This window comes from Ectothiorhodospira variabilis, assembly GCF_022227625.1.
Lineage (GTDB): Bacteria > Pseudomonadota > Gammaproteobacteria > Ectothiorhodospirales > Ectothiorhodospiraceae > Ectothiorhodospira > Ectothiorhodospira haloalkaliphila.
This window is the reverse complement of record NZ_JAJNAO010000010.1, coordinates 57014-113926: the sequence shown is the minus strand read 5'-3', so window position 1 is coordinate 113926 and position 56913 is coordinate 57014. Positions and strand designations below refer to the sequence as shown.

General features: G+C 62.8%; 53 protein-coding genes, 1 tRNA gene and 1 other RNA gene (2 of these 55 only partly in view). 36 read left to right on the top strand and 19 right to left on the bottom strand.

The features are described 5' to 3' along the window. Nucleotides 1-348, top strand: partial view of an ISAs1 family transposase gene (locus tag LPW30_RS11280; RefSeq protein WP_238984838.1) — the 3' end only. It extends 513 nt beyond the left edge of the window; only the last 348 of its 861 coding nucleotides appear in the window; the start codon falls outside the window, past its left edge; its stop codon occupies nucleotides 346-348. Here LPW30_RS11280 and LPW30_RS11275 read toward each other — a convergent pair. The 3 genes from LPW30_RS11275 to ssrA form a co-directional block, all read right to left on the bottom strand. Then, entirely contained in the window at nucleotides 274-1293 is a 1020-nt protein-coding gene (locus tag LPW30_RS11275) for a nucleotidyl transferase AbiEii/AbiGii toxin family protein (protein ID WP_025280512.1), read from the bottom strand. The two genes, LPW30_RS11280 and LPW30_RS11275, sit on opposite strands and share 75 nt — an antisense overlap. Next, complete coding sequence (locus LPW30_RS11270; protein WP_025280511.1) at nucleotides 1286-1882, bottom strand: DUF6088 family protein; 597 nt, start codon at nucleotides 1880-1882, stop codon at nucleotides 1286-1288. Before LPW30_RS11270 ends, LPW30_RS11275 begins: the two co-directional genes overlap by 8 nt. A 364-nt stretch (nucleotides 1883-2246) precedes the next feature. Then, nucleotides 2247-2600: a transfer-messenger RNA gene (gene ssrA / locus LPW30_RS11265) on the bottom strand. Between the two features lie 277 nt (nucleotides 2601-2877). Here ssrA and purL point away from each other — a divergent pair. From purL to LPW30_RS11250, 3 genes are read left to right on the top strand one after another with little or no spacing between them, the layout of a single operon-like run. Beyond that, nucleotides 2878-6774, top strand: a complete 3897-nt coding sequence (gene purL, locus LPW30_RS11260) for a phosphoribosylformylglycinamidine synthase (protein WP_239680888.1) — start codon at nucleotides 2878-2880, stop codon at nucleotides 6772-6774. 11 nt (nucleotides 6775-6785) lie between these two features. Further along, nucleotides 6786-7442 carry a TIGR04282 family arsenosugar biosynthesis glycosyltransferase gene (locus LPW30_RS11255; protein WP_051582616.1) on the top strand — a complete coding sequence of 219 codons (657 nt, stop codon included), beginning with the start codon at nucleotides 6786-6788 and terminating at the stop codon, nucleotides 7440-7442. Between the two features lie 27 nt (nucleotides 7443-7469). Further along, entirely contained in the window at nucleotides 7470-8198 is a 729-nt protein-coding gene (locus LPW30_RS11250) for a glycosyltransferase (protein WP_025281527.1), read from the top strand. A gap of 4 nt (nucleotides 8199-8202) precedes the next feature. Here LPW30_RS11250 and LPW30_RS11245 read toward each other — a convergent pair whose 3' ends face one another. Next, nucleotides 8203-9027 (bottom strand): NAD(+)--dinitrogen-reductase ADP-D-ribosyltransferase, encoded by an 825-nt coding sequence (locus LPW30_RS11245; RefSeq protein ID WP_238625060.1) that lies wholly within the window; start codon nucleotides 9025-9027, stop codon nucleotides 8203-8205. Nucleotides 9028-9203: 176 nt separating this feature from the next. Between LPW30_RS11245 and nifH the strand changes: the two genes are divergently transcribed. From nifH to nifM, 16 genes are all read left to right on the top strand, one after another. Further along, nucleotides 9204-10088 carry a nitrogenase iron protein gene (gene nifH, locus LPW30_RS11240; protein ID WP_239680887.1) on the top strand — a complete coding sequence of 295 codons (885 nt, stop codon included), beginning with the start codon at nucleotides 9204-9206 and terminating at the stop codon, nucleotides 10086-10088. Between the two features lie 119 nt (nucleotides 10089-10207). Next, complete coding sequence (nifD, locus tag LPW30_RS11235) at nucleotides 10208-11659, top strand: nitrogenase molybdenum-iron protein alpha chain (RefSeq protein WP_239680886.1); 1452 nt, start codon at nucleotides 10208-10210, stop codon at nucleotides 11657-11659. A 106-nt stretch (nucleotides 11660-11765) separates the two neighbouring features. Further along, entirely contained in the window at nucleotides 11766-13337 is a 1572-nt protein-coding gene (nifK, locus tag LPW30_RS11230; RefSeq protein WP_025281532.1) for a nitrogenase molybdenum-iron protein subunit beta, read from the top strand. Between the two features lie 206 nt (nucleotides 13338-13543). Then, the gene (gene nifT / locus LPW30_RS11225) at nucleotides 13544-13753 is read left to right on the top strand and encodes a putative nitrogen fixation protein NifT (protein WP_025281996.1); all 210 of its coding nucleotides are present in this window, start codon (nucleotides 13544-13546) and stop codon (nucleotides 13751-13753) included. 168 nt (nucleotides 13754-13921) lie between these two features. Further along, nucleotides 13922-14632 carry a nitrogen fixation protein NifX gene (gene nifX / locus LPW30_RS11220; RefSeq protein ID WP_025281995.1) on the top strand — a complete coding sequence of 237 codons (711 nt, stop codon included), beginning with the start codon at nucleotides 13922-13924 and terminating at the stop codon, nucleotides 14630-14632. A 134-nt stretch (nucleotides 14633-14766) separates the two neighbouring features. Then, nucleotides 14767-16185 (top strand): nitrogenase iron-molybdenum cofactor biosynthesis protein NifE, encoded by a 1419-nt coding sequence (gene nifE / locus LPW30_RS11215; RefSeq protein ID WP_239680885.1) that lies wholly within the window; start codon nucleotides 14767-14769, stop codon nucleotides 16183-16185. Nucleotide 16186: 1 nt separating this feature from the next. Next, nucleotides 16187-17605 carry a nitrogenase iron-molybdenum cofactor biosynthesis protein NifN gene (gene nifN, locus LPW30_RS11210; protein ID WP_239680884.1) on the top strand — a complete coding sequence of 473 codons (1419 nt, stop codon included), beginning with the start codon at nucleotides 16187-16189 and terminating at the stop codon, nucleotides 17603-17605. After that, nucleotides 17559-18062 (top strand): NifB/NifX family molybdenum-iron cluster-binding protein, encoded by a 504-nt coding sequence (locus tag LPW30_RS11205; protein ID WP_239680883.1) that lies wholly within the window; start codon nucleotides 17559-17561, stop codon nucleotides 18060-18062. Before nifN ends, LPW30_RS11205 begins: the two co-directional genes overlap by 47 nt. A gap of 64 nt (nucleotides 18063-18126) precedes the next feature. Continuing rightward, nucleotides 18127-18606: a NifX-associated nitrogen fixation protein gene (locus tag LPW30_RS11200; protein WP_025281993.1), complete on the top strand. Its 480-nt coding sequence runs from the start codon at nucleotides 18127-18129 to the stop codon at nucleotides 18604-18606. A gap of 57 nt (nucleotides 18607-18663) precedes the next feature. After that, nucleotides 18664-18966 carry a ferredoxin III, nif-specific gene (fdxB, locus tag LPW30_RS11195; protein WP_025281992.1) on the top strand — a complete coding sequence of 101 codons (303 nt, stop codon included), beginning with the start codon at nucleotides 18664-18666 and terminating at the stop codon, nucleotides 18964-18966. A gap of 27 nt (nucleotides 18967-18993) precedes the next feature. Continuing rightward, on the top strand, nucleotides 18994-19665 hold the full coding sequence (gene nifU / locus LPW30_RS11190; RefSeq protein ID WP_238625066.1) for a Fe-S cluster assembly protein NifU: 672 nt from the start codon (nucleotides 18994-18996) through the stop codon (nucleotides 19663-19665). Nucleotides 19666-19668: 3 nt separating this feature from the next. Next, nucleotides 19669-20877, top strand: a complete 1209-nt coding sequence (nifS, locus tag LPW30_RS11185) for a cysteine desulfurase NifS (protein ID WP_025281990.1) — start codon at nucleotides 19669-19671, stop codon at nucleotides 20875-20877. Between the two features lie 302 nt (nucleotides 20878-21179). Continuing rightward, nucleotides 21180-22349, top strand: a complete 1170-nt coding sequence (gene nifV, locus LPW30_RS11180; RefSeq protein WP_025281989.1) for a homocitrate synthase — start codon at nucleotides 21180-21182, stop codon at nucleotides 22347-22349. Between the two features lie 22 nt (nucleotides 22350-22371). Next, the gene (nifW, locus tag LPW30_RS11175) at nucleotides 22372-22704 is read left to right on the top strand and encodes a nitrogenase-stabilizing/protective protein NifW (RefSeq protein ID WP_025281988.1); all 333 of its coding nucleotides are present in this window, start codon (nucleotides 22372-22374) and stop codon (nucleotides 22702-22704) included. A 57-nt stretch (nucleotides 22705-22761) separates the two neighbouring features. Then, on the top strand, nucleotides 22762-23217 hold the full coding sequence (locus LPW30_RS11170; RefSeq protein ID WP_239680882.1) for a nitrogen fixation protein NifZ: 456 nt from the start codon (nucleotides 22762-22764) through the stop codon (nucleotides 23215-23217). A gap of 32 nt (nucleotides 23218-23249) precedes the next feature. Continuing rightward, nucleotides 23250-24098 (top strand): nitrogen fixation protein NifM, encoded by an 849-nt coding sequence (gene nifM, locus LPW30_RS11165; RefSeq protein WP_239680881.1) that lies wholly within the window; start codon nucleotides 23250-23252, stop codon nucleotides 24096-24098. A gap of 146 nt (nucleotides 24099-24244) precedes the next feature. Here the strand turns inward: nifM and LPW30_RS11160 are convergent, their stop codons facing one another. The 5 genes from LPW30_RS11160 to LPW30_RS11140 all read right to left on the bottom strand — a co-directional run bounded on the left by LPW30_RS11160 (nucleotide 24245) and on the right by LPW30_RS11140 (nucleotide 27476). Beyond that, entirely contained in the window at nucleotides 24245-24964 is a 720-nt protein-coding gene (locus LPW30_RS11160; protein WP_025281985.1) for an MBL fold metallo-hydrolase, read from the bottom strand. Nucleotides 24965-25122: 158 nt separating this feature from the next. Continuing rightward, nucleotides 25123-25323 (bottom strand): YgaP family membrane protein, encoded by a 201-nt coding sequence (locus LPW30_RS11155; RefSeq protein ID WP_025281984.1) that lies wholly within the window; start codon nucleotides 25321-25323, stop codon nucleotides 25123-25125. A 48-nt stretch (nucleotides 25324-25371) separates the two neighbouring features. Further along, nucleotides 25372-26670 (bottom strand): citrate synthase, encoded by a 1299-nt coding sequence (locus LPW30_RS11150; RefSeq protein ID WP_025281983.1) that lies wholly within the window; start codon nucleotides 26668-26670, stop codon nucleotides 25372-25374. 152 nt (nucleotides 26671-26822) lie between these two features. Further along, nucleotides 26823-27359: an invasion associated locus B family protein gene (locus LPW30_RS11145; protein ID WP_025281982.1), complete on the bottom strand. Its 537-nt coding sequence runs from the start codon at nucleotides 27357-27359 to the stop codon at nucleotides 26823-26825. A gap of 40 nt (nucleotides 27360-27399) precedes the next feature. Further along, a tRNA-Arg gene (locus tag LPW30_RS11140) sits at nucleotides 27400-27476 on the bottom strand. Nucleotides 27477-27659: 183 nt separating this feature from the next. On the opposite strand from LPW30_RS11140, the gene LPW30_RS11135 reads away from it, so the two are divergent. Genes LPW30_RS11135 through LPW30_RS11125 form a run of 3 tightly spaced genes read left to right on the top strand, consistent with a single transcriptional unit; the run spans nucleotide 27660 to nucleotide 31397 of the window. Beyond that, on the top strand, nucleotides 27660-28940 hold the full coding sequence (locus LPW30_RS11135; protein WP_026623625.1) for a nucleotide sugar dehydrogenase: 1281 nt from the start codon (nucleotides 27660-27662) through the stop codon (nucleotides 28938-28940). 60 nt (nucleotides 28941-29000) lie between these two features. Next, the gene (locus LPW30_RS11130) at nucleotides 29001-30008 is read left to right on the top strand and encodes an NAD-dependent epimerase (protein ID WP_025281980.1); all 1008 of its coding nucleotides are present in this window, start codon (nucleotides 29001-29003) and stop codon (nucleotides 30006-30008) included. 33 nt (nucleotides 30009-30041) lie between these two features. Beyond that, nucleotides 30042-31397: a phosphohexomutase domain-containing protein gene (locus LPW30_RS11125; protein WP_025281979.1), complete on the top strand. Its 1356-nt coding sequence runs from the start codon at nucleotides 30042-30044 to the stop codon at nucleotides 31395-31397. Nucleotides 31398-31449: 52 nt separating this feature from the next. Here LPW30_RS11125 and LPW30_RS11120 read toward each other — a convergent pair whose 3' ends face one another. Further along, the gene (locus LPW30_RS11120; RefSeq protein ID WP_025281978.1) at nucleotides 31450-32283 is read right to left on the bottom strand and encodes a foldase protein PrsA; all 834 of its coding nucleotides are present in this window, start codon (nucleotides 32281-32283) and stop codon (nucleotides 31450-31452) included. Nucleotides 32284-32318: 35 nt separating this feature from the next. After that, nucleotides 32319-32618, bottom strand: a complete 300-nt coding sequence (locus LPW30_RS11115; RefSeq protein WP_025281977.1) for a YciI family protein — start codon at nucleotides 32616-32618, stop codon at nucleotides 32319-32321. Between the two features lie 198 nt (nucleotides 32619-32816). On the opposite strand from LPW30_RS11115, the gene LPW30_RS11110 reads away from it, so the two are divergent. From LPW30_RS11110 to LPW30_RS11080, 7 genes are all read left to right on the top strand, one after another. Beyond that, nucleotides 32817-33434: an L-threonylcarbamoyladenylate synthase gene (locus LPW30_RS11110; RefSeq protein ID WP_025281976.1), complete on the top strand. Its 618-nt coding sequence runs from the start codon at nucleotides 32817-32819 to the stop codon at nucleotides 33432-33434. 6 nt (nucleotides 33435-33440) lie between these two features. After that, on the top strand, nucleotides 33441-34118 hold the full coding sequence (locus LPW30_RS11105; RefSeq protein ID WP_238625072.1) for a site-2 protease family protein: 678 nt from the start codon (nucleotides 33441-33443) through the stop codon (nucleotides 34116-34118). Nucleotides 34119-34156: 38 nt separating this feature from the next. Further along, nucleotides 34157-35374 (top strand): tryptophan--tRNA ligase, encoded by a 1218-nt coding sequence (locus tag LPW30_RS11100; protein ID WP_025281974.1) that lies wholly within the window; start codon nucleotides 34157-34159, stop codon nucleotides 35372-35374. A gap of 9 nt (nucleotides 35375-35383) precedes the next feature. Next, a complete protein-coding gene (locus LPW30_RS11095) occupies nucleotides 35384-36250 on the top strand; it encodes a segregation and condensation protein A (protein ID WP_239680880.1) in 867 nt (288 codons plus the stop codon). Beyond that, nucleotides 36247-36795, top strand: coding sequence for an SMC-Scp complex subunit ScpB (gene scpB, locus LPW30_RS11090; RefSeq protein ID WP_025281972.1), 549 nt, complete (start codon nucleotides 36247-36249; stop codon nucleotides 36793-36795). The genes LPW30_RS11095 and scpB overlap by 4 nt, the downstream gene beginning before the upstream one ends. Nucleotides 36796-36944: 149 nt before the next feature. Then, on the top strand, nucleotides 36945-37739 hold the full coding sequence (gene rluB / locus LPW30_RS11085; protein WP_025281971.1) for a 23S rRNA pseudouridine(2605) synthase RluB: 795 nt from the start codon (nucleotides 36945-36947) through the stop codon (nucleotides 37737-37739). Then, nucleotides 37736-38422, top strand: coding sequence for an endonuclease III domain-containing protein (locus tag LPW30_RS11080; protein ID WP_239680879.1), 687 nt, complete (start codon nucleotides 37736-37738; stop codon nucleotides 38420-38422). The genes rluB and LPW30_RS11080 overlap by 4 nt, the downstream gene beginning before the upstream one ends. Before the next feature lie 21 nt (nucleotides 38423-38443). Here the strand turns inward: LPW30_RS11080 and LPW30_RS11075 are convergent, their stop codons facing one another. The 8 genes from LPW30_RS11075 to hpnC form a co-directional block, all read right to left on the bottom strand. Next, nucleotides 38444-40510 carry a TonB-dependent receptor plug domain-containing protein gene (locus tag LPW30_RS11075; protein ID WP_239680878.1) on the bottom strand — a complete coding sequence of 689 codons (2067 nt, stop codon included), beginning with the start codon at nucleotides 40508-40510 and terminating at the stop codon, nucleotides 38444-38446. A 19-nt stretch (nucleotides 40511-40529) separates the two neighbouring features. Then, nucleotides 40530-42614 carry a putative bifunctional diguanylate cyclase/phosphodiesterase gene (locus LPW30_RS11070; protein ID WP_239680877.1) on the bottom strand — a complete coding sequence of 695 codons (2085 nt, stop codon included), beginning with the start codon at nucleotides 42612-42614 and terminating at the stop codon, nucleotides 40530-40532. Next, on the bottom strand, nucleotides 42611-44971 hold the full coding sequence (locus tag LPW30_RS11065; protein WP_239680876.1) for an ATP-binding protein: 2361 nt from the start codon (nucleotides 44969-44971) through the stop codon (nucleotides 42611-42613). The genes LPW30_RS11070 and LPW30_RS11065 overlap by 4 nt, the downstream gene beginning before the upstream one ends. Then, entirely contained in the window at nucleotides 44968-45429 is a 462-nt protein-coding gene (locus tag LPW30_RS11060; RefSeq protein WP_025281966.1) for a YfiR family protein, read from the bottom strand. Before LPW30_RS11060 ends, LPW30_RS11065 begins: the two co-directional genes overlap by 4 nt. A gap of 275 nt (nucleotides 45430-45704) precedes the next feature. Beyond that, a complete protein-coding gene (locus LPW30_RS11055; protein WP_025281965.1) occupies nucleotides 45705-46451 on the bottom strand; it encodes an SDR family NAD(P)-dependent oxidoreductase in 747 nt (248 codons plus the stop codon). After that, nucleotides 46448-47776: a hydroxysqualene dehydroxylase HpnE gene (hpnE, locus tag LPW30_RS11050; RefSeq protein ID WP_239680875.1), complete on the bottom strand. Its 1329-nt coding sequence runs from the start codon at nucleotides 47774-47776 to the stop codon at nucleotides 46448-46450. Before hpnE ends, LPW30_RS11055 begins: the two co-directional genes overlap by 4 nt. Then, the gene (gene hpnD, locus LPW30_RS11045; protein ID WP_025281963.1) at nucleotides 47773-48636 is read right to left on the bottom strand and encodes a presqualene diphosphate synthase HpnD; all 864 of its coding nucleotides are present in this window, start codon (nucleotides 48634-48636) and stop codon (nucleotides 47773-47775) included. Before hpnD ends, hpnE begins: the two co-directional genes overlap by 4 nt. A gap of 45 nt (nucleotides 48637-48681) precedes the next feature. Beyond that, nucleotides 48682-49557, bottom strand: a complete 876-nt coding sequence (hpnC, locus tag LPW30_RS11040) for a squalene synthase HpnC (RefSeq protein ID WP_239680874.1) — start codon at nucleotides 49555-49557, stop codon at nucleotides 48682-48684. 98 nt (nucleotides 49558-49655) lie between these two features. Between hpnC and LPW30_RS11035 the strand changes: the two genes are divergently transcribed. The 6 genes from LPW30_RS11035 to LPW30_RS11010 all read left to right on the top strand — a co-directional run. Continuing rightward, nucleotides 49656-50162, top strand: a complete 507-nt coding sequence (locus LPW30_RS11035) for a GNAT family N-acetyltransferase (protein ID WP_025281961.1) — start codon at nucleotides 49656-49658, stop codon at nucleotides 50160-50162. A 242-nt stretch (nucleotides 50163-50404) separates the two neighbouring features. Beyond that, nucleotides 50405-51430 carry a magnesium chelatase ATPase subunit I gene (gene bchI, locus LPW30_RS11030; protein ID WP_025281960.1) on the top strand — a complete coding sequence of 342 codons (1026 nt, stop codon included), beginning with the start codon at nucleotides 50405-50407 and terminating at the stop codon, nucleotides 51428-51430. Continuing rightward, nucleotides 51427-53220 carry a magnesium chelatase subunit D gene (locus LPW30_RS11025; protein ID WP_238625079.1) on the top strand — a complete coding sequence of 598 codons (1794 nt, stop codon included), beginning with the start codon at nucleotides 51427-51429 and terminating at the stop codon, nucleotides 53218-53220. The genes bchI and LPW30_RS11025 overlap by 4 nt, the downstream gene beginning before the upstream one ends. 16 nt (nucleotides 53221-53236) lie before the next feature. Then, nucleotides 53237-54139 (top strand): alpha/beta fold hydrolase BchO, encoded by a 903-nt coding sequence (gene bchO / locus LPW30_RS11020; RefSeq protein ID WP_338018736.1) that lies wholly within the window; start codon nucleotides 53237-53239, stop codon nucleotides 54137-54139. Nucleotides 54140-54256: 117 nt separating this feature from the next. After that, entirely contained in the window at nucleotides 54257-55798 is a 1542-nt protein-coding gene (locus LPW30_RS11015) for a phytoene desaturase (RefSeq protein ID WP_238625080.1), read from the top strand. Then, nucleotides 55795-56913, top strand: the 5' portion of a protein-coding gene (locus tag LPW30_RS11010; protein ID WP_239680873.1) for a phytoene/squalene synthase family protein. 18 nt of this gene lie beyond the right edge of the window; the window shows 1119 of its 1137 coding nt (coding positions 1-1119); its start codon is at nucleotides 55795-55797; its stop codon lies beyond the right edge, outside the window. Before LPW30_RS11015 ends, LPW30_RS11010 begins: the two co-directional genes overlap by 4 nt.

The following is a 56913-nucleotide window of genomic DNA, read 5'->3' as shown; positions in this document are numbered from 1 at the left end:
ACGCCGCTTCAGTTGGCGCTGGCCAGGGGGCACCGATGGCTGGCCATGCTGGAGTCGGGGGAAGCGAAATCACTGAAGGAGGTCGCCGCGCGGGAGGGGATCGACAACAGCTACGTGAGCCGGATGGTCAACCTGACCACCCTGGCGCCGGACATCGTGGTCGCAATCCTGGACGATACGCTGTCGAATCATGTCACCCTGTTCGATCTGGCGGTTGATCCGCCGGCCCTGTGGGAGGAGCAGCGCGCGGATTGGGCTTGGAAGTGCCTGACCTCACGCCAGCCGATTGACCTTGTCCTGTATGGCGGCGCAGGTTTCCAGAATCGCATCGAACTCCGGCTGATCTGACAGCAGCAGGCCGTCCTCGCTCATCGCCGCAAAATCCTGTGCCAACGCTGTGCGTGACGGGCCTTCGGGTACCAACGTGAGCGAGCCGCTCACGGCCTCGACGTAGTCGATCTTGCCGCCGTTGGCATCCTTCTCGGCGAAGAACATCGACTTGTGCTCGGCCACCTGATGCGCCAGTTGCCGATCGGCGGCCGCCTTGTCGAAATGCTCGCTTCGCGCCAGCGCCGCCAGGTCGTACCAATGACGTGAATACCGCTCACCGCGCAGCCGTTCCTGGCGGCAGTAGACGTGTGCGGCCGTGGCCTTCTCCCAGAACGTGCGCTCGGCGGCCATCACCAAAGGGCGTGCTGTCGGGAAGGTCACGCCTTCGATCCAAGGCGCGATGTCGCAGGCGACTTCATGAAAGTGGTGCGGCTCCCCGGTGGCGCGCGCTCCGAACTCCAGTTGGACCGTCGCGGAGACATAGCCCGTGCCGGTCTTGACGGCGGGATAGGCGATGATCAGCTTGTCGCGCTCCTGGCCGGCGAGACTCAAGCCCGCCTGCAAGCCGTTCGCGGCCAAGGCGTCATCGATTACGGGGCGTACCGTCTGCTCGATCCAGTCGGGAAGCCGTGCGCGCACTGCGCGGGTGATCTTCTTCTCCTGGCTCGCAGACGCTGGAATCGGATTGCCTTCGCGCAGCAGATCCGGCACCAAGGCGCGGATGTCGTAGGTCAGATCGATGTCTTCCGAGAACCGCTCGATGACCTTGTAAACCTTGGAAAGCGACGTACCACCCTTGAAGGTCAGCGTGTCGGCGATGGGGGAGGCGTAGATCGCCGCGAGCGTCCACACCACCCAGATGTCTTTTTCCAGCAGATGTGCCGGGCGGCCGCTCTGGGCGGCCGCGTATTCCAGGGCCTCGACCCGATCGGCCTGGCTGAGCGCGAGCCAGGACTCAGCCATGTGCATTCACCTCGCTGACGGCGCGGGCCATCCAGCCGGGCAGGGCCGCGCGAGCTGCCTGCAGGGCGGCCCATTCTTCCGCGGGCAGTTGGGCATGGAGGATGTGCAGGGCGGAGGGCGCCTGCTCGGGCCCCAGCCAGGACAGGGCGCGAATGGCTTTGCCGGCCGCGCGCTTGCCGAGCGCGAGCTGCCAGCGGCTGCCGTGCTTGAGCTCGACGATGCGGTTGCCCAGGCGCAGCTTGCGCGTGGGTCCCGAGGTCAGAAAGATCTCCCGGGTCGGCACTTGCGTGGTCAGCCCCAGCGCATTGGCTTCCGCCGCGCCATTGGGCACGACGACTTCACCGTGGGTGGACGCGATGGCTTCGACAACGGCCTCGGTCGAGGGCGGGCGGGAACCGAAGCGGCTGGCTACCGGCAGGGCGTAGGCCCCCCGTCCCACGCGCAGCAACTTCCCCTCGCGGGCCAGTCGGGCCAGCGCCTGATCCACCGCCGCCCTAGACGCCAGATGCAGAAATTCCTTGGGCGAGACCAAGCCTCCCTCCGGGAGGGCCTGGGCGGCGGACAGAATGGCTTCGCTGAGGTGGCTCATGGGACGTCTCCGTTTGTCAGAAGTATATAAACGTTTCTGACATTCTTCAAACCGCGTCGGCACCAGCGTGAACGATGTGGTTTCCTTTGGTCGGGCGATGCTGCAATCCAACCGCTTGATTCGTCCGCGCGTAACGCATTGATTTGTAATGGCCGTGTTCGCGGCCTTTGCGGACTTCGGGCGTGTCCGGGGGAGCGAGGCCGGAGAGAAAAATGGCCGGGAGAGAGAGGAAGGTGGCCCTGGGCGGGGCCAGGGGCCGGACGCCGAAGTCCGCAGGCTTCCGCACGAACCCCCGCGAACACGCGGGAGTCGGCGCGATCGGGCAAGAAAAAAGGCCAACAGCGAACTGTTGACCTTTTGGTACTGGTGGAGGCGGCGGGAATCGAACCCGCGTCCGCAAGCCCTACGCCCTTGGTACTACATGCTTAGTTCGTCTTTTCAGTTAACGCCGCGGCCTCCGACGAACAGGATGCGTTGGCGCGAGCCCGCTTGGTTTTAACGGTTAAGACCCGGGCAGGTCCGCTCCGCGAGCTTGTGTGCGATGACCTCTGAGTAGAACCCACAAGCAGGTCCCGTCAGAGGCTGACCGGTTTTTAAGCGGCCAGAGCGTAGTTGTCGTCGTTGGCAACTATAGCGTTACAGCATGATTTACGAGGTAAGCTGTATCCTCGGCATGCACCTCAGGTTTCACGACCCACGTCGAAGCCAGGTCGCCCCCGGTGTTGTAACAATAGACATGGTACCCGGGGGGGAGTTCCCTGTCACTAGCGCGTCCGGAAGAAAAAAGGGGTGGCTGCTCTTTCCTGATCGCGTTCTGAGGGGGATTCGCGGCCAGGGCCGCTCCCACGGAGGTATGCAAGGGGCATGGGGTGGGGGCTTTTCCGGGAGCAGCTCCCATGGGGAGCTGCTGTGGTTCCAGTAGGGGCAGTCGGGGGCTTTTGGGGCGCTTTTCAAGTATCATGGACGGCTTTTCAAGCCTGAGTTCGGGGTCTTCAATGCTGTGTCTTCCGGGTAGTCCCTCCCTGTCCAGTTTTCGTCGTCAACGCCTGCTGGAGGATCTGCGTCGTCAGGTGCCGGAGATCAGCGGGGTGTGGGCCCGATTCGAGCATTTCGTGCAGACGGAGCGGGAGCTGACCCCCGATGAGCACCATGTGCTCGGGCAGTTGCTCAACTACGGCGAGCAGCCTGATGACGCATCGGCAGAGCAGGGGCAGCTGGTGCTGGTGGTGCCGCGCCTGGGTACCATCTCGCCCTGGTCCAGCAAGGCCACCGACATTGCCCGCAACTGCGGGCTCGATGGCGTGGTACGGCGGATCGAGCGGGGTACGGCCTTCTGGCTCAAGGCCGACACTGCGCTGGGCACCGAGGCGCTTCACCGGGTATTGCCATTGCTGCATGACCGCATGACCGAGACCGTGCTCACCGACCGGGACGAGGCCGAAGGGCTGTTCTCCACGGCCTCTCCGGCGCCGCTGCGGGTGGTGGAGCGGGGCGCAGATCCCAAGAGCGCCCTGCAGAGGGTGAATACGGAGCTGGGTCTGGCGCTCACCGACGATGAGATCGATTACCTGGTGGAGGCCTACGAGGCCCTGGGTCGCGACCCCACCGATGTGGAACTGATGATGTTCGCCCAGGCCAACTCCGAGCATTGCCGGCACAAGATCTTCAACGCCGACTGGGTGATCGACGGGCGTCCTCAGGAAAAATCCCTGTTCGCCATGATCCGGAATACCCATGCCCAGTCCCCCGACGGGGTGCTCTCCGCCTACCGTGACAATGCCTCGGTGATGGAGGGCCATCGGGCCCATCGCCTGATCCCTGATGCCCGCACTGGCGAATACCAGTCCGTGGAGATGGATCTGCCCATCATCATGAAGGTGGAAACCCACAACCATCCCACCGCCATCTCCCCCTTCCCGGGTGCCGCCACCGGCTCTGGCGGCGAGATCCGTGACGAGGGCGCCACTGGTCGCGGCTCCAAGCCCAAGGCGGGCCTGTGCGGATTCTCCGTATCCAACCTGCGCATTCCCGGCCTGGAACAGCCCTGGGAGGAGGATTTTGGCAAGCCGGAGCGGATCGAGTCGGCCCTGAACATCATGCTGGAGGGCCCCATCGGTGCGGCGGCCTTCAATAATGAATTCGGGCGCCCGGCCCTGGCGGGCTATTTCCGCACCCTGGAGGCTGAAGTGCCCGGGCCTTCGGGCCTCGAGCTCAAGGGCTACCACAAGCCCATCATGATCGCCGGCGGGGTGGGCAGCATGCGCGCCGAGCATATCGAGAAGCAGGCCCTGCCCGAGGGCACACCGGTGGTGGTGCTGGGTGGGCCGGCCATGCTGATCGGCCTGGGTGGCGGTGCGGCCTCGTCCATGGCCAGTGGCGAGAGTGCCCAGGAACTGGATTTTGCATCGGTGCAGCGAGGCAATCCGGAGATCCAGCGCCGCTGTCAGGAAGTGATCGACCGTTGCACGGCCCTGGGTGAGGCCAACCCGGTGCTCTCCATTCACGATGTGGGGGCCGGCGGTCTGTCCAATGCCATTCCCGAGATCCTCAACGATGCCGGTCGTGGGGGCAGCATCGAACTGCGTACCGTGCCCTCCGATGAGGAAGGCCTGTCCCCCATGGAGATCTGGTGCAACGAGGCCCAGGAGCGCTATGTGCTGGCCATCGAGGCGGATCGCCTGGATGATTTCGTGGCCCTGTGCGAGCGGGAGCGGGCGCCGTTCGCGGTGGTGGGTACGGCCACGGCGGAGCAGCGCCTGCTGGTAGGCGACGCCCTGCTTGATGCAACGCCCGTGGACATGCCCATGGAAGTGCTGCTGGGCAAGCCCCCCAAGATGCTGCGCGATGTGCATCATCAAACCTTCCAGAAACCGGAAGTGGATACCTGTGTGGTGGATCTGGCCGAGGCCGTGCAGCGGGTGTTGCAGCTGCCTGTGGTGGCCTCGAAATCCTTCCTGATCACCATCGGCGACCGCACCGTGACCGGCCTGGTGGCCCGGGATCAGATGGTGGGCCCCTGGCAGGTGCCCGTGGCCGACGTGGCGGTGACCGCCAGTGATTACGATGCCTACACCGGCGAGGCCATGGCCATGGGTGAGAGGGCGCCCATCGCCATGGTTCACCCGGCCGCTTCGGGGCGCATGGCCATTGGTGAGGCGATCACCAACATCGCCGCCGCTGCGGTGGAGGATCTGTCGAGGATCTGCCTGTCCGCCAACTGGATGGCGGCCACCGGGCACCCCGGCGAGGATGCGGCCCTGTTCGATACCGTTCGCGCCGTGGGAGAGGAGTTGTGCCCGCGCCTGGGGATTGCCATCCCGGTGGGCAAGGACTCCCTGTCCATGCGCACGGTCTGGGAGCAGGACGGCGAGCAGCGCCTCATGACTTCGCCCTTGTCGCTGATCATCTCGGCGTTTGCGCCGGTATCGGATGTACGACTTACCCTCACGCCCGAACTGCGCACCGATCAGGGTGATACTGACCTGATCCTGGTGGATCTGGCCAAGGGTCGCCAGCGCCTGGCCGGATCGGCCCTGGCCCAGGTAACCGGTCAGGTGGGGCATCACGCCCCGGATCTGGATGATCCGGACACCCTCAAGCGTTTCTTCTCTGCCATCCAGGATCTGCGGCGCGAGGGGCATGTGCTGGCTTATCATGACCGTTCCGATGGCGGCCTGCTGGCTACGCTGTGCGAAATGGCCTTTGCCGGACGCACGGGGGTGACCGTGCACCTGGACGATCTGGGTGATGACACCCTGGCGGCGCTATTCTGCGAGGAGCTGGGCGCCGTGATCCAGGTGCGTCACGATGATACTGAAGAGGTGTTGTCCATGCTGCATGGTGCCGGCCTGGCGCATCACAGTCATGTGATCGGCACCCTGAATGACACCGGGCAGATAGAATTCCGGCGCGGTCATCAGGTGGTCTTTGCTGACAGCCGGGCCAATCTTCAGCAGTGCTGGGCTCGCACCAGTTACCACATACAGGCCCTGCGGGATGACCCCGACTGCGCCCGGGAGGAGTTCGAGGCCCTGATGCCGGATGATGATCCGGGCCTCAATGCCCGTCTGACATTTGACCCGACAGATGACCTGGCGATGCCCTTCATTCAGACGGGCGTGCGGCCCCGGGTGGCCATCCTGCGGGAGCAGGGCGTCAATGGTCAGCTGGAGATGGCGGCAGCCTTTCACAGGGCAGGCTTCTGCGCCGTGGATGTGCACATGACTGATCTCATGGAGGGCCGGGTGGATCTGGCCAGCTTCCAGGGGCTGGCAGCCTGTGGTGGATTCTCCTATGGTGACGTGCTCGGTGCCGGCGGGGGATGGGCTCGATCCATCCTGTTCAACGCGCGCCTGCGGGACGCCTTCCAGGCCTTCTTCGAGCGTTCGGACACCTTCTCCCTGGGGGTGTGCAATGGTTGCCAGATGCTCTCCCAACTCAAGGACCTCATCCCGGGGGCAGGGCATTGGCCCCGTTTTGTGCGTAATCGCTCCGAGCAGTTCGAGGCCCGTTTTTCGCTGGTGGAGGTGACCCAAAGCCCATCCATCATGCTTGAAGGGATGGTCGGTTCGCGTCTGCCGGTGGCGGTTTCCCATGGTGAGGGTCGTGTCGCACTGGGCAATGTGGATGTGGATGCCTTGTCGGGTTCCGGGTTGGTGTCGCTGCGTTATGTGGATCATTTTGGTCAGACGACGGAGCGTTATCCCTTCAACCCCAATGGTTCCCCCGAGGGCATCACCGGGCTGACCACTCGCGATGGTCGTGCCACCATCATGATGCCGCACCCGGAGCGGGTGTTCCGTACCGTGCAGCATGCGTGGGCCCCGGCCGAGTGGGGCGAGGATGGCCCCTGGCTGCGGATGTTCCGCAATGCCCGGTTGTGGGTCGGGTGAGGGGCGTGGTCATGTCTGCCAGTGTTGAGGAAATACCGGTCCTGGTGTTCACGCGCGCCCCGGTGCCAGGGCGCACCAAGACCCAACTGATCCCGGCAGTGGGCGCCGAGGATGCCTGCCGTATCCACAAGGCCATGGTACGTCACGCCATGATGGTGGCCTGTGCTGCCGACTGCGGTTCGGTGATCATCCATGGTGCCCCGGATGCCAGTCACGCCTTTCTGCGCAAGCTGGCCGTGGATTACGGCTGCGCGCTGACCTCCCAGCAGGGTATCGACCGGGGTGATCGTATTCAGGAAGCCCTGGGGCGTGCCCTGGAGTGCTTTGGTGGGGCCATTGTCATCGGCACTGACTGTCCGGAGATGACGGTGCAGGATATCCGCCAGGCTGCGGACAGCCTGCGGTCGGGTCGGGATGCGGTACTGGGGCCAGCCCATGACGGGGGCTATGTGCTGATCGGCATGCGTCGGGTGGAACCGCAGGTGTTCCAGGGTATCGAATGGGGCACGGATCAGGTGTTGGCGCAGACCCGGTCGCGGTTCGAGGCCCTGGGGTGGTCCTGGGATGAGCTTGAACCCCGGCAGGATCTGGATACGCCTGAGGACTGGGAAGTTTTACGAGACAGCTATCCCTGGTTGAGCCCCGCTGCACTTGCCCTGAACGAGTGAACTTTTTCCGGAGCGCCCCTTCACCTCATGTCGGAATACCCCCAAGTCTCCATCATCATCCCCGCCTGGAACGAGGCCGAGTGGATTGGCCGGACCCTGGAGGCGGTGAACGCCGCCCGTGCGGAGCAGCCGGAGATCTCGGAGGTGATCGTGGTGGACAATGCCTCCACGGACGATACCGCCGCCACCGCCGAGGCTGCCGGTGCCCGGGTGGTCTTCGAGCCGGAACAGCGCATCGCCCGCGCCCGTAACGCCGGTGCCGCCGAGGCCCGCGGTGAATGGCTGATCTTCGTGGATGCCGATACCTGGCCCGATGGCGCGTTGCTTCGGGCCACGCTGCAGGCCCTGGGTAGCGGCCAGGTGTGTGGGGGTGGGGCGCGTATCCGCTTTGATCGCCTCTCCCTGTCGGCTTATCGACTGGGCGTGATCACCTGGAATGGGTTGTCCTCCCGGCTGCGCCTGGCGGCTGGCTGCTATCTTTTTTGCACCCGCGATGCCTTCGAGAGGGTAGGGGGCTTCACCGAGCGGGTGTATGCCGGAGAGGAAGTGTTCCTGTCCCGACGTCTGGCCCGCGATGGCCGTAGCCGAGGCCAGGTGTTTCGCATCCTGGATGACCCCCCGGTGCTCACTTCAGGGCGCAAGACCGAATGGTTCGGCCCCTGGCAGCATCTGCTCATGACTCTGGTGGTTTTGCTGGTGCCGTTTGCCTTGCGTTCAAGGCGGCTGAGCTGGTTCTGGTATCGGCGCCCATCGTGATCGCTCACAGGGTGCTCAGGCTCACCTCGTACACCCCGCCGATCACCAGATGTTCCCCTTCCCCCCTCAGGAGTCCGGGCAACAGTTCCTGAAAACAGCACACCTTGGCCAACGGCACCCGAACGGTGAGGATGTAGTCCCCGAATTCGTCTGCCCGCTCCCGATGGCTGGAAAAGGCGTTCACGTTGTTGAACAGCACCACGGCCCGCTTGCCCCTGCGCCAGAGCACTTCGTGATCCTCCAGGCCATTCACCCCCCGATAAAGGGTGAGATGGTTCTGTTCCGGATATTGCCGGCCCAGTTCGTACTGACAAAAGCCGAACAGCAGATCCATCTGCGATTCCAGTGCATTGGTGTTGTAAAGCCCACAAGTCCGTTCGTGCATGAAGCGGGCATAGCCTTCCCCTTCGTTGTCCGTGAGCGGCTGGCGGTGAAATCGGGTCATCAGCCCGAAGCGTGATTCCACCCAGCCCTTGAGCACCGCCGCCTCGCGCCCGTCCGGGTTGAACCACCAGCCCCGCACCAGGCGCAGGTAATCCGCATTGCCGCGCCCCCCGTCCCCTTCCAGTCCGCAGGCCGACAGGTCATCCAGGCAGAAATGACCGCGCATGTAGGCCTTGAAGTCCTCGGCCCTGAGTTCGGGTGTATCGAGGGTGTCCAGGTGTTGCCACAGGTAGCGATGCAGATCACCCAGACCATCGAGCATGAGCGGTGTTGGATGCTGTTGGTAGGTGAGGCTGCCCAGGATCACGGCCGGCAGGTTGCAGCGGTTGATGGGCAGGCGGGCGCAGGCAGGCAGGCTGGGGGGAGGGGACGTGTCGTTATCCATACAGAGTTAGGGTCTTTGTCGGGTATCCCACGCGTAGTGCCGGTCCGGTTGTTGTGTTTTAAAGTGTTTAAAAACAGTTAGTTAATTTTTTAAAGGGTAGCTGGCACGTGCCTTGCAATCCCTCCTGATGAAGACACACACACAGTCCACAGCTCAGGCAGAGGAGATTGAAAGCCATGCCCACACGTCAATGTGCAATCTACGGTAAAGGCGGTATCGGCAAGTCCACCACCACCCAGAATCTGGTCGCCGCCCTGGCGGAGTCCGGTAAGAAGGTCATGATCGTCGGCTGCGACCCCAAGGCTGACTCCACGCGTCTGATCCTGCACGCCAAGGCACAGAATACCATCATGCAGATGGCTGCTGACGCCGGCAGCGTTGAAGATCTGGAACTGGAAGATGTTCTCAAGACCGGCTTCGGCGACGTCAAGTGCGTCGAGTCCGGCGGTCCCGAGCCGGGTGTCGGCTGCGCTGGTCGCGGTGTGATCACGGCCATCAACTTCCTGGAAGAGGAAGGTGCCTACGAGGACGACTTGGACTTCGTGTTCTACGACGTACTGGGTGACGTGGTCTGCGGTGGCTTCGCCATGCCCATCCGCGAGAACAAGGCCCAGGAAATCTACATCGTGGTGTCCGGCGAGATGATGGCCATGTTCGCCGCCAACAACATCGCCAAGGGTATCGTGAAGTACGCCAGCTCCGGCAGCGTGCGCCTGGCAGGCCTGATCTGCAACAGTCGTAATACCGACCGGGAAGATGAGCTCATCGAGGCCCTGGCCAGCAAGCTGGGCACCACCATGATTCATTTCGTGCCCCGCGACAACGATGTACAGCGTGCCGAGATCCGTCGCATGACCTGCGTGGAATTCAACCCCAAGTCCAAGCAGTCGGACGAGTATCGCGCGCTGGCCCAGAAGGTGGTCGATAACAAGCACTTCGTCGTGCCCACTCCGTGCAGCATGGATGAGCTGGAAGACCTGCTCATGGAGTTCGGCATCATGGATGTGGAGGACGAGAGCATCGTCGGCAAGTCGGTTGAGGCGGATCAGGCCACCGCCTGATGCCTCGAAAAGCGGTCGGGTAAGCCCCATGGGGCTGCCCGGCGGTGAACCCAGTCCCACCCCATTCCACCTGACGCATGTCCACGGATGAGTGGCGGCGAACAGAGGAGTCCATCGAAATGTGCGCTATGAAACGTGAAGAGGCTGAAGCCCTCATCCAGGAAGTGCTTGAAGTCTATCCGGAAAAGGCCAGGAAGGATCGCGCCAAACACCTGACCGTCAACGACCCCAATGTGGAACAGGCCAAGAAGTGTCTGGTGTCCAATCGCAAGTCCGTGCCTGGTGTCATGACCATCCGTGGGTGTGCCTACGCCGGCTCCAAGGGCGTGGTGTGGGGCCCCATCAAGGACATGATCCACATCTCCCACGGCCCGGTGGGTTGCGGCCAGTATTCCCGTGCGGGGCGTCGCAACTACTACACCGGCCACACCGGGGTGAACACCTTCGGCACCATGAACTTCACCTCCGATTTCCAGGAGAAGGATATCGTCTTCGGCGGTGACAAGAAGCTGGAGAAGATGATCGACGAGATGGAAACCCTGTTCCCCCTGAACAAGGGCATCAGCATCCAGTCCGAGTGCCCGGTGGGCCTGATCGGGGACGACATCGAGTCGGTGGCCAAGAAGAAGACCAAGGAAACGGACAAGCCCGTCGTGGCCCTGCGCTGCGAAGGTTTCCGGGGCGTGTCCCAGTCCCTGGGTCACCACATCGCCAACGACGCCATCCGCGACTCGGTGCTGCCGCGCCGGGATGATGATCACAGCTTCGAGTCCACCCCCTACGATGTGGCCCTCACGGGGGACTACAACATCGGTGGTGACGCCTGGGCCTCGCGCATCCTGCTCGAGGAGATGGGCCTGCGTGTGATCGCTCAGTGGTCCGGGGATGGCACCATCTCCGAACTGGAGCTGGCACCCAAGGCCAAGGTGAATCTGCTCCACTGCTACCGTTCCATGAACTACCTGGCGCGGCACATGGAGGAGAAGTACGGCCTGCCCTGGATGGAGTACAACTTCTTCGGCCCCACCAAGATTGCCGAGAGCCTGCGCAAGATCGCCGATCTGTTCGACGACAAGATCAAGGAAGGTGCCGAGCGGGTGATCGAGAAGTACCAGAGCGAGATGGACGCGGTCATCGCCAAGTATCGTCCGCGCCTGGAAGGCCGCAAGGTCATGCTGTATGTGGGTGGCTTGCGTCCCCGTCATGTGATCGGTGCCTATGAGGACCTGGGCATGGAGATCGTGGGGGCCGGCTACGAGTTTGCCCACAACGATGACTATGACCGCACCATCAAGGAAATGGGCGATGCCACGCTGCTGTACGACGACGTCACCGGCTACGAGCTGGAGGAATTCGTCAAGCGGGTGCGTCCGGATCTGGTGGGTTCGGGGATCAAGGAGAAGTACATCTTCCAGAAGATGGGCATCCCCTTCCGTCAGATGCACTCCTGGGATTATTCAGGCCCGTATCACGGCTACGACGGCTTTGCCATCTTCGCCCGGGATATGGACATGACCCTGAACAATCCCTGCTGGGACAAGCTGCAGGCCCCTTGGAAGAAGGTCGCCTGAGGAAAAACCTGCCCGTGGCGCCGACGCGACCGGCGCCACGGTGACCACCTGATGATGTTCCCCAGACCGTAGTCCACAGATTGGTGGCGCGGCAGGAGAAGAGACCATGAGCCAGAATCCCGAAAACATCAAGCCCTGTTACCCCCTGTTTCAGGAAGAAGACTACCAGCAGGTGCTGGCCCGCAAGCGGGAAACGTCCGAGGAGGCCCACAGCCCGGAGAAGATCCGTGAGGTCTTCGAGTGGACCACCACCGAGGAATACAAGGAACTGAACTTCCAGCGCGAGGCCCTCACCGTCGACCCGGCCAAGGCCTGCCAGCCCCTGGGCGCGGTGCTCTGCTCCCTGGGTTTTGAGAAGACCTTGCCCTATGTGCATGGCTCCCAGGGTTGCGTGGCCTATTTCCGTACCTACTTCAACCGGCACTTCCGCGAGCCCATCGCCTGTGTGTCCGACTCCATGACCGAGGACGCCGCGGTGTTCGGTGGCCAGAAGAACATCATGGATGGTCTGCAAAACGCCAAGGCCCTGTACAAGCCGGACATGATCTCCGTGTCCACCACCTGCATGGCCGAGGTGATCGGCGACGATCTGAATGCCTTCATCGGCAATGCCCGCAAGGAAGGATTCATCGAGGAAGACTTCCCGACGCCCTACGCCCACACGCCTTCCTTTGTGGGCAGCCACACCACGGGCTGGGACAACATGTTCGAGGGCACCATCCGTTACTTCACCCTCAATCACATGGAAGACAAGGAGCCGGGCAAGAACGGCAAGATCAACCTGGTGCCGGGTTTCGAAACCTACCTGGGCAACTACCGGGTGATCAAGCGCATGATGAATGAGATGGGGGTGGACTACAGCCTGCTGTGCGATCCGGAGGAGGTGCTGGACACCCCGGCTGATGGCGAATACCGCATGTACGCCGGTGGCACCACGCAGGACGAACTCAAGGATGCGCCCAACGCCCATGACACCCTGTTGCTGCAGCCGTGGCAGTTGGACAAGACCCGCAAGTTCGTCAAGAACACCTGGCATCACGAGGCCCCGAAGATCAACATCCCCATGGGGCTGACGGGCACGGATGAGTTCCTGATGAAGGTGTCGGAGATCACGGGCAAGCCCATCGCCGCCTCCCTGGAAAAGGAGCGGGGCCGCCTGGTGGACATGATGACCGACTCCCATACCTGGCTGCATGGCAAGAAGTACGCCTTGTACGGGGATGCGGACTTCGTGATGGGCATGACCCGCTTCCTGCTGGAACTTGGGGCCGAGCCGCGTCACATCCTGTGCAACCATGCCAACAAGCGCTGGAAGAAGGCCATGGAACAGATGCTCTCGGAAAGCCCTTATGGCGCGAACTCCGAGGTGTATTTCAACAAGGATCTGTGGCACCTGCGCTCCCTGGTGTTCACCGACAAGCCGGACTTCCTGATCGGCAATTCCTACGGCAAGTTCATCGAGCGTGACACTTTGGCCAAGGGCAAGGAGTTCAAGGTGCCGCTGGTGCGGATCGGCTTCCCCATCTTCGATCGTCACCACCTGCACCGCATGACCACCCTGGGCTATGAGGGCGGCATGTACATCCTCACCACCCTGGTGAACTCGGTGCTGGAGCAACTGGATGACGAGACCCAGGAGATGGGTGTGACGGACTACAACTACGACCTGGTACGGTAAGGGTTGCTGGCTCCTCGCCCCTCACCCCAACCCCTCTCCCCACGGGGGAGAGGGGCTCTCTTCTCCTCGGGGGAGGTGAGTTCCCCCCCCCTGGGGGGAGAAGGGCCGGGGATGAGGGGCAACGGAGGGCAGGAAGCCTTCCCAGGCATCCAGTTTGCCCCCTCCCGAAAGGGAGGAGGGTCAATATTTCCAAGCGAGAACACACCATGCCAAGTGTCATGATCAACAAGACGGAATCGGGGATGTCCTTCTACGTCCCCAAGAAGGACCTGGAAGAGGCCATTGTCTCCATGGAGCACGAAGGGCCGGGGCGCTGGGGTGGCGAGATCACTCTGGCCGATGGCTCCCGTTATTTCCTGGAGCCCATGGACGAGGCCCCGCGGTTGCCCATCACCCTGCGGGCCAAGCGTCTCTGACCAACTCTCTCTAAAGATATGATCCAAGCCCCTCTCCCCCGTGGGGGAGAAGGGAGTGTTCGTAGCTGAACCTTGGTTCTTTCACGTGAATACACATGCCCGGGGCGGGGTCCTGCCCGCGAAGAAGTGCCCGCCCGCCAGCGAATCAAATCCCGATGAGGTACCCCCATGTCCACCGATATCCTCGACCGTGAATGCGCCCTGCGCATTGCCCTGGCCAAGAAGGTCCTGCCCGGGATTGAACTACCCCGATTGCTCGAGATCATCATCGAGCGCATTGGTGCTCCCATCAAGGAAGAGGCGCTGGCCTCGATGACGGCCGAGGATCTCAGGCAGGGCCTCAAACGCACCCGCCATCCCGACATCGAGCAGGACGAATGCAACAGCCAGAGTCTGGAAATGGCGGTGCGCTATCTGTCTGGCGAACGGGAGGTGGAACCGGATCTGCCCGCCGTGGAGTCGCTGGCTGATGATGATATGCCCGGCTCCATCCGCATCGCCCTGGCCTCCAATACCGGAGACATACTGGATGGTCATTTTGGTTCCTGTGCCCGGTTTCTGATCTATCAGGTGTCCCAGGCTGCGGCGCGGCTGGTGGAGATTCGTTTCACCGACGAGGCCGACAAGGCCGAGGATCGCAACGCCGCGCGAGCGCAACTGCTGGCGGATTGTCAGTTGTTGTATGTGGAAAGCATCGGTGGCCCGGCGGCAGCCAAGGTGATCCGTGTGGGTGTGCATCCCATCAAGTTGCCGGACAGTCCTGCGGCGTCCGAGGTGATCGCCCGTCTGCAGGCGGTGCTGGAAGGTACGCCACCGCCCTGGCTGGCGAAGGTGATGGGGCGCGAGCCAGGAACAGTGGCCCGGTTCGGCGAGGGCTGATTTGTTGCCTGACCTCCCTATTGTCGCCTTTGCTACATGCCGCTGAGTCAGGAAATTCATAATAAACAATAAGTTGAAGATGGCCCGCCTCTTGCAATACTCCCTGCAAAGCCGATTCCGCAGCGGAGCAGACAATGAAGGCACAGGACATCAAGGCATTGCTGGATGAACCGGCATGCGACCACAACACCAAGGAAAAGTCCGGTTGCGCCCGCCCCAAGCCCGGGGCCGCGGCCGGGGGGTGCGCATTTGATGGGGCCCAGATCGCCCTGTTACCGGTGGCGGATGTGGCCCACATTGTTCACGGCCCCATCGCCTGCGCGGGCAACTCCTGGGATAACCGTGGTACCCGTTCCTCAGGGCCCGACCTGTTCCGCCTGGGCCTCACCACCGACCTGACCGAGCAGGACGTCATCATGGGGCGCTCCGAGAAGCGTCTGTTGCATTCCATCCGCCAGGCGGTGGAGTCCTTCAATCCGCCAGCCGTCTTCGTCTACAACACCTGCGTGCCCGCTCTGATCGGTGACGATGTGGAGGCGGTCTGCAAGGTGGCCGAGGAGCGTTGGGGGGTGCCGGTGGTGTTCGTGGACGCCGCAGGCTTTTATGGCTCCAAGAACCTGGGTAATCGTATTGCCGGCGAGTCCATGGTCAAGCAGGTGGTGGGCAGCCGGGAACCCGAGCCGGCGCCCGAGTCGGCTCAGCGCCCCGGCATCACGGTGCATGACATCAACCTGATCGGTGAATACAACATCGCCGGCGAGTTCTGGCATGTGCTGCCGTTGCTGGATGAACTGGGCTTGCGTGTGCTGTGCACCCTGTCCGGGGATGCCCGCTATCACCAGGTGCAGACCATGCACCGGGCCGGGGCCAACATGATGGTGTGCTCCAAGGCCATGATCAACGTGGCCCGAAAGCTCCAGGAAGGCTACGGCACCCCCTGGTTCGAGGGCAGTTTCTACGGCATCAACGACATGTCCCACGCCCTGCGTGAATTTGCCCGCTTGCTGGGCGATCCGGACCTCACGAGACGCACTGAAGACCTCATTGCCCGTGAGGAGGCCCGCATCCGTGCCGAACTGGCTCCCTGGCGGGAACGCCTGGCGGGCAAGCGGGTGCTGCTCTACACCGGCGGCGTGAAATCCTGGTCCGTGGTTTCGGCCCTTCAGGACCTGGGCATGGAGGTGGTGGCCACCGGCACTCGCAAGTCCACAGAGGAAGACAAGGCCCGCATCCGCGAACTCATGGGGGAGGACGCCCGCATGATCGAGGACGGCAATCCCAAGGCCTTGCTGGGCATCTTCGAGGAAACCCGGGCGGACGTGCTCATCGCCGGGGGACGTAACATGTACACCGCCCTCAAGGCCCGTATTCCCTTCCTGGATATCAATCAGGAACGCGAGTCCGCGTACGCCGGCTACCAGGGGATGCTGGAGCTGGCCCGTCAACTGGCGTTGACCCTGGAGAGCCCCATCTGGCCCCACGTGCGTCAGCCTGCCCCCTGGGACAGTACCGGCATGCCCCTGGACACCCACACCCATCAGGAGGCCCGCTGAGATGGCCCGGATCATTCGTCGTAGCAAGGCTCTATCCGTCAGTCCCCTCAAGGCCAGCCAGCCCCTGGGGGCGGCGCTGGCCATGCTGGGCATGAATCGCGCCATCCCCATGTTACATGGCTCCCAGGGCTGCACGGCCTTTGCCAAGGTCTTTCTGGTGCGCCATTTTCGGGAACCCATCCCCCTGCAGACCACCGCCATGGATCAGGTCAGTGCCGTCATGGGCGCTGATGAGAACCTCGTGGAGGGTCTGGCCACCGTATGTGGCAAGTCCCGGCCCGACCTGATTGGGGTGCTCACCACGGGGCTTTCGGAAACCGAGGGCGCCGATGTAGAGCGGGTGATACGGGAATTTCGCCAGCAGCATCCGGAATTTGCCGATGTGGCCGTGGTGCCCGTGTCCACCCCGGACTTCTCCGGATCGGCGGAAACAGGCTTCGCACTGGCCGTTACGGCACTGATTGATCACCAGGTACCGGAGTCAAGACAGGCGGGGACGGCCCCCGGGCAGGTGAATATCCTGGCCGGCGCGGCGCTCACGCCGGGCGACGTGGAATGCCTCAAGGACATGGTGGAAGCCTTCGGTCTGGAACCCCTGGTGGTGCCGGATCTCTCCGGTTCGCTGGATGGGCATCTGTCCGAGGCCCGCCTGTCAGCGCTCACCACGGGTGGGACACCGCTGAGTCATCTGGATCGGCTGGGGCAATCCGCCGCCACCCTGGTGATGGGGGCCTCCATGGGCAGCGCAGCGGAGCATCTTGAGGCTCGCACCGGCGTACCCAATGTCCGTTTCGACAGTCTCATGGGCCTGGAGGCTACGGATGAGCTCATGCTCACCCTGTCCCGACTCAGCGGCCGCCCGGTGCCGCCACGCCTGCAGCGGGAACGTGCCCGCCTTCAGGACGCCATGCTGGACACCCATTTCATGCTGGGCTTCTCCCGTGTGGCCATCGCCGCCGACCCGGACCTGCTGCATGGGTTTTCACATCTGATCAGGGAGATGGGGGGTGAGGTGGTGGCCGCCGTGGCGCCCACCCGGGCGCCGGTGCTTGAGCGGGTGGCGGCAGAGCAGGTGAAGATTGGCGACCTGGAGGATCTGGAAGCCCTGGCTGGCGAGAGAGGGGCCCAGTGCCTGATCGCCAATACCCATGGCGTGGAGCCCGCTCGACGCCTGGGCATCCCCCTGCTGCGCGCGGGCTTTCCCCAGTATGACTGGCTGGGGGGATTTCAGCGCACCTGGATCGGATATGCGGGTGCCCGCCAGGCCCTGTTCGATCTGGCCAATCTGCAGCTCTCGAACCCAAGCCATGACGTGGCGCCGTACCGATCCATCTACGCCCATCCCGAAGCCCAAACCTGGGAGGAACCGCAGCATGACACTACAGCGTCGTCTGCAAGTGATCACGCCATCTGGCACTGAGTCTGCCGCCATGGAAGAGGGGAATGCAATGATTCGGGTGGCCTTTGCTAGCACGGACATGATCCGCGTGGATCAACATTTCGGGTCCGCCCGGGGGATGGCCATCTACCGGCTGACCCGGGAGCGCGCCGATCTGGTGGAGGCGGCTCAGTTTGGTGAGCAGGCCCAGGACGGTGGCGAAGACAAGCTGCTGGCCAAGTTCGAATGCCTGGAGGGGTGTGCGGCCGTTTATTGCGCCGCCGCCGGCTCATCTGCCGTGAAACAACTCCTGGCGCTGGGTACTCAGCCGGTGCGGGTGTCCCATGGCACGCGCATTTCCGACCTGCTGCGCGAATTGCAAACCTGCCTGAAAGAGCACACCCCACCCCCCTGGATGGCCAAGGCCGTCCAGCGTCAGCAAGGCGACCCGAGTCGCTTTGACGCCATGGCCAGCGAACCCTGGGAAGAGGAGGGGTGACCGGCCACCCGGTCCATCGCCTCTTGCCAACGCATGACATCAACGTCCGATCAGGAATTCGACCATGACCACCGATACAGCCACCGCCATCATTGCCACCGACGACCCCATCCTGGAGACGGATTTCATCCGGGAGGTGATCCGTCAGGTGCGCGCTCTGGATACCTATGGCACCCGCGAATCCGAAGCCGATGCGCAGCTACTGGAGCAGTTGATCCTCACCGCCGAGCAACGCCGGGCGATACCCATCGTGGGCGATCCCGATGCGGGCGCCATTGCCCGTCTACACGTGTTCTACAACGCCCTGGCCATGATGATTGAACGGGAGTGCGGGCTGCTGGCCTCGCCCATGATGAGCCTGAATCGCGAGGGTTTCGGTCGCGTGATCATCGCGGTGGGCAAGTTGATCGTGGTGGACAAGAGCCTGCGTGACGTCCACCGCTTTGGCTTTGACAGCCCATCAAAGATGAAGAACGAGGCCGACAAGCTGCTGTCCGTGGCCCTGAACATCATTGGTGACCACCCCAAGGTGGCCGGTCTTTGATGACCGAAACGATACAAGACACAAGATCATAAGACATACGAGAAGAGGCACAGAACCATGAACCCCATTACCGGCGTCACCCGTGGCGGCACCCAGTGGACACCCGCCTTCATCATGGAACTCAAGGAGGAGAACTGCATTGGCTGCGGCCGTTGTTTCAAGGTCTGTACCCGCAACTGCTTTGAACTGGTGGAGCGGGAGATGGACGACGACGAAGACGACGATGACGACGGCTTCTCCGACGACACCTCCATGGTCATGCGGCTTGCCGATGCCATGGACTGTATTGGATGCGAGGCCTGCTCTCAGGTCTGCCCCAAGAAATGCCACACCCATGCCCCCGCCGCTCTGGCGGTATGACGGCACACACCCTGGAGGGTCAAGATCATGTGGGATTATTCCGAGAAGGTGAAAGAGCACTTCTTCAACCCCCGCAACGTCGGCGTGGTGCGTGACGCCAATGCCACCGGCGAGGTGGGTTCCATCAGTTGCGGCGATGCCCTGCGCCTCACGCTCAAGGTGGACCCGGAGAGTGGCGTGATTCAGGAGGCGGGTTTCCAGACCTTCGGCTGTGGTTCCGCGGTGGCCTCCAGCTCGGTGCTCACCGAGATGATCATTGGCCTGACCCTGGAAGAGGCCGAGCGCATCAATAACGAGGATATTGCCGATGCCCTGGGCGGGTTGCCACCGGAGAAGATGCATTGCTCCGTCATGGGACATGAGGCCCTGCAGGCCGCCATTGCCAATTATCGCGGCGAGGTCTGGAAGGATGATCACGAGGAAGGTGCCCTGATCTGCAAGTGCTTCGCCATCGATGCGGTGAAGATCGAGCAGACCATCCGCGCCCATGGCCTTCGCACGGTGCAGGACGTGACGGGTTATACCAAGGCCGGGGGCGGTTGCTCCACCTGTCATGAAGGGATCGAGGAAGTCCTCACCCGGGTGCTGGCGGAAAAGGGGGAGGCGTTCGACCCGGAAAATCACGCCACCGAGGCGCCGCGGTCCAGCCCGGGGGCCCTGCCTCCCATGAACGTACGTGCCATGGCCATGGGGGAATAGACCATGAAACCCATCTACATGGACAACAATGCCACAACCTGCGTGGATCCCCAGGTGGTGGAGGCCATGCTGCCATTCCTGACCGAGCAGTTTGGCAACCCCTCTTCCATGCACAGTTTTGGTGATCAGGTGGGGCGAGCCCTCAAGCAGGCGCGTGAGCAGGTGCAGGCGCTGGTCGGGGCCGAGCATGCCTCGGAGATCATCTTTACTTCCTGTGGCACCGAATCGGATTCCACGGCCATCCTGTCCGCCGTGCGTGCCCAGCCCCAGCGGCGGGAGATCATCACCACGGAGGTGGAGCATCCGGCGATACTCAATGTCTGTGAGCAGCTGGAAAAGGAGGGCTACACCATCCATCGCCTGGGCGTCGACGGTCAGGGTCGCCTGGATCTGGCTCACTACCGCCGGGTATTGTCGGACCAGGTGGCCCTGGTGTCGGTGATGTGGGCCAATAACGAGACAGGCACCCTGTTTCCGGTGGAAAGCATGGCCGAGATGGCCCGCGCCAGGGGTGTGATGTTCCACACCGATGCGGTTCAGGCCGTGGGCAAGCTGCCCATTGATCTCAAGTACACCTGCATCGACATGCTCTCCATCTCGGGTCACAAGCTGCATGCACCCAAGGGCGTGGGGGTGTTGTATGTACGGCGTGGCTTGAGGTTCCGGCCCATGCTGCGCGGTGGGCATCAGGAGCGGGGCCGTCGGGCCGGCACGGAAAACGTGCCGGGCATCATTGCCCTGGGCAAGGCCGCGGAACTGGCCTTGAGCCATTTGGACGAGGAGCGCCAGCGGGTACGCGCCCTGCGAAATCGCCTGGAGGCCGGGTTGCTGGAACAGATCCCCAACGCCTTTGTCACCGGGGACGTGGACAACCGTCTGCCCAACACACTGAACATGGCCTTCGAGTACATTGAGGGCGAGGGCATTCTGCTCATGCTCAATCATCAGGGTATCGCGGCGTCCAGCGGTTCGGCCTGCACCTCCGGCTCTCTGGAGCCCTCCCATGTGATGCGGGCGATGGGGATCCCCTATACCGCTGCTCACGGGTCGGTGCGGTTCTCCTTGTCCCGGTTCAATACGGAGGAAGAGGTGGATCGGGTGATTCAGGTGATGCCGGACATCGTGGCCCGTTTGCGCAAGATGTCGCCGTATTGGGGTGAGGATGGCCCGGTGGAGAATCCTGAGCAAGCGTTTGCGCCAGCCTATGCGTGATGGTTTTCCCCTCACCCCAACCCCTCTCCCCAAAGGGGAGAGGGGCTCACGGGCGTGAAGCGTTCACTCCTGTCTCACTGTCTGCCGTGTCCCCGGTGGGAGAAGGGCCGGGGATGAGGGGCGCGGAACCCCGACCCCCGAACCCCGACCCATGTAGCAAATCCCACAACTCCCTTCCGGAGGTCGCAAAACGACACCCGGAAACACGGCGATCACACAGAAAATTTCGAGTAATCAGTCATCTATAAGTTGGCATGGAAATCGCTTAATCATTCCTGGAACCTGTGCTGAGCGAGCTGCCCATGACCCACCCCCCTACCATCGTCATCGACGACACCACCCTTCGGGACGGTGAACAATCCGCTGGTGTCGCCTTCAACGATGCCGAGCGTGTTGCCATCGCCCGCGGGCTGGATGAACTGGGCGTGCCGGAGCTGGAGGTGGGGATCCCGTCCATGGGGGACGAGGAATGCGACTCCATCCGCATGCTGGCAGGCCTGGGACTCAACGCCCGTTTGCTGGTCTGGAGCCGCATGCGCACCGATGATCTCAAATCCTGCGCCCATCTGGGTGTGGATATGGTGGACCTGTCCATTCCCGTGTCGGATCAGCAGATCACCCGCAAGCTCGGGCGCACTCGGGAATGGGTACTGGAGTGCATCCGGCGCCATGTGGCCGAGGCCCGGGAACTGGGTCTGGAGGTGGGCGTGGGAGGGGAGGATGCCTCTCGGGCCGACGTGGATTTTCTGGCGCGGGTGATGGAGACGGCACAACAGGCCGGAGCCCGACGTTTTCGGTTTGCCGACACCGTGGGCATCCTTGAGCCGTTCACCGTTCTGGAACGCCTGCGCCGGCTTCGGGCCACTTCGGACCTGGAGATCGAGATGCATGCCCATGACGATCTGGGGCTGGCCACGGCCAATAGTCTGGCCGCTGCCCTGGGAGGTGCCACCCATGTGAACACCACGGTCAACGGCATTGGGGAGCGGGCCGGCAACGCTGCCCTGGAAGAGGTGGTGCTGGGTCTGCGGCAGTTGCACGGCATCGACACCGGCGTGGATCTGCGTCGTTTTCAGACCCTGTCCCACCTGGTGGAAACGGCCACCGGTCATCCCATTCATTGGCAGAAGAGCCTGGTGGGTGAGGGCGTCTTCACCCATGAAGCCGGCATCCATGTGGACGGCCTGCTCAAGGACCCAGCCAACTACCAGGGTGTGGACCCGGCGGAACTGGGCCGGGAGCATCGGCTGGTGCTGGGCAAGCACTCCGGCAGCAGTGCGGTGATCCAGGCTTATGCACGTCTGGGGATCACCCTGGGCCGTGCCGAGGCCACCCTGCTGCTATCCAGAATCCGAAGCGCCGCCTCGCGGACCAAACGGGCACCGACCGAGCGTGAACTGGCGCTGTGGTACCAGGAACTGGACAGCCTGGCCGCCGCCCCCATATCAACCGCGCATCACGCCCTCACCTGAAACCCCCAAAGAGGATCACGCCATGAACGCTGAAGCCCTGCAAGACGACCTCCAGGATCTGGAGTCCGCCGAGGACTTTCTGGAGTACTTCGACATCCCCTACGACGAGGCCACGGTCAAGGTGAACCGCCTGCATATCCTGCAGCGTTTCCACGACTACCTGGCGGCTCAGACACCGGGAGAATCCGGCGACGCTGGCGCATTGAGGGACCTGTACCGGGGCCTGCTGGCTCAGGCCTACAGCGATTTCGTGAATTCCGATGCCCAGACCGAGAAGGTATTCAAGGTCTTCCAGCGCCCCCCTCCGGGCGTGGCTTACGTATCCCTGGACGAGGCCTTCGGCCGCAAGTCATGAACCCATCCACGGGCACCCGCCCGAGAAGCAAGGCATGGCAAGGATAAGGAACAGCACATGAAGCCCATGTACGAATATGGTGAACGGGTGCGCGTGGTGCGCCCGGTACGCAACGATGGCAGCTACCCGGGCATGGACCGGGGGAGCCTGCTGGTGCCCAGGGGGAGCGTGGGCGTGGTGATCGATATGGGCCGATTCCTTCAGGATCAGGTCATCTACACCGTCAACTTCATGGATCATGGCCGCATCGTTGGCTGCCGCCAGGAGGAGTTGCTGGATGCCGATGCCCATTGGGTGCCCACCCGCTACGAGTTCCGCGACAAGGTGACGCCCCGGATTCCGCTTGGCATCAAGGGGCAGCCGGTGGTGGAGGCCGGTGTGGTGGGTGAGGTCTGCAAGGTGCTGCGGGACCTGCCCGATGGGGTGGAGTACCACGTGAATTTTGAGGGGCGCGTCCTGCAGGTCCCCGAATCGGCCCTTGGAGACCCTCCGGGGGAAGACATGACACCGTGAATCCACATCAAGCATTTTGAGCGGGAGGCCGTATGACGCCCACACTGGAACATCGCCCGGAGCTGGCCTACATTGAACTGCGCACGGCGCTGGACAGCTTCGAGAAGCCACTGGGTAAACTGGATGAGGCAGAGCGACGGACTGTGCGTGCCCGCTCGGCCCGGGCCTATGAGATCGGTGCTCGGGCACTGGCATCGGACCAGGCGCCGGATGTGCATGTGCCGCGGGAGACGCTGGACCATGCCCTGGCAGAGATTCGTGGTCGCTACCCGGACGAGGCCGGCTTTGCGGCAGAGTTGGAAGCTCATGGGTTCGACCTGGCCAGCTTCCGCGAGGCGCTGCATCGGGAGCTGCGCCTGGAAGCCGTGCTGGATCGCGTGGCCAATCGCTCGGCCCAGGTCAGCGATCTGGATGTGAAGCTCTTCTACTACCTGCACCTGGAGCGGTTCCAGGTGCCCGAATCACGCACCGTGCGCCAGATCCTGATCACCATCAATCCGGACTATCCTGAAAACACCCGCGATCAGGCGAGACAACGACTGCAGGCCTTGGCCGATGATCTGACCGGGGATGTGGAGCAGTTTGCCGCCCAGGCCAGCCGTCACTCGGAGTGTCCCAGTGCCATGAAGGGCGGCTTGGTGGGCAAGGTACCCAGGGGTACCCTGTTTGCCTCCCTGGACGATGCGCTCTTTGGCATGAAGGCGGGGCAGGTGAGCCCGATTGTCGAGACGGAGATGGGGCTGCACGTCCTGCTGTGCGAAGACATTCACGCGGCGCACACCATCCCCTTGGCGGAGGTGGAAGCGCGTATCCGCGAGAAGCTGGAAAAGCGTCGCCGCAGTGTCTGTCAGAGGGAGTGGCTCAAGAGCCTTGAACCCTGACACTTCCATGCCTCCAGAGGCAATCGTGGGAGCGGCCCTCGGCCGCGAAGAGGGGCCGCACACAAGCATCCAGGTCGCTGCCGCGGCAAATCGCCGGCAGGTCGGCCCCCACGCAAGGGCAGGGCGCTCCTTGCCCTTTGGAAGAATCAGCTTTGACTGCCCTGGGCTCCCACCGGCGCCTTCTCCGGCCCATAAGGGCCACTGCGTACCCGATCATGTTCTTCCATGCGGTAATGCACGAAGGCCGCCTCGTCCTCGAAATGCATGAAGGGGTTTCCCTGAGCCTGTTCCGCCAGGGTGGAGGTGGGCTGCACGCCATAGTCATGTCCGGGATGGATGACCGTTCGACCCGGAAGCTCGTCCCGCAATCGCTTCAGGGAACGGAGCATCGCCTTGGGGTCTCCCTGCTTCAGGTCGCATCGGCCGCAACCGTACACGAACAGGGTGTCTCCGGTGATCAGATCATCACCCAGGTGGTAACAGGTGCCGCCCGGGGTGTGTCCCGGTGTGTGTAGCACGCGGATCAAGGTATCGCCCAGACGGATTTCGTCACCATCGTTATGCAGCACGGCATCCGTCGGAGCCTGGCCCCAATAATCGGCCTCGGCCTGGAGCAGGTGTACTTCGGCCCCGGTCTGCGCACGCACCTCGTCCAGACCGTTGATGTGGTCCTGATGGGTGTGTGTGAGCAGGATGTGGGTGATATCAAGCCCCAGTGAGCGGGCCCTTTCCAGGGCTTCATCCACTTCCCAGGCCGGATCCACAATGGCGGCCTGACGGGAGGCCTTGTCTTCCAGCAGGTAAATGAAATTGTCCATGGGGCCCAGTTGCAGGGTATGGACGACGTGGGTGGGGGATGCGGTCATGAAGGTCCTCCAGAAGGCAAGGGCACGGGTCCAGTACCACGCCCCTCCCCGAAAACGGGAAGGGGCGGTAGTCAGTTCACCCCCAATGATCAAGAGGTGGGCTCAGGCCCTGGGGTCGCCACCCGCTAACCACGGGCATGGCATGAGCCGGGTCGAATTCAGCTGAAGGCTTCGCCCGGTTTCATGCCGAATTTCTTGAGCACGATGGCCAGCGGGCAGAACCCGGTGAAGGCCGATTGCAGCAGGTTGAGGCCCACAAATGCCGTGAGCCACAGCCACAGGGGGCTGAGCAGCGACAGCAGCAGGCTGAGCAGAATCATGCCACCGGCAAATGCCAGTACTGCGCGATCAATCGTCATGGTGCTTCCCTCTCCGTTGATTTAGGGTCTCCTAATATAGAGGTGCGCTCAACGCTTCTCAATGGGCACGTAGTCCCGGGTGGCGGCGCCGGTGTACAACTGACGGGGGCGGCCGATACGGGATTCGGGGTCCTGCATCATCTCGCACCAATGCGCATTCCAGCCCACCATGCGGGCCAGAGCGAAAATGGCGGTGAACATGTTCAGCGGAATGCCCATGGCACGCAGGATCAGGCCCGAATAGAAGTCCACGTTGGGGTAGAGCTTGCGTTCCTTGAAGTACTCGTCCTCCATGGCGATGCGTTCCAGTTCCATGGCCACCTCGAACAGGGGTTCGTTCTCTGCGCCCATCTCCCGCAGCAGTTCATGACACATCTTGCGGATGATCTTGGCACGGGGGTCGTAGTTCTTGTACACCCGGTGCCCGAAGCCCATGAGGCGGAAGGAGTCGTCCTTGTCCTTGGCGCGATTGACGAAGTACTCCACCGACTGGCCACTTTCCACGATGGACTCGAGCATTCGCACCACCTTCTCGTTGGCGCCGCCATGCAACGGGCCCCAGAGGGAGGCGATGCCGGCGGAGACGGCAGCAAAGGGGTTGGCCTCGGAACTGCCGGACAGGCGTACCGTGGAGGTGGAGGCGTTCTGCTCATGATCGGCGTGCAGGATCAGGATCAGGTCCAGCGCCTTGGCAAATACCGGGTTGGGCTCGTAACGCTCCGTGGGCACCCCGAACATCATGCGCAGGAAGTTTTCCGAATAGCCCAGTTCGTTGTCGGGATACAGGAAGGGCTGGCCGACGGCATATTTGTAGGACCAGGCGGCGATGGTGGGCATTTTGGAGATCATCCGATGGGCGGCGATCTCCCGGTGGCGCGGGTTGTGCACATCGGTGGTGTCGTGGAAGAAGGCCGACAGGGCGCCGAACACACCTACCATGATGGCCATCGGGTGGGCATCGTGCCGGAAGCCGTCATAGAAGCGACGGATCGCCTGATGGGGCATGGAGTGCTTCTGGATGATGCGGGTGAAGGTTTCCAGTTCGGTGGCAGTGGGCAGCTCACCGTAGAGCAGCAGGTAGCAGGTTTCCAGGTAGCTGCTGTGTTCGGCGAGTTGCTCGATGGGGTACCCCCGGTACATGAGGATGCCCTGATCGCCATCGATATAGGTGATATCGCTGCGGCAGCTGGCCGTGGACATGAAGCCCGGGTCGTAGGTGAAGTAGCCCAGTTCCTTGGACAGTGGCCGGATGTCCACGGTGGCCGGGCCCTGGGTGCCTTCAAGCACGGGCAGTTCCACCTGCTTGCCGGTGGCGTTATCGATAACCGTGACGGTACGGGATGTCATGGGTTGTCCTCGTCGTCCGTTGTTCGGATGATTGGTCTCGGGGCCGCGCCCCTGATATTTGCTTCGCGACCAGCCCACTGGGCGGCCCCAATGCCACACTTTATTGCGATGCAGCACCCAGCGTCTACGATTTCTTTCACTGGGGTGATGTCTTACTTGATCTCGCGACTGGCGGCTGTGAACCCCATCAGTGAGACATCGGCCACCAGGATTTGCTCACTGTTGAAGGGCCGGAAGCCCACACGCATGTTGGTTCCCGCGCGCATGGCCTCTTCCAGTTCCGGGTTCAGCGGGCGGGCCGTCAGGCACCCTTGTTCGAAGCAGGTAAGGAACGGCGCGTTGTATTCCTCGCCGTCGTCCACCTGCATGACGATACCCGCCCGCAGATCCAGCCCCAGGGGCAACAACACCTCGATGATGCGGGTGCCATCGCGCATGTCGCGGATGTTCACCTGCATGGCGGGTCCGCGACCTTGGGCACCATCCATCTCCAGGGTCTGCTGAATCTGGCAACGTTCGGTACCTTCAACCTCCAGGCACACGCTCTGCCAGTCCTGATGCATGGTACGGGTGGGCTCGTTGGCGCCCGCGCTCCACGGCAGCATCAGCAGGGCCATGGCGGCCAGGCCGGAAAACAGGGTGAGGTGGCGTATTCCAGGGGTGCGTGACTGCGGGCTATGGTTCGACATTGAAACCTCCATGGTGGGGCAAGGTGGATGCTTGAAAGAATGGCGCCCCGGGCAGGGTTCGAACCTGCGACCTTCCCCTTAGGAGGGGGACGCTCTATCCAGCTGAGCTACCGGGGCATGTTGGGCCGGGACGATGAGGGTATGCCTGCTGTGGCAGGGGCCGACTCAAGGGTCGTATAGGATAGCCAAGATCCCGGGAGCCCGAAAGTGCGGGCTGCCGACTGGCCCTGCAAGGTCGCGCGATCGCGGCATTTGCGGTATCTTTCCGGCTTCGAGGAAACGGCCTGGAAGGATGCTCCCATGAGCGAAAAGATCGGTGTCATTGGACTGGGTTATGTGGGGTTGCCCGTGGCCCTGGGCTTCGCCCGCCACTATCCCGGCACCATCGGTTTTGACATCAGCGAACGGCGTATCAAAACCCTCAAGGAAGGGCATGACTATACCGCCGAGGTCACTCCCGAGGAATTGGCGGAGCACGATCTGCTCTACACGCGGGACCCGGCCGACCTCAAGGGCTGCACCTTCTTTGTGGTGACTGTGCCCACCCCCATCGACGAAAACCGTCAGCCGGACCTCACTCCGGTGATGAAGGCCTGTGAGACCGTGGGGCAGATGCTCACCCCCGGTGCCGTGGTGGTGTTTGAATCCACCGTGTATCCAGGCGTGACCGAAGAGATCTGTGGCCCCATTCTGGCCCGGGTGTCCGGTCTGCGTCAGGGCCAGGACTTCAAGCTGGGTTACTCCCCGGAACGCATCAATCCGGGCGACAAGGAACATACCCTGACCCGCATCGTGAAGGTGGTCTCCGGCGAGGACGCGGAAACGCTGGATCGGGTGGCCGAGGCTTATGGCCGCATTATCGAGGCCGGTGTGCACAATGCCCCCACCATCAAGGTGGCGGAGGCTGCCAAGGTGATCGAGAACACCCAGCGAGACCTGAACATTGCCCTGATGAATGAACTGGCATTGATCTTCGATCGTCTGGACATCCGCACCAAGGACGTGCTGGAGGCAGCGGGCACCAAATGGAACTTCCTGCCCTTCAGCCCTGGTCTGGTGGGCGGGCACTGCATCGGTGTGGACCCCTACTACCTCACCGCCAAGGCCAAGGCCGTGGGTTACTACCCCCAGGTTATCCTGGCCGGGAGGCGCATCAACGATGGCATGGGCGCCTACATTGCCCAGCGCCTCGTCAAGCTGCTCATCGAGCAGGATCACCCGGTGAAGCGCGGTCGTGTGGGCGTGCTCGGGCTCACCTTCAAGGAAAACGTGCCGGACCTGCGCAATTCACGGGTGCCGGACATCATCCGCGAACTGCGTCAGTTCGGTATCGAACCCCTGGTGCACGACCCCCTGGCCGACCCGGAAGAGGCCCGCCATGAATACGACCTGGAACTGGTCGACCTGGATGCCTTCACGGAGCTGGATGGTCTCATCCTGGCCGTGCCCCATCGGGCCTACCTGGAAGACGGCGCCGGTGCCCTCTGCACGCGCCTGAGCGAGGGCGGCGTGTTGCTGGACGTGAAATCAGCCCTGCATCCCGACGACATCCCGCAAATCACTCGCTACTGGAGCCTGTAAGCCACGGCTGGCGATGGTTTGCGACGGCACGGCCCAAATTGACAACCAAGGCAACATGATATGAAGGTTCTTGTGACCGGCACCGCCGGATTCATCGGTTCGGCCCTGGCCATGCGGTTGCTGGATCGGGGAGACGAGGTGATCGGCGTCGATAACCTCAACGATTACTACGACGTGAACCTCAAGCTGGCCCGGCTGGATCGCATCAAGGACCATGCCGGATTCACCGAGGTGCGTGCCGATATCGCCGACCGGGCCGTGATGGAAGAGACCTTCGCCCGTCACAAGCCACAGCGGGTGGTCAACCTGGCAGCTCAGGCGGGGGTGCGCTACTCCCTGGAGAACCCCCACGCCTATGTGGAAACCAATCTGGTCGGGTTCATCAACATCCTTGAGGGGTGTCGGCACCACGGGGTGGAGCATCTGGTGTATGCCTCCTCCAGTTCCGTGTATGGGGCCAACACCACCATGCCTTTCACGGTGCACGATAACGTGGACCATCCCATGAGCCTGTATGCGGCCAGCAAGAAGGCCAACGAGCTCATGGCCCACACCTACAGTTCCCTTTACGGCCTGCCCACGGCCGGCCTGCGCTTCTTTACGGTGTATGGCCCCTGGGGGCGACCGGACATGGCCCTGTTCATGTTCACCCGCAATATTCTCGAAGGCAAACCCATCGACGTCTTCAACTACGGCCAGCATCGCCGCGATTTCACCTACATCGACGACATCGTGGAAGGCGTGATCCGCACCCTGGACAAGGTGGCAGAGCCCAATCCCGAATGGTCCGGCGACAACCCGGATTCAGCCAGCAGTTTCGCCCCGTATCGCCTGTACAACATCGGCAACAATCAACCGGTGGAACTGCTTCACTACATCCAGGTGCTTGAGGATTGCCTGGGACGCAAAGCCGAGAAGAACCTGCTGCCACTGCAGCCTGGCGATGTGCCGGATACCTATGCGGATGTGCAGGACCTGGTGGCCGACGTGGGCTATCGGCCCGCCACCCCGGTGGAGCAGGGAGTGGAGAACTTCGTGCGCTGGTACCGGGATTTCTACCAGGTCTGAACATTCAAGCCCACTCAAGACGACAGGTTTCCCATGTCCGCGCCGCTGCCCTGTTTCAAGGCCTACGATATCCGTGGGCGCATCCCCAATGAACTCAACCCCGATCTGGCCTACCGTATCGGACGAGCCTACGCCGGGGTGATCGCCCCCAGGGGCGCGGTGGCGGTGGGTCAGGATATCCGGCTCAGCAGCCCGGAACTGGCCCAGGCCGTGATCCAGGGCCTGAACGATGCCGGTGTGAATACCTGCTCCCTGGGACTGTGCGGCACCGAGACGGTCTACCACGCTGCCTCACTGGGTGGCATGGGCGGCGGCATCATGGTGACGGCCAGCCACAACCCCATGGACTACAACGGCATGAAGCTGGTGCGCGAACAGGCCATCCCCATCAGCGGGGATACCGGGCTCAAGGAGATCGAGCGGCGGGTTCGGGAAGGAGATCCCGGGCCGGTGGCTGACGTGCACGGTGAGGACCGCAGCCTGGATGTGATGCAAGGCTATGTGGAACGGGTCCTCGGTTTTGTCGAGTTGTCGACCCTGCGTCCGTTACACCTGCTGGTGAATGCCGGCAATGGTGCCGCTGGCCCGACCTTTGATGCCCTGGCGGCGCGGCTGCCGTTTCGTGTGACCCGCATCCACCATGCGCCCGATGGCCGTTTTCCCAATGGCATTCCCAACCCCCTGCTGCCGGAAAACCGCGCCGTTACCGGCGAGGCCGTGGTGGCCCATGGTGCCGATCTGGGGATTGCCTGGGATGGGGACTTCGATCGCTGCTTTGTCTTCGATGAACGGGGCGAGTGCGTGGAAGGCTATTACATGGTGGGCCTGCTGGCGGCACAGATGCTGGAGAAACAGCCGGGCTCACGCATCGTTCATGATCCACGGCTCACCTGGAACACGCAGCAGATGGTGCAGGCCGCCGGGGGGGTGCCGGTGATGAGCAAGACGGGTCACGCCTTCATCAAGGAGCGCATGCGCCGGGAAGACGCCCTCTACGGCGGCGAGATGTCAGCTCACCATTACTTTCGTGATTTCAGCTATTGCGACAGCGGCATGATCCCCTGGCTCTTGACCGCCGAGCGCATGAGTCTCACGGGCAAGCCGCTGTCTGCCCTGGTGGAGGAGCGTATCCGTGCCTACCCCTGTAGCGGCGAGATCAATTATCGGGTGGAGGATGTGCCCGGCACCCTGGAGCGGGTGACGCAGTTCTATCTTCCCCAGGGACCGCAACTGGACGACACCGATGGGCTTAGCATGGAATTTGCCGAGTGGCGCTTCAACCTGAGGGCCTCCAATACCGAACCGGTGATTCGCCTCAACGTGGAAGCCCGGGGGGATGCCGGGTTGATGCGGGAGAAGACGCGGGAGCTGGGTGGTTTGATTACCTGACTGCCCGGGGCAAGCTGGAGCCCGCAGGGGGCTCCAGAAACACCAACCTGGCTTACCGCAACCGATCTTCGTGAATCTCGATGGTCGCCCGCTCGCGCAGTTCGTCCACGTAACCCTGCAGCGCCTCGGTGGCCAGGATCTGTTCCAGGCGACCCCGGGATGCCTCGAAGGTGGGCAGGGTCAGTTCGCGGTTTTCCTCATGCAGGATCACATGCCAGCCGAACTGGGACTCCACCGGAGAATCGGAGTATTCACCGGCCTCCAGCGAGGCCAGTGCCTCGGAGAACGCCGGTACCATCATGTCCAGCCGGAACCAGCCCAGGTCGCCACCGGACTCGGCGGAGGTGTCCTGGGAATATTCCCGGGCCAGATCCGGGAACGAATCCCCCTGATCCAGGGCCTCGATCAGCACCCGGGCCTCCTCTTCGGTGTCCACCAGGATGTGCCGGGCCCGAAATTCGCGGGCGTCCAGAGCGGCGATCTGTCGGTCATACTCGGCCCGCAGTTCTGCCTCGGAGAAATCCTGTTCCTCCAGGTAGCGCTCCACCAGCGTGTTTACCAACAGATTGGTGCGGGTGCGCTCCAGTTGGCGAAGGATTTCCGGATCCTCATGCAGACCCTTTTCAAGAGCCTCCTGGCGCAGCAGCTCCATGTTCACCATCTCATCCAGGGCCGACTCCGGCGATTGCAATTCTCCGTGATGGTGCCCGGACATCTGCCGGAGCTGCAGAAAATCAGTGAGGTCCCGATCCGTGATGGGGATGTCATTGACCACGGCCATGGCGTCACTGTGGTCAGCGCGCTGGTCGGGCGACGGTTCCGATGAACAGGCGCCCAGAGCGAGGATCACGGCGGCCAGCAGCGGGAGAGACTTGAATGGGGTCATGGAATGCGTGTCCTTTGAATGATCCTGCTCAGGGTTCAGGGAAAGACCTTCTTGAAGGGCTTGACGGTCACCTGGGCATACACGCCTGCGGCCACGTAAGGGTCGGTGTCGGCCCAGGCCTGAGCGGCGTCCAGAGAGTCGAACTCGGCCACCACCAGGCTGCCGGTGAAGCCGGCGGGACCCGGATCGGCACTGTCGATGGCCGGATAGGGGCCGGCCAGCACGAGACGACCGGCATCCTGCAGGGTCTGCAGGCGCTCAAGATGGGCAGGGCGGGCCGAGCGGCGTTTTTCCAGACTGTCTTCCACGTCCTGACTGATGATGGCGTAGAGCATCAAGCACCTCCTGGCGGGCAACGGATAAACGTCGGGAAGGGTAACCCACCCGGTCCATGGAATACAGCGCCCGCCACGGCCCCGCCGAGGTTCACCCCGATGCCTTCAAGCCGGGCGAAACCATTCGGGCGATGGCCGCTGGGTCTGATAAACTTGCGGGTTCAACTTCCGACCGCTCAGGGATACAGCATGAGTCGCGTGATCGAGATCCATCCGGTAGACCCCCAGGCGCGCCTGATCAGGCAGGCTGCGGACGTGGTGCTGGAGGGTGGCGTCATCGTCTACCCCACGGATTCCTGCTATGCCCTGGGGTGTGCCATGGGCAACAAGGCGGGCATGGAACGTATTCGCCGCATTCGCCAACTGGATGAGCAGTATCACCTCACCCTGGTATGTCGAGATCTCTCGGAGATCTCGGTGTATGCCAAGGTGGACAACACTGCCTACCGGCTGCTCAAGGCGCTCACGCCGGGGCCTTATGCCTTCCTGCTCAAGGCCACCCACGAGGTGCCCAGACGCCTGCAACATCCCAAACGCAAGACGGTGGGGCTGCGCATCCCCGATAATCCCATCTGCAACGCGCTGCTGGAGGCGGTGGGGCAGCCCCTGATGAGTTCCACCCTGGAGCTGCCGGGTGATGATCATCCCATGTCCGATACCTTCGAGATCCGCGAACGCATGATGCCGCTGGTGGATCTGGTGATCGACGGTGGCGCCTGCAGCCTGGAGCCCACCACGGTGATCGATCTGGAGGGGGATGTACCCCGGCTCATGCGGCGTGGCCGGGGTGAAGTACCCCCGGGTCTTGAGGAGTAGGGCTCCATGGACGGCATCTTGCAGATCATCGCCATCTGGGCCCTCCCGGTGCTCTTTGCCATCACCCTGCACGAGGCCTCTCACGGACTTGTGGCCAAGCAATTGGGCGATCCCACGGCCAAGATGCTGGGCCGGCTCACGGCCAACCCCTTCAAGCACATCGATCCGGTGGGGACCGTGCTGGTGCCCATTGGTCTCTTGCTGTTCACCGCGCTGACCCCGGCGCCGCCGTTTGTCTTCGGCTGGGCCAAGCCTGTGCCGGTGAATACCAACAATCTCAGAAATCCGCAGCGCGACATGGCCATTGTGGCCGTGGCCGGGCCCACTGCCAATCTGCTCATGGCCATCTTCTGGGCCCTGATGATCAAGCTTTCCGTGCTACTGCAGGGCAGCCTGGACTGGGTGGCCACGCCGCTGTTCTACATGGGCATTGCCGGCATCACCATCAATATCCTGCTCATGGTGCTCAACATGCTGCCCCTGCCGCCGCTGGATGGAGGGCGCGTGGTGGCCGGTTTTCTGCCGCCCCGGGTGGCGGCCCGCTATGAGCGCCTGGAGCCTTACGGGCTGGTGATCATTCTGATTCTTCTGTTTACGGGCATTCTGGGGGCCATCCTGTTCCCGGTTTACGGTTTCTTCGTGGATCTGCTCCAGACCGTGTTTGCCCTGCCATCCTGGCGTTAACCGATTCGTTTATCCAACAGCATGTGTGAGGAGTCCACTTGAGTTCCCTGCCGACACAAAATCAGCGCGTCCTGTCGGGCATGCGTCCCACGGGCCGACTGCATCTGGGCCATTATCACGGCGTTCTCAAAAACTGGGTTGAACTGCAGCACTCCTACGAGTGCCTGTATTTCGTTGCCGACTGGCACGCCCTGACCACGCATTACGAAGACCCGCGCGTGCTCGGTGAGAGCGTATGGGAGATGGTGGTGGACTGGCTGGCGGCCGGGGTGAGCCCGGGTTCCTCGCGGATCTTCATTCAGTCCCGCGTGCCGGAGCATGCGGAGCTGCACTTGCTGCTTTCCATGATCACGCCTCTGGGCTGGCTGGAGCGGGTGCCCACCTACAAGGATCAGCAGGAGAAGCTCAAGGAGCTGGACCTGGCGACCTATGGGTTCCTGGGTTATCCCTTGCTGCAAAGTGCCGATGTGCTCATCTACAAGGCCGGTCTCGTGCCAGTGGGCGAGGATCAGGTGTCCCACCTGGAGGTGACCCGCGAGGTGGCCCGGCGCTTCAACCACCTCTACGGCTGCGAGCCCGGCTTCGAGGAAAAGGCCGAGGCGGCGGTGGACAAGATGGGCAAGAAGAACGCCCGCATGTACCGGGATCTGCGTCGTCGCTACCAGGAGAAGGGTGAGGACGAGGCCCTGGATGTGGCCCGCGCCCTGCTGGAGACTCAGCAGAACATCTCTTTGGGGGATCGTGAGCGCCTGTTCGGGTATCTGGAAGGCGGCGGTCGCATCATTCTCCCCGAGCCCCAGCCGCTCCTTACCAAGGCCTCCAAGATGCCGGGACTGGACGGGCAGAAGATGTCCAAGTCCTACGGTAATACCATCTCCCTGCGCGACGAGCCGGCGGATGTGGAAAAGAAGATCCGCACCATGCCCACCGACCCGGCCCGTGTGCGTCGCACCGATCCGGGTGATCCTGACAAATGCCCCGTATGGCAGCTGCATCAGGTGTACACCACTGAAGACGTGCACAACTGGGTGCAGGAGGGGTGTCGTTCGGCCGGTATCGGCTGCCTTGAGTGCAAGCAGCCGGTGGTGGATGGGGTGCTGGCGGAACTGGGTCCCATGCAGGCCCGTGCCAAGGACTATGAGTCCGATCCCAATCTGGTGCGCTCCGTGGTGGCAGAGGGCTGCGAAGCGGCTCGCGACATTGCCCGGGATACCCTGGAAGAGGTCCGGCGCGCCATGGGGCTGGCCTACCGATGAACGCCACCGATGAGTGATGAGCCGTCTGTCCTCTCGCCTGCGTCCGAGTGCGTGGGCGAGGATGAGGCGGTCACTGCTCGGGTCCGCGGAGAGCCGCTGACCCTCACGCCCAAGGATCTGTACATCCCGCCGGACGCCCTGGAGGTCTTCCTTGAGACCTTCGAGGGTCCGCTGGATCTGCTGCTGTATCTGATCCGCCGCCAGAACCTGGATGTGCTGGATATCCCCATCGCCGAGATCACCCGGCAATACATGAAGTACATCGAGCTCATGCAGGAACTGCGTCTGGAACTGGCGGCGGAGTACCTGGTGATGGCGGCGGTGCTGGCAGAGATCAAATCCCGCATGCTGCTGCCACGTGCCGCCGAGGTGGAGGATGAGGAGGATCCCCGCGCGGCGTTGGTGCGTCGTCTTCAGGAGTATGAGCGTTTCAAGCAGGCGGCTGAGGATCTGGACGACCTGGCGCGTCTGGAGCGGGATATCTTCATGGCCGCCATGGAACCGCCTCCCATGCATCATGAAAAGCCTCTGCCGGACGTGGGCCTGGACGAGTTGCTGCGGGCCTTTCGTGAGGTGCTGGGGCGGGCCGATATGTTCAGCCACCACCAGATCCAGCGGGAACCGCTCTCGGTGCGCGAGCGCATGAGCCGGGTGCTGGCCTCCCTGGGTGAGCGGGGGCATGTGGAGTTCTGCGCCCTGTTCACTGTGGAGGAGGGCCGACGGGGTGTGGTGGTCACCTTTCTCGCCATCCTGGAATTGATCAAGGGACATCTGGTGGAGTGGGTGCAGTCAGAGGTGTATGCGCCCATCTACCTGCGCCCGGCAGGCCCCCACCCCGGCTGGGATGATGCCGGTGACACACAGCCGAACACATGACCCCGGAACGATTGCAACGCATTCTGGAAGGCGCACTGATGGCGGCGCAACGCCCCCTGTCCGTTGAAGAGCTGGAACGGCTGTTCGAGGGCGACGCCAGCCGCCCCGAGCGGGCCAGCATCCGCGAGGCCCTCAGGGAGATTGCCGAGTCCTGTCAGGATCGCGGCTATCACCTCAAGGAAGTGGGCAGCGGTTACCGTTTTCAGGTGGATGAGGAGCTGGCGCCCTGGGTGTCGCGGCTATGGGAGGAGAAGCCTCCCCGGTACAGCCGGGCCCTGCTGGAAACCCTGGCCCTGATTGCCTATCGGCAGCCCATCACCCGGGCGGAGATCGAGGAAGTGCGAGGGGTGGCGGTGAGCTCCCACATCATCCGCACGCTCACCGAGCGGGAATGGATTCGCGTGGTGGGGCACAAGGAACTGCCCGGGCGTCCGGCGTTGTTCGGGACCACCCGGGGGTTTCTGGATTATTTCAACCTCAAGTCGCTGGATGAGCTGCCCACATTGGCAGAGCTTAGGGATCTGGATCAGCCAGCCAGGGAGTAGGGCAGGCGTGCTCGCCGCTCCTGTTGGATGGGTATGGCCGGTCTCGAAAAGACCTGCGGCTTCCCTCATACTACGGAGTCGATGGGGATCGCGGCCAATGTCCCCGGCTTCCCCTTCCATCCACTGACTGTCTCTCCACGGAACCCTTCATGACCGAACGCCTCCACAAACTGCTCGCCCAGGCGGGCCTGGGCTCGCGCCGCGAAGTGGAGCGCTGGATTGCCCAGGGCTGGATCACCGTCAACGGCAAGGTGGCCAAGGTGGGCGATCAGGCAGGTCCCGATGACGAGATCGCCATCCAGGGTCGCCCGGTCACCGTGGAGTCGCCGGATCTGCGGGTGCTGGCCTACCACAAGCCCGAGGGGGAGGTGAGTACCCGGTCCGACCCGGAAGGGCGGGTCACCGTCTTCGATCACCTGCCCAGGCTGCGCAAGGGTCGTTGGATCAGTGTGGGGCGTCTGGACATCAATACCTCGGGCCTGCTGCTGTTCACCACGGACGGGGAACTGGCCAATCGCATGATGCATCCGTCCCGCCAGATGGAACGGGAATACGCCGTGCGGGTGCTGGGAGAAGTGGATCCCGCCGTGATTCAGCGCCTCCAGGAGGGGGTCACCCTGGATGACGGCGAAGCCCGTTTCGATGAAATCCGCGAGGCCGGCGGCACCGGCGCCAATCACTGGTATCACGTGGTCCTGCGCGAGGGCCGCAATCGGGAAGTACGCCGTTTGTGGGAATCTCAAGGGGTGACGGTGAGCCGCCTCATCCGGGTGCGCTACGGGCCCGTGGAACTGGATCAGGGTCTGCGCTCGGGGCGCTGGCGGGAGCTGGCTCCCGATGAGATGAAACGCCTGTATTCGGAACTGGAACTGAAATGGAAGCGCCCCCGTAAACCCGCGCGGATCGCCCGCCCGCCCGGCACCCGTCGTCTCCCCAGGCAGTGAATGCGCAGCGCCTGAAGCAGGTCTTTGATCGCCTCTCCAATCACCATGGCCCCTCGAACTGGTGGCCAGGTGACAGCGGGTTCGAGGTGATGGTGGGCGCCATCCTCACCCAGAACACCGCCTGGAGTAACGTGGAGCAGGCCATCGCCAATCTGAAAAGGGCCCAGGCGCTTGCACCTGAGCGCATCCTGGCGTTACCGCCCGAAGAGCTGGGGCAACTGATCCGCCCTTCCGGGTATTTCAATGTGAAGTCGAAGCGCCTGCGGTCCTTTTGTCAGTGGTACCTGGAACAGGGCGGTGAGGCGGTCCTGAGCACATGGGATACCGGGATGCTGCGTACCCAGTTGCTGTCGGTGAACGGAGTGGGGCCGGAAACCGCCGATGACATCCTGCTGTACGCCTTTGAGCGCCCGGTGTTCGTGGTGGATGCCTATACCCGCCGACTGTTCTCACGGCTGGGAATGGTCGACGGCGATGAGCCTTACGAGAGCCTGAGGGCCTCGGTGGAAGCAGTGATCGGCGACGACGTGCCGATGCTCAATGAGTTGCATGCGGTGATCGTGATCCATGGCAAGGATGTATGCCGTCCCCGGCCCCGTTGCAGTGACTGCGTGCTGCTGGGTGAATGTCCGACGGGGCAGGGGCTGAACCGGTTTCCACCCGCCACCCCCCGTTCCCCCTGATTGCCAAGAGGTCGGGTTTGGTCAGAAGCTGAGCCTGATCTGCCCGTAAACACCCCGACGCGTTTGAGCCGGCTGGAACGTTGGGGCCACGGAAAAATACTCGGTCCGTTCGGAATCCAGCAAATTCTGCGCCACCAGGGCCAGCTCTATCGCGCTGTCAGGTCGCCAGGCCATCCTGAGATCCATGGTGGTATAGGCATCCAACGGGGGCAGAAAGGGTCGGTCGCGCTGGTCCACGTGCCGGACCCACATGTCCAGATCCGTTTGGTGATTGAGGCTCCATGAACTGCGCAATGAGGTGATGTGTCTGGGGATGAAGCTGGAAAACAGTTGATCCCCCCCCGTGAACTCACCCGTGTCATTGAAGCTGTAGGCAAGTTGGAAACGCAGCCTCTCCGTGGGTCTCCAGTCCCCTGAAAGCTCCACACCCGTTACGGTGAGTTCGCCGGTATTGATGAAATCATTGGGGGCAATCAGGTATTGCTGATCTTCGCTGATCAGGAGGTCGTCGGGATCCGTGATCAACGCAGCTGTTCTGAGATTGTCGTAACGATGCATGAAGGCCGTCACGTCCAGGTAGACTTCGGGGGAGAGCTGCCCCCGGTAACCTGCCTCGAACGCCGTCAGGCGTTCTGACCCAAAACGATCGTTACCGCGCACTTCGCCTTGTATGGGCAAGTCGGCCACTGAGTCGTCCAGCGGAGAGTCAAACGAGACCACGCCGGGGGGTGCCACTGTCAGGATATAGTCTGCTGTGCGTTCCCCCCGTGAAGGAATGCGTTTGGCCTGGGATAGCGAACTCCACAGACTGTGTTGGGGGGTCATGTTCCACAGCATGCGGATGGTGGGCTGGATTTCGGTGCTGGTGTAGCTGTTGTAATCCAGTCTTCCCCCCAGCGTCAGTCTCAGACCGTCGGTGAGTTCAATCTCGTCTTGAGCAAACAGGCTGGCAAGGTGCAGGGTTTCCCTTGACTGTGCAATGCGCGTGGTCAGGCCGTCGGAGAGGGTGTCCCGATACCAGCGATAACCGGCACCCCAGGTGAGCGTATGCTGGCCCGAAAAACCGATACGCTGCTGTAATTCAAGATCAACGATATGCTGCTGTTGATCCGCCAGCATGGTGGCCTCCAGGTCGGAGTAACTCCAGGAGGCATTGACTCTGATTTCAGAGCGCTCCGAAGTCTTTCGGGTCATGCTGGTTTGCAGATCAACGCCAGAGAAACGGTCGGTGATGTTTTCCACCCGTCGGTACGTGGGGGGAGGCTGGAAGGGATCCCTGACAACACCGATCCCATCCGAGTCCGTTCGATAGAGATTGCCGGAAACCATCCATTGGCCCGCCATCTCGTCTCCATCCATACGAAACCCTGCCGATAGATGATTGGCTTGATCACGATGATCGTCGCCGGATTCCTTCAAGGAATCACGGTGGCCACTGTTTCGCAGATACACGCTGAAGCTGCTGTCTTCTCCAAGGCTTCCTCCCTGTCTCAGCAGGGTGAACGGGCCGGTCACATCACCATACCCGGCACTGACCAGCGTGCCATGGGTGCTGTGTGACGAACGGGTGATGATGTTGATGACCCCATTGACCGCATTCACCCCCCAGACGGCTCCACCCGGGCCCCGGATGACTTCGATACGCTCGATGTTCTCCAGGGGAATCTGCAGCGTATTCCAGAGCACCCCGGAAAAGCTGGGGCTGTAGGCACTGCGCCCATCCACCAGTACCATGAGCTTGTTGGAGAGGTATTCCGTATGGCTGCGAATGGAAACGGCCCATCGGTCGGCGCTGATACGGGCCACATCCACACCAGGGGCCAGACGCAGCGCCTCCGGCAGGGAGCGGGCGCCCGACCGCCGTATATCCTCAGCGGTGATGACGTGTGCGGCGGCGGCCACATCGGAGAGAGGCTGGGCACGACGGCTGGCGGAGATCACCTCCTGCTGGAGCAGGTCTTCCAGAGACAGATCAAGAAAGCGCTCAATGCCCGAGTTCTGTGCGTTGGCAGCGGCGCTGGCACCACAGAAGATGATCAGAAGACAGGAAATGACGGGGATGCGTCTGCGGGTGGCTGACCTGTCCATGACATGCGCGCTCATGATGTTATGAAAGACGATCAAAATCCCAGTTCTGTCCGAGCAAGTCCGGGATCTGTTCTGCTGCAACGGGCTTACTGAAATAATACCCCTGAAGAGTGTGGCAGCACTGCTGCATCAGGATCTTCACCTGCTCCAGGTTTTCCACACCCTCGGCGGTCACCGTGAAGCCCATGCTTTCACTCAAGGAAATAATGGCTCTTATGATCGCCAGGCTTCCGGCATCATGGGGGAGTCCATGGACGAAGCTGCGGTCCACCTTGAGGTTGTGCAAAGGCAGCCGCGCCAGGTAGCTCATGGATGAGTAGCCGGTACCGAAATCATCCAGAGAAAATTTGACCCCCAGTTCCTGCAGTTCATGCAGGGTTTGCAGTGTGGTCATGCTCTCGTCCATGAGTGTGGTTTCCGTGATCTCCAGTTCAAGGAATTCTGCGCCCAGCCCGGTGTCCTCGAGAATGTCCCGCACCTTGCGCGTCAGGCTGCCGTTTCGGAATTGCACGGGCGAGAGGTTGACCGCCATCGCCAGTGGCAGGCCCATGGCCTGCCAGCGAGCGGCGTCCTGGCAGGCCATGCGCAAGACCCATTCGCCAATGGGGACGATCAGCCCATTGCCTTCGGCCAGGGGGATGAACTCCGCGGGTGATATCAGCCCCTGCTGTGGGTGCCGCCAGCGGATCAGGGCTTCGACGGAGTGGATTTTCCCCGTCTGCAGATCCACCTGGGGTTGATAGACGAGGAAAAACTCCTGTGCTTCCAGGGCACGGCGCAGGTCGCTCTCCATGTTCAGACGCCGCATGGCCTCATGGGTGAGCGAGGGGCTGTAAAACTGAGCATTGTTCCGCCCCAGAAATTTGGCATGGTACATGGCCGTATCGGCATGTTTGAGCAGTGTGTCGGCATCTTCCCCATCATCCGGAAATACGGCAATGCCGATGCTGGCGGTGACGACCATCTCCCGATCGGCAATGAAGAATGGCTGTTGCATGAGTTCCTGTATCCGGTGGGCTGCCACCAGGGCATCCTCGGGATGGTTCATGTCCGGGATGATGACGGTGAATTCGTCCCCACCAAGACGGGCCAGGCTGATGTTCTGATGCTGGGTCGAAGGGCGGGATACCGTATCCGTGGGACGCACACCCAGTCGCAGGCGGTGGGAGGCATGCTTTAGCAAGATATCACCGGTGGCGTGGCCCAGCGTGTCGTTGATCTGTTTGAAACCATCCAGGTCCAGGAACAGCACGCCCAGCTGGCTGCCACTGCCCTGGGCACGATGGATTTCACCCGCCAGGCGATCCACGAGATGCTGGCGATTCGCCAACCCTGTCAGCGTGTCGTAATAGGCCAGTCGGTGTATCTCATCGTCTGCTTCCTTGCGTCGTGTGATGTCTCGAATGAGGCAGAGTGTTTCCTGATCGTCGATGATCACGATACGGGTCTCGAAGTAGCGAACGGGCCCGTCCACCTCCTGAAGCGAGTATTCAATATCCTGCAACTCGCCGGCTGCACGCGCCTTTCGTATGGCCTCCGTATAGGCCCGGGAAACCTCCTCGGGCAGGCTGCCCTGCACACTGGCCCCGGGTCCGGGATGGGCCTGGTCATGGTGCCCCGCCAGCCGATCCAGCACGATCCCGTCATCACTGAGCCGCAGGAGGGTGTCCGGTAGCGCACTCAGGATGGCGGCGTTGCGAGCATTGGCCCGTTGCAGATCAACTCGGGTCAGGTGCGTGCGCCACAGGTACTTGATCCGATGTCCGATGAGGTTCCAGTGGATGGGTTTGGAGATGAAGTCGGTGGCGCCGGCCTCGAAGGCTCGGGCAATGGAGTCCACGTCATCCATGCCAGTGACCATGACGATGGGGAGTTCATCACCAGCCAGGTGACGCAGGCGTCGGCAGGTCTCGAAACCATCCATGCCGGGCATGTCCACATCCAGCAGCACCATGTCGCAAGGCGTTTGTGCGAAAGATGCCAGTGTCTGTTCACCATCCTCGGCTCTGATCGTCAGGAAGTCCGCCGCCTCCAGAGCAGCGGTCATGAGCATGAGTGCGGTGACATCGTCGTCGGCCAGCAGAATCCTTACGGGCTCGTTCATGGGGCCGCCTTGATCCGTTCGCGGATTTCATTGAGGGTTGCGCGTGATACCTTCTGGAAGGGTGTGGACAGGGCATCGGTATCACGCATGCGATTCTCACGTGCGCAGACTTCCAGTTGCCGGCAGATCTCGGAGAGTCGCCTGGCCCCCACGTTTCTGGAGCTGGATTTCAGGGCGTGGCTGGCGCTGCGCAGGCCTTCCACATCGCCTTTTGTCAGGGCCTCTTCGATCTTCTGGATCAGCGGGGGGCCGGTATCCAGGAAGGCCTGCAAAACTCTGGTCAGAAGGTCCTGGTCCGGGGTCAGCGCTTTCAACTCATCGAGATCCTGCGGATGCAGCATGGGGAGGTCATCGACATTGCATTCCTGGGCAGAGGGCGCCGCCTGGGTGGGGGCGGTGGTGGTGGCAGTGGGAAGCCATTGGCGCAGCAGGGTGTGGAGTTGCTCGATGGTGTAAGGTTTTGGCAGGCAGGCCTGCATGCCGACCGCCAGGCATCGATCCTGTTCCTCTCTGGAGGCATTGGCCGTCAGCGCGATGATGGGAGTCCTGTCGCGGCCTGGCACGCGACCTTCACGTATGGCCTGGGTTGCCTGATAGCCGTCCATGATCGGCATGCGACAGTCCATCAGAATCAAGTCCACCGCGTTGGCCGTCAGCATGGACAATGCCTGCTCTCCCTCATGGGCCACGCGGACCCTGAGCCCCAGCTGCTCCAGCATGGCACGGGCAACCAGTTGGTTGACCGGGTTGTCTTCAACCAGAAGGATACAGCCATCCAGCCTCTGGTCCCGGTCGATATCCTGCCCTGGTCTGGCTTCCTCGAGTGTGTCTTGCGTATCGGTGCGGCAGGTACCCAGCGGTAGTTCCAGATGAACGCATAAAATCGACCCTTGTTCAGGAATGCTATCCACATGGATGCTGCCTCCCATCAGTTCTACCAGCCGTCTGCAGATCGCCAGCCCCAGGCCGGTCCCTCCGTAGCGCCGGGTCGTTGATCCGTCTGCCTGTGCGAAACGCTCGAAAATCAGATCTTTGGCCTGAGGCGTCATCCCGATGCCGGTATCCTTGACCTGCAGGTGAATGGATCCCTTTTGGTCGGGCGTGATCTCGATCGTGGCACACACCTGAATGCTGCCTTGATGGGTGAACTTCACCGCATTGCTCAGCAGGTTGGTCAATACCTGGCGGAGTCTGAGGGGGTCGCCCCGAAACCAGAATGCCTGATTCGCGGGACAGAACTCCGTGGAGAGGCTCAGGCCCTTTCTGGCGGCAGGTTCCTGAAACAATTGGACGCAGCCATGGACCAGCGCCACCAGATCAAAGTCCACCGACTCCAGTTGCATATGGCCAGACTCCGCCTTGGAAAAGTCCAGGATATCGTCAATGATGCTCAGCAGGTGTCGGCTGGTCTGGAGAGCCGTTTCCGCATATTGGCGCTGCCTGGGGTCCAGAGGGCCGTGCAGCAGCATCTCGTTCATGCCCAGCACGCCATTCATCGGGGTACGGATCTCGTGGCTCATGTTGGCCAGAAACTCGCTCTTGGCCTGGTTGGCGGCTTCTGCGGCCTCCTTGGCTTGCAGCAACTCGGCGGTTCGGGTTGATACTTCTTCTTCCAGACGCACCTTTTGCAGGCCCAGGCGTCGATCCCTTTCCTGGATTTCTTCCAGCATGCTGTTGAAACCCTGTGCAAGTGTACGGATTTCAAGGATATCGCTGTTGCTGGCACGCACACCCAGGTCGGCATCTTGCGTGACACGCTTCATCAGTGCAGTCAGGGCCGAGACCGGCTGGATGACGCGGGCTACCAGAGTCGCCATCAGGATCCGGCTGGTGAGCAGAGCCAGGGCGGCGGCCACCGCGGTGATCAGGATCAGCACCACCATCTGGATGTAGAGCGATCGCAGGCCGATGACGGTCTGAATGGCTCCCAGGGTGTCGTCTTGCAGTGTGATGGGTTGGGTCAGCCTGACCGCAGTCAGACCGTAGCGGGTCTCTTCCTGAGGGTTCCACTTATGATGAGCCCGAATTCCGGGCGCCGATTCATAATGGGCGAAGGGCTCACCATGGCGGTCGTGGATGACCGCCGCCTGGACATCGGGGGAATGACGCAGGGAGGCAAGTAAATCTCCGGCGGCCTTCCTGTCATCGAACAGCAGGCTCGCTGCGGCGTTTTCCGCCAGGACCCGGGTCTTCACCCGATTGGCATCCACCATGCTGAGCAGGTTGACGGTCAATCCCCCGAGAATGGTGATGACGGCCATGATGGTGACCGAGATCACCAACGCCGCGCCATTGATACGTCGTAGTCGGTCCGCGAGGGAAGGGGGTGGATCACTGCCGGGAGCGGAGGTGGTCATTGCTCCACCTCTTCTGCCAGGCGAAGCAATCTGGAACTGAGATTCAGACCCTGGGCGCGGGCTGCGGTCAGGTTCGCTTCAAAGGCGATACGATTTTGCTGCGTGATCATGTTGATCGCCACTCCCCGACGCATGGCGCTGGGCGAGTCGGCCACGGTCAACACGGGTGAGCCATCCACTGTCCCGAGGATCTGCGGCAGCTGACCGATGGCGGAGCGGCTGATGAAGACCAACTCGCAGTTGCTTAACTCGTTCAGGGTGGGTGTCAAATGGACGCTCAGTCGGCGGGTACCCACCGATCGCTCCTCAAGCTTGAGGAGGTCGGCGCCGAACGGGTCACTGCCGTACACACACAGGTTCAGGGTATCACCTACGTGTTCCGGCCACTCGGTGAACAGAGCAAAGTTATATAGAAAGGCGGCCTTGAGCTGGTACTCGGAAGGGGCGCCCGCGGCCATGTGGGCGGGCAGGCAAACAAGCAGACAAAGAACCAAAGCCTGTGCGGCCCTTCTCATTCGCGGCATGTCACCCGCCCGCGATCGCGTTCCATATCTTCGAATCCTGTTCCGATACGCATTACGAAGAGCGATGCCGCCAGGATCTTGCGTCAGGGCGGGATCTTTACAGGGAGTTTAGGACAAGCCCGGATCGCTGTCTTGTCCCGGCTGCCTCTTGCCTCCGGGCCGCCGGAAGGCGTGGGCATGAGTGACCGGAGATCCCGGCGCATCCCCTGTCAGGCCAGCTTGAGATTCTGCCCGGTCGTCTCCCCTGCATCCGGACCCAGGAGATAGAGATAGGGTCCGATCACCTCTGCCGGTTCAGGGTGTTGAGTGGGATCCTCTCCGGGGTAATGATCGGCCCGCAACTGGCTCTGCACCGGGCCGGTATCCACGCCGTTCACCCGGATGCGTCGGGCGCCCTGGTACTCGGCTGCCAGGATGTCCAGTAATCCGCGCTGGCCCGCCTTGGCCACGCCGAAGGCGCCCCAGTAGGCGCGTTGGCAGTCCTGAGTGGAAAAGACAATGGCCGGGTCTGCTGCCTTTTCCAGCAGTGGGAGCGTGGCCTGGGTCAGCAGGAAGGTGGCGTGCAGGTTCACCGTGATGACGCGGGCCCACATTTCCAGATCATACAGCTTCACTGGGGTGAGGGCGCCCACCCAGCCGGCGTTGTGCACCAGGCCGTCGAGTCGCCCGAACTCGTTCCCCAGGTTCTCGGCCAGGTCCTGGTAGTCCTTGGCGGTGGCACCCTCCAGGTTCATGGGGTAAATGCCTGGCTGCGGCCCGCCCTCGGCCTCGATCTCGTCATACACCTTTTCCAGGGTCTTGATCACCTTGTCCAGCAGCACCACGGTGGCACCATGTTTGGCCAGTGCCAGGGACAGGGCACGACCGATACCCCCGGTGGCGCCGGTGACCAGGATCACCCGGTCCTTGAACAGGTCGGGTGCGGGGGTGTAGTGCAGGAGTTGTTGCGGGATCATTGCGCTTCCGTTGTGGCTGGGGTCTGTTGAAGGATGGCCTGGGCGCATTGTAAACCACTGATCACGGCCCCCTCGAGTGTTGCGGGCAGGCCGGTATCGGTATAGTCACCGGCCAGCCACAGGCCCGGTTGTGGCGTGGCGTTGCCCGGCCGCAGTCGGTCGCAGTCCACGCTGGCGCGAAACGTGGCCTGCTTTTCACGGATCACCCAGCTTTTCTCTGGGAAAGGCCAGTCCGGGAACAGCATGTGCAGTTCTGCCCGCACCTGGGCCGCCAGTTCCTGGTTGTCCATTCGCATGTGCGGCCCCGAAGCCGAGATGACCACGGCCATCAGCCCGGGCTGGCCCGTGATGCGGCGGTCGAAGGTCCATTGGCCAGTGGTGCCCAGCATGCCGAAAAACGGCGTCTGCAGGCGCACCGATTCGGGATACTGCAGGTAAACCGTGCAGATGGGTTCGGTGCCCAGGCCCTCGAGACCCTGGGTCATGTCCGTCAGGCCAGACAGGGGCTTGAGCAGGCGGACGGCGGCAGGGTGCGCTGTGGCCAGGATCACCTGTCGGGCGTCCAGCGTCTGGCCATCACGCAGGGTCAGAGTGAAACCCGTGTTCGTTGCGGCGATGCCACGCACATGCGCGCCCGTACGGACTGTTCCACCATGTTCCTCGATCCACTGGCGGGCCGGCTCCGGCAGGCAATCCCCCAGGCTCACTCTCGGGATCAGCAGGTCCGCATGACTGCGGTGACCCGAGAACGCGCCGCGCAGCACCGCGCAGAACAGCCGGGCCGAGGCCTCCGTGGGCGGGGTGTTAAGGGTGGCCAGGCAGAGGGGTTCCCAAAGGCCGCGTACCAGGACCTCCGGTTGTCCGTGTTCGTGCAGCAGGCGGCTGACCGAGATGTCCTCGGCTTGCTGCCAGCGCATCAGTCGGGCCAGGCCGGGGAGGGCGCGCAGCCGGTCACGCCCCTGCATGCCACGGGCGCTGAGCAGGCCGGCCAGAAGGTGCAGGGGTGCGGGCAGATAGAAACTGGCCAGGCCGATTCCCGGGGAGCCGGCCTCGCGCATGTTCAGGTCCAGAGGCAGGCGCACAAATGCACAGGACTCTTCCATACCCAGCGTCTTCATCAGCCGGAGGGTGTGCTCGTAGGCTCCCAGCAGCAAATGCTGGCCATTGTCCAGGGGCATGCCGTCCACATCCACGCGACGCGCGCGTCCACCCAGGTGTCGGGCGGCCTCCAGTACCGTGACCTGGTGCCCCGCCTCGGCAAGGCGCACGGCAGCGGAGAGCCCGGCCCAGCCGCCACCGACGATGCAGATGTCGTGCTGCGTCATCCTTTCATGGCCTTGCGGTGAAGACGTTTTTCGCGCCGCGCGGTCCGCCAGGCAATCCAGAGCTTGCGCACGGGCGTGAGCCGGACACGCTGTTCCAGTACCCGGTAACCATCGGCGGCGATCTCGTCCAGCAGGGTGCGGTAGATGGCGGCCATGATGATGCCGCTGCGCTGGGCATGACGGTCGGTCTCGGGCAGGTGCTCGAAGGCGCGCCGGTAATAGTCACGTGCCCGGTCGGCCTGGAAGGCAAACAGGCTGCGCAGCCGCTCCGAGGTCTGGGGGCGTTGCAGGTCCGCGGGCTGAACCCCAAAGCGCTCCAGTTCGTCCAGCGGGATGTAGATGCGGCCGCGGCGGGCATCCTCCAGTACATCACGCAGGATGTTGGTCAGCTGGAAGGCCATGCCCAGATCGTGGGCATAGCGGGCGGTCTTGCGGTCCTCGTAGCCGAAGATCTCGGCAGACATGAGCCCCACCACCGAGGCGACGCGGTAGCAATAAAGTGACAGTTCGGTGAAGGTGGGGTAGGCGTCGAATTCCAGGTCCATCTGCATGCCGTCAATGATCTCCCGGAAGTGCTCCTCCGGGAGGTTGAAGCGTTCAATGCATGGTTGCAGGGCCTGGCACACCGGATGGGTCGGCTGGCCGCCGAAAGTTTCCGATATCTGGCCTCGCCACCAGTCCAGCTTGGCCCGGGCCACGGCCGGATCCGTACATTCGTCCACCACGTCATCCACCTCGCGGCAGAAGGCGTAGAGGGCGGTGATGGCCCGGCGGCGTTCCGGCGGCAGGAACATAAAGCTGTAATAGAAGCTGGATCCGCTAGCGGCGGCCTTTTCCTGGCAATACTGATCGGGAGTCATGGATCTGGTTCGCTTGGGCGGTGAATGCGTAAACTACCATACCTGTCATACGGGCAGGCGCCCGGGCAGCAGTCCGTCCCGGAGGATGACCAGGTAATCCCGGCTGCCCAGGCGTGGACGGGAGAACAGGTCCTCCTGCTGGCGCTTGAGATGCCAGACCACGCGGGCGCCGGCCACGATGATCAAGCGGATCTCCAGCCCCACGCGACCGGGCAGCATCGCCCCCAGGGGCGCGCCGCTGCGCAGTAGTTGATCTGCGCGCTGAAACTGTTTGCTCATGAGCTGTCGGAAGGGGGCGTCCGTGATCCGATCGCGGAAATGGGCTTCGGTGACACCGAAGGCCTGCATTTCCTCCGTCGGGATGTAGATGCGCCCCATTTCGTGATAATCCTGGGCCAGGTCCTGGTAGAAGTTGATGAGTTGCAAGCTGGTGCAGACCGCGTCGGACAAGGCCAGGCGCCCGGGGTCTGCCTGGTCGCTCAGGTGCAGGAGCAGTCGCCCCACCGGGTTGGCAGAGCACCGGCAGTACTGGATCACATCGCCGAAGGTGGCGTAACGGCGGGTGGTCACATCCTGACGAAATGCGGTAAGCAGGTCATGGAACAGCCCCACGGGGAGGTTGAAGCTCCGGATGGCATGGGCCAGGGCGATGAAGGTGGGGTCCTCATCCGGCTCACCCGCGGCGGCGGCATCAAGCTGTTTTGCCAGGTGATCCAATGCCCGCAGGCGGTCTTCGGCAGGGCGCTCACCTTCGTCCGCCAGATCGTCTCCGCGGCGAGCAAAACTGTAGATCGCGGCGACCGGCCTGCGCAGATGGGCTGGAAGCAGGCGCGAGGCCACCGGGAAGTTTTCGTAATGGCCATGGGCCTGACGCAGGCATTCGCGGTAGGCCTGTTCCACATTCTGGCTGACGGCGTGCATGCTCCCACCGGGCATGGTTCAAAGGGTCTGGAGTTTACCATGGCCAATGGCGCGAAGAGATCAATGGGTTTCCTGGACGAAGAGATGAAGCACTGCTGATGTGGTATCACCCGGTATATCTTGACTTGCGGGCCGCGTCGGTCGAGGACATTACGGCCTTGCGGCGCTTGCCGCGCAGCATTGAGGAAGTGGCTTGGGCCTTCCCCGATGCTCCCAGGCCCCTGCATGATGCGGGTTTGAAGGACTGCATCACCCGTTGTACGGAAACCGTCGTCGGGGTCTACCGGGGACGGGTGATTGCCTTTGGTGGTCTGGGCAGGATTCAGCCGGGGGGATACGCTTTCTTGCGCCACCTGATCGTGCACCCCGACTATCGCGGGCGCGGCGTGGGCACCAGGGTGCTGCGTCATCTGACCCAAAGGGCCTTCGAGCATCATCGCTCCCGGGAGATGCATCTTCGGATTTCCTCCCGCAACATACCGGCCACCCTGTTCTTCTACGAGTTGGGCTTTTTGCCTTATGGGATTTTGTCCGGTGAAGCCGACCCTTACGGAGGTGGCTTGATGCGGCTGCGGCTGCGGTGGGGCGACCTGGAGGAGGAATAGGAGAGGGAAGCCCCTGACCCCCGTCAAGTTGGCTGGGATTTGCCAGCGGCGCGGCGGGGGTTGCCTTTGTTTTTTTGCGTCGTTTGGGGGAACATAGCCGGCTTTACGCTGCGGCGCAGGGGCATGCTCGGTACGCACCGCCGGGAGGGTCTGTTAAGATCGCCTCCGCATCGCACCTCAAAACCGGCAGAGGCATGGATTTTTCCGTGCACGGCCGCTACCTAAGGCAGAACAAACAGACTATGGCTTTGACGTTTCCGTTTTCGGCGATTGTCGCGCAGGACGAGATGAAGCTCGCCATCCTTATCTCCGCCATTGATCCGAGTATCGGCGGGGTGCTGGTGTTCGGGGATCGGGGTACCGGCAAATCCACCACGGTACGCGCCCTGGCAGCCCTGTTGCCGCCCATGGAAGCGGTGGTCAACTGTCCCTATGGTTGCGCCCCCGGCAAGCAGGCAGGCCTGTGCAAGGTCTGCGATGGGCCCGAGGCCAAGGATCCACCCAAGACCCGCCAGGTGCCGGTGCCGGTGGTGGACATGCCGCTGGGTGTGACCGAAGACCGTGTTGTGGGTGCCCTGGATCTTGAGCGAGCCCTCACGCAGGGGGAGAAGGCCTTCGAGCCGGGCCTGCTGGCCCGTGCCCACCGGGGCTTTCTGTACATTGATGAGGTCAACCTGCTGGAAGATCATCTGGTGGACCTGCTGCTGGATGTGGCCGCCTCCGGTGAGAACGTGGTGGAGCGTGAGGGCCTGAGTGTGCGCCATCCCGCCAAGTTCGTGCTCATCGGTAGTGGTAACCCGGAAGAGGGCGAACTGCGTCCGCAGTTGCTGGATCGCTTCGGGCTCTCCGTGGAGATCGGCACCCCCGAGGATCTGCCTACCCGAATCGAGGTGGTGCGGCGTCGTGATGCCTTTGAAAAGGATCCGGAGGGCTTCACCAAGCGCTTCGAGAAGGAAGATGCAGAGCTGCGTAAAAGAATCACGGCCGGCCGTGACCTCCTGCCGGAGGTGGTGGTGCCCGATGCCGCCCTGGAGCGGGCTGCCCAGCTTTGCCTGGCCCTGGGTACCGACGGCCTGCGCGGCGAACTCACCCTGATTCGTGCCGCTCGCGGCCTGGCGGCCTTCGAGGGTGACAAGGAAGTGACCGATGAGCATCTCAAGCGCGTGGCACCGCCGGCCCTGCGCCATCGCCTGCGCCGTAACCCGCTGGACGACGCCGGTTCCTCCGTGCGTGTGGGGCGTGCCATTGAGGAGCTGTTCGGCGCATGACCGAAACCATGGCCCCCGAACTCACGCCGTGGGCATTGGCCAGCATCGCCGGCGGCCTGTTTGCCGTGGATCCCTCGGGTTGCGGCGGCGTGGCGGTGCGTGCCCATGCCGGCCCGGTGCGTGACCGCTGGCTGGAACAACTGCGACAGTTGTTGCCCGACAAGGCACCCATGCGGCGCCTGCCCCTGCATATCGCCGATGGTCGCCTGCTGGGCGGGCTGGATCTGGCCGCCACGCTCAAGGCGGGAAAACCCATTGCTGAACGAGGTCTGCTCGCTGAATGTGATGGCGGAGTGGCCGTCATGGCCATGGCGGAGCGGCTGACCTCGTCCACGGCCGGCCGGGTGGCGGCAGTGATGGATGCCCACGAGGTGGTCCTGGAACGGGATGGGCTGGGAATGCGCGTGCCCACCCGGTTCGGGGTGGTGGCCCTGGATGAGGGCATGTCCGAGGAAGAGCAGGTGCCCGATGTCCTGATGGACCGGCTGGCCTTCCACATGGACCTGATCCCCATTGCCGTGCGCGACATGGACGAGCCCCTGTGGACCAGCGAAGATGTTGGCCGGGCCCGGGAATTCCTGCCCAATGTGGAGGTGAGCGACAAGATTCTGGAGGCCTTGTGTGGCACGGCCCGGGCCCTGGGTATCGCCTCCCTGCGGGTGCCGTTCCTGGCCCTGCGCGCAGCCCGCGCGGCTGCGGCACTGGATGGTCGGGATCAGGTATCGGAAGAGGATGCAGCCCTGGCCGCGCGCCTGGTGCTGGCCCCTCGTGCCACCATGTTGCCCCCATCCGAGGACGACATGCCCGAGGAGCAGGAGCCGCCACCGCCGGAGGAGCCACCGGAGGAGGAGCAGAACCAGGAGGATCAGGAAGATCAGGACCCGGCAGAACTGGACAAGCCACTGGAAGATCGGGTGCTGGAGGCCGCCAAGGCCTCACTGCCGGCGGGCTTGCTGGCACAGTTGCAAGCCGGGCTGGGCGCCCGCTCCCGCTCTTCTGCCGCCGGCAAGGCCGGTGCACTGCAGCAGGGTAACCGCCGTGGTCGTCCCATCGGCACCCGCCGCGGGGAATTGCGGGCCGGCGCCCGATTGAATGTGATTGAAACCCTGCGTGCCGCTGCCCCCTGGCAGCCGCTGCGGCGGGCACAGGCCCTGGCCGATGGCAGTTCTACCAAGAGCCTGCGGGTGCATGTACGCCGGGATGATTTCCGCATCACCCGTTTCAAGCAGCGCACCGAGACCACCACCATCTTTGCGGTGGACGCTTCGGGTTCTGCCGCGCTGCACCGACTCGCCGAGGCCAAGGGTGCCGTGGAATTGCTGCTGGCGGACTGCTATATCCGTCGTGACCGGGTGGGCCTGATTGCCTTCAGGGGCACGGAGGCTGATCTGCTCCTGCCGCCCACGCGTTCGCTGGTGCGTGCCAAGCGCAGCCTGGCGGGCCTGCCTGGCGGTGGAGGCACGCCACTGGCGTCTGCCATCGATGCGGTGCGGGAACTGGCCGAGTCGGTCAAGCGGCGAGGTGAAACCCCCGTGGCTGTGTTCCTGACCGACGGTCGGGCCAATATCGCCCGCGACGGCAGTCAGGGGCGCACCAAGGCGACGGAGGATGCCCTGGGGGCGGCCAAGGAGTTGGCGGCGGAGCAATTCAAGATCATCCTGGTGGATACCTCACCAAGGCCCCAGCGCAGTGCCCAGGAACTGGCCATGGCGATGCAGGCGCAATACCTGCCATTGCCGCACGCCGATGCGGCGACCCTGTCCAGCGCAGTCCAGACGGCCAGCAGTTGATCGCTGTGGGCAAACCATGATCGGAATGAACCGGTGGCCGGACTGGGAACGGGAGGGCAGGGACTGGCCCAACCGCCAGTCCAGTCGCTTCGTGACCGCTGGCGGCGTGCGCTGGCATGTGCAGCGCATGGGCGAGGGACCCTGCGTGCTTTTGATTCACGGCACCGGTGCCGGCACCCATAGTTGGCGGGATGTGATGCCCCTGCTGGCCCGCGATCACACCGTGATCGCCGTGGACCTGCCTGGTCATGCTTTCTCCCGCCCCCTGGATGATGATCCGACCCCCTTCACGTTGCCCGGCATGGCCTGCGCCCTGGGTCGGTTGCTGGAGGCACTGGATGAATGGCCTGCTCTGGTTGTGGGACATTCTGCGGGGGCGGCCGTGGGCGCGCGCCTGTGTATCGACGGCTGGGCCCGGCCGGGCACCCTGGTCAGTCTCAATGGCGTGATGTTGCCTTTCCCAGGGGCCGTCACCTTGATGTTTTCCAACGTTGCACGACTGCTGTCCATGATGCCGATGCTGCCCCAGATGGTGGCCTGGCGTGCCACGGATCGGCGCGCGGTTGAGGATTTGCTACGCAGTACCGGTTCCACGGTGGACCCGCGAGGCACCGAGTTTTACGGACGCCTGATCCGCCACCCGGGACATGTGTCGGGAGTGCTGAAGATGATGAATCACTGGGATCTGCAACCCCTGGCGGAGGACCTGCCGCAATTGCCGGTCGAGCTGGCACAGATTGTCGGTGACCGGGATCGCATGGTGCCCCTCTCCGAGGCCTTGCGTGTGCAGACCCGTGTGCTCGGATCGAGCCTGTTGCGGCTGCCAGGGCTGGGACATCTGGCTCATGAGGAGCGACCCTCGCTGCTGGCGCAGCAAGTGGGGCGTCACGGCGTCAGTGACCCGGTCGGGGTGTCTTGATTCGTCTTGTGTAATCGAAGTCAATTACTCGGGGATTTTACGCCTGCATCCTGTCTGGTCAGGGGTGGGGACCCCTGCTAGACTGCCAACCAAGACTTACACTTCATAGGGTTGCCCGTGACCACAGTTGCCGAGCCTGCCACCTCGTCCCCTTCTGTTGATGATGCCCGCCCGCATGCCGTGGTGATTGGCAGCGGTTTTGGAGGTCTGGCGGCAGCCGTCCGGCTCGGTGCCCGCGGCTATCGGGTGACCGTACTTGAAAAGCTGGATGCCCCCGGTGGGCGCGCCTATGTGTTTCGTCAGGACGGCTTCACGTTCGATGCCGGGCCGACCATCGTCACCGCCCCCTTTGTGCTGGAGGAGCTCTGGCAACTCTGCGGTCGGCGCATGGAGGACGACATTGACCTGCGCCCCATGGACCCCTTCTACCAGATCCGTTTTCATGATGGCGAGGTCTTCAACTACTGGGCCGACGTGGAAAAGGTGCGCGAGGAGGTCAAACGCTTCGCTCCCGATGACCTGGAGGGTTACGACGCCTACATGAAGGCCAGCGAGGCCAACTACAAGGTGGGCTTCGAGGATCTGGCTCATGTCCCCTTCAATTCCATGCTGGACATGGTCAAGGTGGTTCCGGACCTGGTGAAGCTGCAGAGTTATCGCAGCGTGTACGGGATGGTGGCCAAATACGTCAAGAACCCCCGGCTCCGCGAGGTGCTGAGCTTCCACCCTCTGCTGGTGGGGGGTAATCCCTTCCGCACCACCTCCGTCTACTGCCTGATCTCCTACCTGGAGCGACGCTACGGCGTGCACTTCGCCATGGGCGGCACGGGCCGCCTGGTGGAAGGGCTGGTGGATCTCATCCGGGGGCAGGGCAACGAAGTGCGCTGCGGCCAGGAGGTGGCCAACATCAATGTGCAGTCCGGGCGGGTGACCGGGGTGCGCATGAAATCGGGTGAATCCATAGCCGCCGACATCGTCGTCTCCAATGCCGATTCCGCCTTCACCTATCGGAGCCTGGTGCCACCGCCGGCCCGCCAGCGCTGGACCAACAACCGCATTGAGCGGGCCCGTTACTCCATGAGCCTTTTCGTATGGTATTTCGGCACGAAAAAGCGCTATGAAGATGTACCGCATCATTCCATCATCCTCGGGCCGCGCTACAAGGAACTCATCGAGGACATCTTCCAGCGCAAGATCCTTGCAGAAGACTTCAGCCTGTATCTTCATCGGCCCACCAAGACCGATCCCTCCCTGGCGCCGGAGGGATGCGACACCTTCTATGTCCTCTCTCCGGTCCCGCACATGCAAAGCGGTGTGGACTGGGCCGAAAAGGCCGAGCCCTATCGGCGCAAGATCTCCGAATTCCTCTCTTCCAGCATACTGCCCGATCTGGAGCAGCAGGTGATCAGTTCCCACATGATCACCCCCCAGTACTTCCAGGACGACCTGAACTCCTTCCACGGAGCCGCCTTCGGTCTGGAGCCGATCATGCTGCAAAGTGCAGGATTCCGGCCCCACAACAAGAGCGAGGACGTGAAGGGGCTCTACCTGGTGGGCGCGGGAACACATCCCGGCGCCGGTTTGCCGGGTGTGATCTCCTCGGCGCGAGTACTGGATAGCGTGGTTCCGGATGCAGCCCAAGTGAAAGGTGCCCGATGATGCAAGCAACCCCCAAGACCAAGCGGCCCACCCGGGCTGCAGACATGGCGGCCTGCCGATCCCTGTTGTGTGACGGCTCCCGGTCCTTCTATGCGGCCTCCCTGTTCCTGCCCCGACAGATCCGCGAGCCTGCCACGGCCATGTATGCCTTCTGCCGGCTCGCTGATGATGCCATTGATCTGGACGATGGCCGAGGGGATGGCCTGGAGCGCATGCAGGATCGCCTGGATCGCATCTACGAGGGAAAGCCCCGCGATTTCTCCGCGGATCGGGCCTTTGCCCGGGTGGTACAGCGTTTCTCCATCCCCAAGGCGCTCCCCCAGGCCCTGCTGGAAGGCTTTGAGTGGGATACGGGCGGGCGTACCTACCCCGACCTGGCGTCGCTGGAAGCCTATGGGGCCCGGGTGGCGGGCACGGTGGGCGCCATGATGACCCTGGTCATGGGAGTACGCTCCCCCGATGCCCTGGCACGGGCCTGCGACATGGGCGTGGCCATGCAATTGACCAACATCGCCCGCGACGTGGGCGAGGACGCCCGGAATGGTCGCATTTACTTGCCGCTGAACTGGATGGAGGAACACCGCATTGATGTCGAGGCCTTCCTGGCCGATCCGAAATTCACCCCGGAAATAGGGCAGGTGGTCCAGCGTCTGCTGGAGGCGGCTGACAGGCTGTATGAGCGTGGCGCTGTGGGCGTTCAGACCCTGCCGCCCTCATGCCGGCCGGGGATTCAGGCGGCGATGGCGCTGTATTCCGAGATCGGCCGGGAAGTGGAACGCAATGGCCTGGACTCCATCAATCAGCGCGCTGTGGTGTCGCCATCCCGGAAGATCTGGGCCTTGACCCAAATGTTCCGTCGCTTCAGCGACAAACAACTGACGGTGATGAACCGTATCCTCGTGGAAGAGCCGCTGGAGGCCAATCGTTTTCTGGTGGACGCGGTGCGCGAGCATCCCTTTGGTCGCGAGAGTATCCGTCCCACGGCCATGGCCATGGGACGGGTGGAGCACCGCCTGATGTGGCTGCACAACCTGTTCCACCGTCTGGAGGAGCGGGATCGTTCCATGCGCATGGCACGCAAGACCAGCGCGCTGGCCCGCAATCGGGATCGCGGG

Coding starts and splice junctions, on each gene's coding strand:
- LPW30_RS11275 (WP_025280512.1), bottom strand. CDS start 1,293: ATGGCTGAGTCCTGGCTCGCGCTCAGCCAGGCCGATCGGGTCGAGGCC.
- LPW30_RS11270 (WP_025280511.1), bottom strand. CDS start 1,882: ATGAGCCACCTCAGCGAAGCCATTCTGTCCGCCGCCCAGGCCCTCCCG.
- purL (WP_239680888.1), top strand. CDS start 2,878: ATGCTGTGTCTTCCGGGTAGTCCCTCCCTGTCCAGTTTTCGTCGTCAA.
- LPW30_RS11255 (WP_051582616.1), top strand. CDS start 6,786: ATGTCTGCCAGTGTTGAGGAAATACCGGTCCTGGTGTTCACGCGCGCC.
- LPW30_RS11250 (WP_025281527.1), top strand. CDS start 7,470: ATGTCGGAATACCCCCAAGTCTCCATCATCATCCCCGCCTGGAACGAG.
- LPW30_RS11245 (WP_238625060.1), bottom strand. CDS start 9,027: ATGGATAACGACACGTCCCCTCCCCCCAGCCTGCCTGCCTGCGCCCGC.
- nifH (WP_239680887.1), top strand. CDS start 9,204: ATGCCCACACGTCAATGTGCAATCTACGGTAAAGGCGGTATCGGCAAG.
- nifD (WP_239680886.1), top strand. CDS start 10,208: ATGTGCGCTATGAAACGTGAAGAGGCTGAAGCCCTCATCCAGGAAGTG.
- nifK (WP_025281532.1), top strand. CDS start 11,766: ATGAGCCAGAATCCCGAAAACATCAAGCCCTGTTACCCCCTGTTTCAG.
- nifT (WP_025281996.1), top strand. CDS start 13,544: ATGCCAAGTGTCATGATCAACAAGACGGAATCGGGGATGTCCTTCTAC.
- nifX (WP_025281995.1), top strand. CDS start 13,922: ATGTCCACCGATATCCTCGACCGTGAATGCGCCCTGCGCATTGCCCTG.
- nifE (WP_239680885.1), top strand. CDS start 14,767: ATGAAGGCACAGGACATCAAGGCATTGCTGGATGAACCGGCATGCGAC.
- nifN (WP_239680884.1), top strand. CDS start 16,187: ATGGCCCGGATCATTCGTCGTAGCAAGGCTCTATCCGTCAGTCCCCTC.
- LPW30_RS11205 (WP_239680883.1), top strand. CDS start 17,559: ATGACACTACAGCGTCGTCTGCAAGTGATCACGCCATCTGGCACTGAG.
- LPW30_RS11200 (WP_025281993.1), top strand. CDS start 18,127: ATGACCACCGATACAGCCACCGCCATCATTGCCACCGACGACCCCATC.
- fdxB (WP_025281992.1), top strand. CDS start 18,664: ATGAACCCCATTACCGGCGTCACCCGTGGCGGCACCCAGTGGACACCC.
- nifU (WP_238625066.1), top strand. CDS start 18,994: ATGTGGGATTATTCCGAGAAGGTGAAAGAGCACTTCTTCAACCCCCGC.
- nifS (WP_025281990.1), top strand. CDS start 19,669: ATGAAACCCATCTACATGGACAACAATGCCACAACCTGCGTGGATCCC.
- nifV (WP_025281989.1), top strand. CDS start 21,180: ATGACCCACCCCCCTACCATCGTCATCGACGACACCACCCTTCGGGAC.
- nifW (WP_025281988.1), top strand. CDS start 22,372: ATGAACGCTGAAGCCCTGCAAGACGACCTCCAGGATCTGGAGTCCGCC.
- LPW30_RS11170 (WP_239680882.1), top strand. CDS start 22,762: ATGAAGCCCATGTACGAATATGGTGAACGGGTGCGCGTGGTGCGCCCG.
- nifM (WP_239680881.1), top strand. CDS start 23,250: ATGACGCCCACACTGGAACATCGCCCGGAGCTGGCCTACATTGAACTG.
- LPW30_RS11160 (WP_025281985.1), bottom strand. CDS start 24,964: ATGACCGCATCCCCCACCCACGTCGTCCATACCCTGCAACTGGGCCCC.
- LPW30_RS11155 (WP_025281984.1), bottom strand. CDS start 25,323: ATGACGATTGATCGCGCAGTACTGGCATTTGCCGGTGGCATGATTCTG.
- LPW30_RS11150 (WP_025281983.1), bottom strand. CDS start 26,670: ATGACATCCCGTACCGTCACGGTTATCGATAACGCCACCGGCAAGCAG.
- LPW30_RS11145 (WP_025281982.1), bottom strand. CDS start 27,359: ATGTCGAACCATAGCCCGCAGTCACGCACCCCTGGAATACGCCACCTC.
- LPW30_RS11135 (WP_026623625.1), top strand. CDS start 27,660: ATGAGCGAAAAGATCGGTGTCATTGGACTGGGTTATGTGGGGTTGCCC.
- LPW30_RS11130 (WP_025281980.1), top strand. CDS start 29,001: ATGAAGGTTCTTGTGACCGGCACCGCCGGATTCATCGGTTCGGCCCTG.
- LPW30_RS11125 (WP_025281979.1), top strand. CDS start 30,042: ATGTCCGCGCCGCTGCCCTGTTTCAAGGCCTACGATATCCGTGGGCGC.
- LPW30_RS11120 (WP_025281978.1), bottom strand. CDS start 32,283: ATGACCCCATTCAAGTCTCTCCCGCTGCTGGCCGCCGTGATCCTCGCT.
- LPW30_RS11115 (WP_025281977.1), bottom strand. CDS start 32,618: ATGCTCTACGCCATCATCAGTCAGGACGTGGAAGACAGTCTGGAAAAA.
- LPW30_RS11105 (WP_238625072.1), top strand. CDS start 33,441: ATGGACGGCATCTTGCAGATCATCGCCATCTGGGCCCTCCCGGTGCTC.
- LPW30_RS11095 (WP_239680880.1), top strand. CDS start 35,384: ATGAGTGATGAGCCGTCTGTCCTCTCGCCTGCGTCCGAGTGCGTGGGC.
- scpB (WP_025281972.1), top strand. CDS start 36,247: ATGACCCCGGAACGATTGCAACGCATTCTGGAAGGCGCACTGATGGCG.
- rluB (WP_025281971.1), top strand. CDS start 36,945: ATGACCGAACGCCTCCACAAACTGCTCGCCCAGGCGGGCCTGGGCTCG.
- LPW30_RS11075 (WP_239680878.1), bottom strand. CDS start 40,510: ATGGACAGGTCAGCCACCCGCAGACGCATCCCCGTCATTTCCTGTCTT.
- LPW30_RS11070 (WP_239680877.1), bottom strand. CDS start 42,614: ATGAACGAGCCCGTAAGGATTCTGCTGGCCGACGACGATGTCACCGCA.
- LPW30_RS11065 (WP_239680876.1), bottom strand. CDS start 44,971: ATGACCACCTCCGCTCCCGGCAGTGATCCACCCCCTTCCCTCGCGGAC.
- LPW30_RS11060 (WP_025281966.1), bottom strand. CDS start 45,429: ATGGCCGCGGGCGCCCCTTCCGAGTACCAGCTCAAGGCCGCCTTTCTA.
- LPW30_RS11055 (WP_025281965.1), bottom strand. CDS start 46,451: ATGATCCCGCAACAACTCCTGCACTACACCCCCGCACCCGACCTGTTC.
- hpnE (WP_239680875.1), bottom strand. CDS start 47,776: ATGACGCAGCACGACATCTGCATCGTCGGTGGCGGCTGGGCCGGGCTC.
- hpnD (WP_025281963.1), bottom strand. CDS start 48,636: ATGACTCCCGATCAGTATTGCCAGGAAAAGGCCGCCGCTAGCGGATCC.
- hpnC (WP_239680874.1), bottom strand. CDS start 49,557: ATGCACGCCGTCAGCCAGAATGTGGAACAGGCCTACCGCGAATGCCTG.
- LPW30_RS11035 (WP_025281961.1), top strand. CDS start 49,656: ATGTGGTATCACCCGGTATATCTTGACTTGCGGGCCGCGTCGGTCGAG.
- bchI (WP_025281960.1), top strand. CDS start 50,405: ATGGCTTTGACGTTTCCGTTTTCGGCGATTGTCGCGCAGGACGAGATG.
- LPW30_RS11025 (WP_238625079.1), top strand. CDS start 51,427: ATGACCGAAACCATGGCCCCCGAACTCACGCCGTGGGCATTGGCCAGC.
- bchO (WP_338018736.1), top strand. CDS start 53,237: ATGATCGGAATGAACCGGTGGCCGGACTGGGAACGGGAGGGCAGGGAC.